We start from the raw sequence: 57,301 nt of genomic DNA on the forward strand, positions 1-57,301 counted from the left end.
GCTCCCGATCTTAGCCTGGTCCTGCCGAACGGCGAGAAGTTCGATGAAACCGGTGAGATTGTTTTCATCGACAACAAGGTCGATAGCCAAACCGGCACCATTTCGTTTCGCGGCCAGTTCTCCAACACGTCCAACCGCCTTGTTTCAGGAACCTATGTCACGGTGATCATCGAGGCTCCGGTCGAAACCAAGGCCCTGACGATCCCGCAGGCCGCGGTTCAGCGTGATCAAAGGGGCAGCTTTGTTCTCGCCATCAGCGCTCAGGAACAGGTCGAACAGCGCTACGTTGAACTTGGCGCTCAGGTCGAGGGCGATTTCATCGTCACAAGCGGCCTACAGGAAGGTGAAAGGGTCATCGTTGAAGGCCTGCAGAAGGTGCGTCCCGGCGTGCCGGTGAATGCGGTTCTTGCGTCCAAACCGGTGGAGTAAGCGCGATGTTTTCTGCTTTCTTCATCTACCGGCCCAAGTTTGCCCTGGTCATCTCGCTCGTCATTACGATCGCCGGTATACTTGGGTATCTCGCCCTGCCAGTTGAACAATTCCCCAACATCACACCGCCGGTGGTCAGCGTTTCAGCGACCTATACGGGTGCAAATGCGGAAGTGCTCGAACAGACCGTGGCGGCGCCGATTGAGGCGCAGGTCAATGGTGTTGATGACATGATTTACATGTCGTCGACGAGCTCTGACAGCGGGAACTATTCGCTCAATGTGACCTTCGCGGTCGGGACCGATCCGGATATTGCGACGGTGAACGTTCAAAACCGGGTCAGTCAGGCGACGAGCCAGCTGCCAAGTGAAGTCACGGCCAACGGCGTTACCGTGCAGAAGGCCTCCACCAACATGCTGATGGTGGTGACGCTCTTCTCGCCCAAAGGGACCTACGACGAGGTCTTTCTGTCTAACTATGCCTCGATCAACCTGAAGGACGCACTTGCGCGCGTTGGTGGTGTCGGCAAGGCGGATGTTCTGACCGACTTTGCTTATGGCATGCGCGTCTGGCTGGATCCTGACCGGCTTGCAAGTCTCAACATGACGCCGACGGATTTCATTTCGGCCATCCAGGACCAGAACATTCAGGTCGCGGCTGGCCAGATTGGCGCTCCGCCCGTGCCTGAAGGGCAGCAGTTCCAATATACGATCAAGGCCAAAGGGCGCCTGGAAACCAAGGAAGACTTCGAGCAGATCGTCCTTCGCACGGGGGACGACGGCGCGATCGTCAAGGTCGGTGATGTAGCGCGGGTGGAACTTGGCGCACAGACCTATTCGGCGAGCGGAGAATTCAATGGGCAGCCATCGACCGTTCTGGCGATCTATCAGGCCCCGGGCGCCAATGCGCTTCAGGTCGCGGAAGGCGTGCAGGCGCGGCTTGATCAGTTGTCTCAGTCCTTTCCCGAGGACATGGAATATGATGTCCCTTTCAATACGACTGACTTCGTTGAGCAGTCCTTGAACGACGTGATCACCACGCTGCTGCTGACCTTTGTTCTCGTGGTCGCCGTTGTGTTCATGTTTCTTGCCAACTGGCGGGCCACGATCGTTCCGACCGTCGCCATTCCGGTCTCGTTGATCGGTACCTTTGCGGTGTTGATGCTCCTTGGAATGTCGCTGAACACGATCTCGCTCTTTGCTCTGGTGCTTGCAATCGGAATCGTGGTGGATGATGCGATTGTTGTCGTCGAGAACGTGGAACGCATCATTGCAGATGAAGGCCTTGATCCGCGGGAAGCGACCGCCAAGGCCATGGGACAGATCACCGGACCTGTGATCGCGACCACTCTTGTTCTGCTCGCGGTTTTTGTCCCCACGATTTTCATGCCCGGCATCACCGGTGAGCTCTATTCCCAGTTCGCCGTGACGATTTCGGTTTCGGTGGTGATCTCATCCATCAACGCACTGACACTTTCTCCAGCTCTGTGCGGGTTGATTCTCAAGCGGCGCACAGGCCCGCCAAAGGGACTGCTCGCGCTTTTCGACAGGGGGATTGGGTCGGTCCGTGACGGTTACACCCGCCTTGTGCGCAGACTGCTGAGAGTTGCCTTTGTCGGACTTGCTGCCATCGTCGGCGTGATCGCTCTGATCGTGTTTCTTGGCGGGCGCTTGCCGCAAGGGTTTCTGCCGCTGGAAGATCAAGGCTTCCTTATGGTCGACATTCAGTTGCCGGATGGAGCTTCACTCGGCCGTACTGAAAATATCACGGAACAGGTGGTCTCGACCGTGAAAGACCTGCCTGGCCTCCAAAGCGTGGTGGTCGTCAACGGCTTTTCAATTCTGAACGGCGGTCTTTCTTCCAACAGCGCGATGGTCATAACCACGATGACAGGTTGGGATGAGCGTCAGGAACCGGATTTGAAAATCAATGCGATCCTTGCCACCTTCTGGCAGAGATTTTCCCAGATATCCGGCGCGAACATCATCGCCTTCAACCCTCCGCCCATTCCAGGTCTTGGCACGACAGGCGGCGTCGAGATGATGGTGCAGCAAACAGGCGGCGGCACGCCCCAGGACTTGGCTGCGGCCATCGGGTCACTGGTCTATTCGGCCAACCAATTGCCGGATATCGCGCAGGCCTATTCGACCTACCGCTCCAATGTCCCGCAGATTTTCGTCGATCTAGATCGTGAGAAGGCGAAGACGCTCGGCATCAACGTTGCCGATGTTTTCACGACGCTTCAGGCTTATCTGGGCTCTTACTACGTCAATGACTTCAACATTTTCGGGCGTGTCTACAAGGTCATGATCCAGGCCGAGGGGCAGTTCCGCAACAGGGTTGAGGACATCGGGCGCCTTTATGTGCGTTCAACTGATGGGACGATGGTTCCCATGCGCTCGCTCGTGACAACTGAAAATGTCCTCGGGCCGCAAAGCTTGAAGAGATACAACATGTTCCGGGCGGCTTCGGTCAATGCGGAGCCTGCGGCGGGGGCCTCGACCGGTGTGGTCATCAACGGGATGGAAGCAGCGGCGGCAGAAGCCCTGCCACCTGGATACACCTTCGAGTGGACGGGAACAGCTCTCCAGCAGGAGGGGTCCGGCAACATTGTCATTTTCATTCTGATGTTGGCGATTCTTTTCGCCTATCTGTTTCTCGTGGCGCAATACGAGAGCTGGAGCATGCCCGTGGCGATCCTCATGTCGGTGACGGTGGCGCTTCTCGGCGCGTTCGTGGCTGTCTGGCTTTCCGGCGGCGATGTCAATCTCTACACGCAGATCGGGATGATCATGCTTGTAGGGCTGGGGGCGAAAAACGCGATTCTCATTGTCGAGTTTGCCATCGAGCAACGATCCTCGGGCAAGACCATCAAGGAGGCCGCCGAGGAAGCGGCCCACCTTCGCTTCCGCGCTGTGATGATGACGGCCCTGTCCTTCCTTCTTGGTGTGGTGCCCTTGATGACGGCTTCAAGCGCCGGTGCGGCGAGCCAGAAGGCCATTGGTTTCGCGGTCTTTGGCGGCATGTTCTTCGCAACGACCCTGGGAGTGATCCTGATCCCGGTGCTCTATGTCGTGATGCAGACCACGCGCGAAACCGTCAAAGGCTGGTTCGGGTGGAAACCGGAAAACGACACGCTGCCAGAGAGCGGGCATGGCGCCGCGCCGCAGGAAGGTTAGACCTTCGAAGGGTTTTTCAGCGAGACAAAAGAGCCGGCGGATTCGCCGGCTTTTTATTTGGGTAGTTGCATGTGCATATCACTACAGACGAGTTTGGCTGTGTAATATCAGGAGTAGTGCGTCGACAATTTACCCGTAAATATTCCTAGGTTAAAACAACCTAGGATTCTACCTATGATTATCAAGAATGAAATCGAGATCAATCGCGCAATTTCTTACTATAGGGAGGAAGTGGAAAGACATGGCCTCTTTGTAGAAGAGGAGCATGACTTTGAGCTTCTGGCGGAAATCTGTGCCCGGAGAGACGAACGGGAAGGCGTAAACCATTCCCTGACTGAACAATTCTCGCCGAAACTTTTCGACTTTTCGCCGGACAATGCCTTTTTTCTTCTGGTTCGTGATGCTGATGGTGAGGTTGCGTCGGTTCAGGGCGCGCGCCTTGATCATCTTTCCGGCATCTCTCTTGCTGGATTCTGGCAAACACAGCAACGGCGCATCTACTGTGATCCTTATCCGGATCAGGTGCCACAGCTCGGGCAGGCCCACTGTCCGGAGGCCTTCGAGATCACCGGGAAGTGCGTCTATCACGGGAACATGTGGTTGACGCCGGCGTGGAAGGGAAAACGGCTCGGCCAGCCCCTGTGCCGCCTTGGGCAACTTGTGGCCTACGCCAAGTGGCCGCTCGACTATATCTACTGCTTTATCGAGAGTGCCTTGGTCAGCAAGGGCTTTGCGGCCCATCAGGGCTATGCCCATATTTCTCCGACCGGGACAGACTGGATAAAGGCGCCTGAACATATTCACGGCGATGATTATTTGTGCTGGAATCGTCCACGCGATCTTGATCACCTGGCCCGGACAACCAACAAATCGGTTTCAAGGGCGCGGTCATACAGCCAATAACAAGATGGCCTCCGGCGGTCCGAATCGGAACGATCAGGCGCTCATAGAGGATTTCCATCCTCCGGCCGGCATCGTCTGCCGTGGTCGTCATTACGACGTCCAGGTTCGGTTCTCCGGAAATTGCAGCGTGATATCCCCGGGCACTGATTTGTTCCAGCCCCGTGTCCGGGGTCCTCGCCCGCAAGGCAACTTCCCGGGCCCAATCGGCCCCATAACAGGCTGCAATAAAAGATTCGGCTCCCACAGCGATAAGCTCCGGTGCGAAACCGGACCGTGCCCTGCCTTCGCTCAAGGTCATTCTGTCCTGGATGGTTGTGGCAAAGGCGGAAAGGCCGGGTCTGCCGGTGCCGACGTCGCGCCATTGGTGCCAAAACGCGGAGATTTCCGGCTGAACCAGCCCATGGACGATATGGTCCAGGCTGAGGGTCTCGATCGCGCTCAATGAAGGGCTCCTTTGGCTGCCCGTAATTTGTAGATGATTTTCCAGGCAATCAGGGCGGCGAGATCAAAGTCTTGCTCAGGTACGTCATGCAAGTGTTCCACACCGAGCGCGGACTTCAGGGAGTATTGCAGAACATCGGCACCGCCGTGTTTTTCAATCTCAGATGTGATCGCTGCCTGACGTTCCCGCCGCGTCAGAATTGTTGCCTTGTCGAGGATCCGCCTGATTTCCGGATCGTCCATAAAGCTCAAGATCGTTGCTCCCGAGTTCGCCTGGTTCGTCTGGTTGCCCTTGGGACGGTTCATTCGCCTTCTACACTAGGTCACGCCTGCGGCGCTGCTTCAAGCCTTTTGTAAAGGTGCAGTATCAACTCGGACAACGAGCCTGGATCGAGTACGAGGCCGGCAGTTTCAAGTGATTGTACCGCGGCCTGCGTGGCCTTGGCATGGAGTGCGCAATCAATCCGCGCTTCGTCCTTGCCGTTTGATGTCTCCGCGTGCTCTCCCGCCAATAGCCATTCGCTGGTGGTGGCCAGCGCGCGAGCAATCGATTCGACAGTCACGGAGCAGGGGAGTGCGTCAGGGTCTGCCCTCAAGACATCCCGGATGAGCTGCATAGAAGCGCCGATCGCCAAGACGGCTTCGCCGGGCGCGAGTGAGAGTTCCTCAAGCCTTCTGCAGATCCTTTTTTGCAGCGGTGATTGGTGGCGACGGATCACCTTGTCCAAGTGGGGGGGCTGGGCGCGCTTCTTCATAAGTCGGCATCCGATCCAACAGTGAACGTGTCACAAAAACTTTGCATATTTGGATGTTGTAGGCAACATTATGCACGCAGAAGGTGTGCCGAATCGTGATCATGAAAGTGATCAAACGTTTCATACTTTGTGCTGGCTGAGACGGGGAACATTTGAGAGATCTGCACCTTGGCTAAGGCTAATTCTGCCTTGCTGTGCGTATGTCGAGCAAATCGGTGGGTGCCGATTTGTGGATCACAGTCCCAGGGTTCAGTACTGTCTCTTACGAAGAACGGGAAGGTATATCAACGGGGAGATATATGGTGAGCCGACAGGGGTTCGAACCCTGGACCTACTGATTAAAAGTCAGTTGCTCTACCAGCTGAGCTATCGGCTCCCATTTGGGGTCTTCAGAACATTTAAGCGGTCTGGTGTCTCCCGCCGGCCTGCGCCGTGTTCCGAATGTGGCGTGTGTTTATGCTGAGCCGTTCGCAGTTTCAACCCCGAAAACGGAAAATTCCATGGATTAATCTGCAAGATGGAAGAAGGAAAGTGAAGTATTGTAAAAATGACGGATCTTTATCGTTAATAATAAGATAAATAATATAAATATTTATTCATCTTCTGGGTTTTTAATTATCACATAGATGATACGCCGTAGATCACGCTTCGCGATGGCGGTTATTTGCTGTATGATCTGAGCTCAATAACTGACGCGATACAAACTTCTAATATGCTCCCGCAGCCTGGAGGACATCACGTCTTGGGCTCGGCCCAAATATAATGCGAGGCTTTATGCACGACAGTTCAGCAGATCGTTCCGCCGGTACAATGGAACTTGAATTCATGAAGGGGCATATCGCTGCGACCATGACGCTGATTCAAGGTCTGATCGACCAGGGAACTGTCGACCGCGACAAGTTGGACGCATTTTTTGCCGGATTCGTTTGTCAACTACCTCACACTAGGGACACTCTCGGTCTACGCCTCGTCATAGATCAATGGCGTGAAGGTCTTCGCAGCGGTGAAGAAGACGGGGTTTTGCGCCAACGGCTGTTCGAGGTCATCAAAGGTGGGCGTCAGCCAGATTGAACTTCAAGTCGTTGAAGTTGAAAATTTTTGCACGCGTGTGATGATTTTTTAAAGAAATCGATCTTCTAGGGTTTCCCGGCGTAAATATTTTTGCTTAGCTTCCGCCTTCGAGAATAGTTTTGACTCGAAACGGTTTCAACTGAAGCCGATATACCAAACAGGTGGAGGTTACCTATGAAAATTACGAACCTAGCGCTCGGCGTAGCGATGCTTGCAGGCAGCATGGGCGCCGCAAGTGCTGCCGAGCAGCAGTTCATTTCCATCGGCACCGGCGGTGTCACTGGCGTTTACTACCCGACCGGTGGTGCTATCTGCCGTCTTGTCAACAAGACACGCAAGGAACACGGAATCCGTTGTTCGGTCGAATCGACCGGAGGCTCGATCTACAACATCAACACCATTCGTGCAGGTGAGCTCGAGTTCGGCGTTGCCCAGTCCGATTGGCAGTACCATGCCTACAACGGCACCTCGAAGTTCGAAGAGGCCGGTCCCTTCGAAAACCTTCGCGCCGTCTTCTCCGTTCATCCGGAGCCTGTCACGATTTTGGCACGTGCCGATGCCGGCATTTCCAACATCACTGACATCAAGGGCAAGCGTCTGAACATCGGTAACGCCGGTTCGGGTACGCGCGGTACGTGGGATGTTATTGAAGCTGCTCTCGGCTGGAGCCGCGACGATCTGAAGCTTGCTTCAGAGCTGAAGTCCGCAGAAACCGGTCAGGCGCTTTGCGACAACAAGATCGATGCCTATTTCTGGCTGGTTGGGCATCCGTCTGCGCTGACACAGGAGACGATCTCTTCCTGTGAAGCCGTGTTGGTCAATGCAACTGGTCCGGAAATCGAAGCACTGGTTGCCGAGCGTCCTTACTACCGGACCGCGACCATTCCGGCAGGCATGTACAACAACGAAGAAGACATCGTGACCTTCGGCGTTGGCGCTACCTTCGTGTCGTCTGCCGATGTGCCTGATGAGGTCGTCTATGTGCTTGTTAAGTCCGTCTTTGAGGACTTTGACAGCTTTACCAAGCTTCATCCGGCATTTGCCAACCTGAAGCCGGAAGAGATGATCCGCGACAGCCTCTCGGCTCCGCTGCATCCTGGCGCTGAAAAGTACTACAAAGAAAAAGGCTGGATGTAATTCAGCTTTCGGCCGGGTTGGCATTAATGCCTGCCCGGCCTTTTTGTTTTTAGAAAACCGTTTGCGGGACCGGTTTTTCCTCGTTGGGTGGGGCATAGCATGGCAGTAAATTCCAAGGATAAGAGCGGCGAAGTGGAGATTGATCTCCACGAATTGGTCGCTCAAAGTGACACGGGTGCGCGTAATCCCTCGGGTCCGGTTAAGACCTTTTTGGCGGCGCTTGCGCTGTTGTGGTCACTTTTCCAGCTTTATTACGCCTCGAATGTACCATTCATCCTGACGGATCTGATCGGGATCAACGTTACGTTGAACTCTGACGCCGCCCGCTCCATTCATCTGGCCTTTGCGCTTTTCCTTGCCAGCATGGCCTATCCGCTGTTCAAGTCGAGCCCGCGGGACTACATCCCCTGGTACGACTGGATTCTGGGTCTGCTCGGTGTCGCGGCCTGTATGTATCTGGTGGTGTTCAAGGATGCGATCTCGGTTCGCGCCGGTCTTCCCACAACTGCTGACCTGGCGATCTCGACGATCGGGATCATCATTGTCCTCGTCGCCACCTATCGGGCCCTGGGCCTGCCGCTGGTCATCGTTTCCAGCGTGTTCCTGACCTATGTCTTCTTTGGTGACCAGCCCTTTATCCCGGAAGTGATCCAGTGGAAGGGGGCTTCCTACGGCAAGGCCATGTGGCACTACTGGATGCAGACGGAGGGTGTGTTCGGCATCGCTCTCGGCGTCTCCGCCTCCATGATCTTCCTCTTTGTGCTGTTCGGCGCCATGCTGGACCAGGCAGGGGCCGGCAACTATTTCATCAAGGTGGCCTTTTCCCTGCTGGGACACTTGCGCGGTGGGCCGGCCAAGGCTGCCGTGGTGTCTTCTGCCATGTCAGGCATGATTTCCGGATCCTCCATCGCAAACACTGTAATGACCGGGACCTTCACGATTCCCCTGATGAAGCGGGTTGGCTTCAAGTCGGAAACAGCGGGCGCGGTTGAGGTCTCATCCTCCGTCAACGGGCAGCTGATGCCGCCAGTCATGGGCGCTGCGGCGTTTCTGATGGTCGAGTATGTCGGCGTTTCCTATCTGGATGTAGTGCGTCATGCGATTGTGCCCGCGTCGATCTCCTACATTGCGCTCCTGTACATCGTTCATCTCGAGGCGTTGAAGGCGGGCATGCAGGGCTTGCCGAAGCCGGGGCCTGCAAAGACCGTTATCCAGAGCCTGCTAGGTGTTCTGACCGGCTTCCTCAGTGTCGCCATTCTTGCAGCTGTCCTCTACTACGGGCTTGGCTGGACCAAAGCGATTTTCGGGGATGCGACCTTCTACGGTGTGGTTGGCATTTTCCTCATTACCTACCTTGCCCTCATTGTCGTCGCCTCCAAGCGGCCGGATCTGGAGCTGGATGACCCGGATGCTCCGATCGGGGCCTTGCCCGAGTTCATTCCGACGCTTCTGACAGGTCTTTATTATCTGCTGCCGATCATCGTCTTGGTCTGGTGCTTGATGATCGAGCGTTTCTCGCCCGGGCTTTCCGCCTATTGGGCGACCATCGGCATGATCTTCATTCTGCTCACCCAGAAACCTCTCAAGGCGATGCTCCGTAAAAGCGGCAATATTGCCGGTGAATGGCGTGACGGTGTGATCGATCTTGGTCAGGGCATGATTTCCGGTGCGCGCAACATGATCGGCATTGCGGTTGCGACCGGTGCGGCAGGCATCATCGTCGGAACCATCTCACTGACCGGTGCCCATCAGATTATTGGCGAATTCATCGAATTCCTGTCTGGCGGCAATCTGATTGCAATGCTGGTGCTGGTGGCCATCTTCTCGCTCATCCTGGGCATGGGTTTGCCGACAACCGCGAACTACATCGTGGTGTCGTCCCTGATGGCAAGCGTCGTAGTCGAGATCGGTGCGCAGAATGGTTTGATCATTCCATTGATCGCTGTGCATCTGTTCGTCTTCTACTTCGGGCTGATGGCGGATGTAACACCGCCCGTCGGCATGGCGTCCTTCGCGGCTGCGGCCATCTCGAAAGGCGACCCCATCCGGACCGGGTTCACGGCCTTCTTCTATAGCCTGCGGACCGTAGCCCTGCCGTTCCTGTTCATCTTCAACACTGATCTTCTTTTGATCGATGTCGGACCGGTGCAGGCGATATTCGTCTTCCTGGTGGCGACCGTTGCAATGATGCTCTTCGCGGCGGGCACACAGGGCTATTTCTTCGCCAAGAACAAGGCTTGGGAAGCGGTTGCCATCTTGCTGATTGCCTTCACGTTGTTCCGCCCGGGCTTCTGGCTGGATTACGTTCAGGCACCCTATGATCAGCTCGCGCCGACCGCGATCTTCGAAACCGCGGGCGATGCTCCGGATGGTGGAACCTTGAAGGTCAAGGTCAAGGGCCCTGATTTTGATAATGCAGACAAAATGATTGAAACCCTGGTCGAGCTTGAACTCGGCGCATCGGGAGACGGTGAGGGACGTGTGTCCAATGCTGGTCTCACGGTGCTCTTGGAGGGCGACAAGGCGATCATCGAAGAGCCTTTCCCGGGAACGCCGTTCTTTGAGCCGTTCCAGTCCTTCGACTTCTATGGAGACACACCTGTTGAGGTCGTTGAAGTTCGCCAGGAAGCCGAGCGGCTTCCCAAGGAAATCTTCTACATTCCTGCTCTCCTTCTGCTTGGGCTTGTGATTGCCTTGCAGAGGCGGCGCACCGATGTTCCGGCGTTTTAAGGGAGAGATCTGATGTACAAGTCCATACTGGTGCCGGTCGATCTGGCCGAGAACAGTTCCTGGAAAAAGTCCTTGCCCGTGGCTGAAGCCATGGCCCGCACCTTTCAGGCGGAGCTGCACCTGGTTGCAGTCGTACCTGATTTCGGAAAGTCCATTGTCGGAAGCTATTTTCCGAAGGATTTCGAGGGCGATGCGCTGAAGGCGGCTGGCGAGATGCTGAAAGCCTTCATTTCAGAAAATGTGGGCACCGAAGTTTCGGTAAAGGGGCATGTTGCCCACGGGACGATCTATGAGGAGATCAACAAGGCGGCAGACAAGCTTGGCTGTGATCTCATCGTTCTGGCGTCGCATCGTCCGGAGCTGAAGGATTACCTGCTCGGCCCCAATGCGGCCCGGGTTGTGCGGCATGCTGCGCAATCAGTGCTGGTGGTTCGGGACTGAACAGGCGCAATCGCGTCAAAGTGAAAATGCCTGCGACCAGACGCCTCTCGTAAAGGTGAGGCGTCTGTGTCTATCTTGGGTGGCCGGGTATCGTCTATGTAGGACTGAGAGGGCACTTCCCGTCACTGGGGCGTTGCTCCTGACCACCACTTGATAGAGATCTCTTCCAATGTTGCAGGATGTTACCATATGGGGCGCGGTGTTTGCCGGGCTCCTGTCTTTTGTGTCTCCTTGCGTTTTGCCGCTGGTCCCCCCCTATTTGGGCTTTCTTGCGGGCGTTTCTCTTGAGGAATTGACAGGCGAGGGTGACGACCGGGCTGCGTCTCGAAGAGTGTTCTTCGCAAGTCTGGCCTTCGTGGCCGGCTTCTCGACAGTTTTCGTCATCCTTGGAGCCAGTGCCAGTTTTCTTGGCCAGTTCATCACGCAGCATATCCAGTTTCTGGGCTATGTGGCCGGTGCCTTGATCATTGTTATGGGCCTGCATTTTCTTGGGATATTCCGGCTCGGACTGCTCTATCGGGAAGCGCGGGTTCATGTCGAGAAGAAGCCGGCAGGGTTTGTCGGAGCCTATCTCATAGGACTTGCCTTTGCCTTTGGCTGGACACCATGCGTCGGTCCAATCCTGGCCGCCATTCTTTTTGTCGCCGGCTCGGAAGATACTGTTTCCAAGGGTGCCATACTGCTTGGCGCCTACGCGATTGGGCTCGGCATCCCGTTCATGCTGGCCGCGACCTTCGCTGGCCCGTTCCTCGGGTTCATGAAGAAATTCCGCAAACATATGGGCATTGTGGAAAAGGCAATGGGCGTTGTTCTCGTTCTGACAGGCATTTTGTTCATCACCGGTCAGATGGCTGTGATGTCTTACTGGTTGCTCGAGACCTTCCCGGCATTTTCCTACATCGGCTAGATGATTTTTCGCAGGGGGGAGACACCCGTTTCGGTTTCAGTTTCCGGATGACGCGTCACGGCACCTGAAGACGGCGCGGCTCTTCCGGTAACGCACAATCTATTCCACCCGGATTTACGATCTATTTCGGGTGAAACGAGTGCTTTAGTTTGGTTCGTTTGAGTTGGATGCGAGAATCGGCAAGTTATCACCCAGGAAGAGAGCCGGGTGGCAGGTGTCGGTAATTTCCAGAAGTCCGAGACAGGCGACTGCCGCGTCCGCTGCATTTGCGAATGGCCCAACGAGAAGGTCGAACTTGCCAGCGGCCAAATCGGATGGTGCGAGCACAGGCCTAAGATCCAGCATGCGCTCCGAGTTTTCCTCCTTGAAGACCTCCCATGCCGCCGCGGCCGCAAGTGCCGTATCGTAACGACCGACAACCGCACCGAAATCAGTTCTGCCAACTGCTGCCTTGCCGCTTCCTATCGCCTTTCCAGCTGCTTCAGAGGGCTTGATGAGGAATGGTGTGGCAGCGCTCTGTACCTCGTCTGGCTTGGTGGGCAAATCCTGGACAGGATCGATTGAGCCCGTGGACAACGCGCTGTCATCAGCTTCCGGAAGAGCGACGATACGGACCGGTTCATGGTTCTTTACCGGCACGCTCGGTCTGTTCAGCCTTGGAAGTGATGTAAACGGTCCAAGACCTGTTTCCGGTGCCGGAACCACATCCACAGCGACAGCAGGTGTGGTCGCCGGTCGCACTACGACTGGCCGCTTTTCTGGCACAGGAGCCCTGGTTTCCGGCGCTGGCTCAGCATCTTTGGGGATCGCGGGGACAGGCTCGGGACCAACATTTGAAGTCACTGCCTCAGCACCGGCCGGAGCTTCAATCCGTTTTTCGAGAGCGGCGATCCGTCTGGAGTAAGCCAGATTCTGCTCGCTGAGCATGCTGAGCCGACGACGGAGGCCGACAAGTTCCCTTTGGAGCGTCTCGATCTGGGCCGCTTCCATCTGGCCCTCTGATGTGACCATCCGGCCATTCCTACTTGGAAGCACGCCCATCGAAACATCCTGACCGTTGACACCAATGGATGCAGTTGAACCGATAGGTCCGATCGGAGGAAGTGTGACACCAGCGTAGTGTTCAGCCGGACTTGAAGGGCCATTCGAAAAGTTGAAAGCTGCCAGGCCGAGACTGCCGAAAACGATGGCGGCGAATGCCCAAGACAGGACGAAGACGCGCTGAGGTGTCAGCGTGTCCGTTACGAGGTCCCGTGCGGATGTCTTGGCCATAGTTTCGGGCACGCGGTAGCGGTCCTGCTTCCTTGCGAATCTTGATCACGATCCTCGATATCAGACTTCAATTATAGTTAACGAACAAGAAAGAGTGCTGGTTCTCTCCGCAGTTCTTTCATTGTCCTGTGGATCGGGGCATACATGCGGTAGAAAACCGTCGAAGAGCTCTCAGGTTCTTTGATGCGGGCCGTCAATCGATGATCGGGAAACGTCAGAAATGTCTCAACGCAGCTTCTTGCCAATTGTTCTTGCCGCCGGCCTTGGAACGCGCATGCGGTCTGAAATGCCGAAGGTGATGCATGCAGTTGGCAATTTGCCGCTTGTCGGGCACGTGCTGAAGACTTTGAACATCGCCAAGGCCAATCGAATTGCGGTCGTCGTTGGGCCCGACATGAAGGCCCTGGAAGAGCTGGTTGGAACGTTGGCGCCTGATGCGAGCTGCCATCAGCAGACCGACCGGCTTGGCACTGCTCATGCAGCGCTCGCTGCGCGAAGCGTATTGGAGGTCCCTGCTGATGATGTTCTGGTCCTCTTCGGTGACACGCCGCTTGTGACTCCTGCGGCAATTTCCAAAGTCAGGGATCAATTGGCGGCGGGCGCTGATGTTGCAGTTCTCGGCTTTGAAGCGGCAAATCCTTTCGGCTACGGACGTCTTCTTGTTGAAAACGGAAAGCTTTTGGCGATCCGGGAGGAGAAGGATGCCAGCGAAGAGGAGCGGAAGGTCACGTTCTGCAATTCCGGCATCATGGGCTTTAACGGAAAGGTCGTACTGAACCTTCTGGACGCAATCGGCAACGACAACGCCAACGGTGAATTCTACCTGACAGATGCTCCGGAGATCGCGTCAAGACGCGGGCTCAAGGTCGTCGCGGTTACTGGTGATGAAGAAGAAGTTCAGGGTATCAACACGCGGGCACAGTTGGCCACTTGCGAGGCGGTATTCCAGAAACGGATGCGGCAGATGGCACTCGACAATGGAGTGAGCCTTCATGCGCCTGACACTGTCTATTTTTCTCACGACACTGAAATCGAGCCAGATGTCACCATTGAGCCGAATGTGGTCTTCGGACCGGGTGTTTCCGTCGAAAGCGGAGCGATCATCCGGCCCTTCAGTCACCTTGAGGGCGCAACGGTCGGCAAGGGCTCTACCGTGGGTCCTTACGCGCGGCTTCGGCCGGGGGCGAACCTTGCCGAAGGCAGCCACATCGGCAACTTCGTCGAGATCAAGAATGCATCCGTCGGCATTGGTGCAAAAGTCAATCATTTGAGCTACATCGGCGATGCCACCGTCGGTGAGAAGAGCAATATCGGCGCGGGCACCATCACGTGCAACTATGATGGTTTCGGCAAGCACAAGACCGAGATCGGCGCAGGCAGCTTTGTTGGCTCCAATTCAACACTTGTGGCACCGCTGGCCCTGGGCGAGGGGGTCTATGTGGCTGCAGGCAGTGTGGTAACCGAAGCCGTTTCCGACAATGCCCTCGTCATCGGGCGGGGGCGCCAGGTCGAAAAGAGCGGCCGGGCGGAGGAACTTCGGGCACGCTTCAAGGCGGCCAAGGCTGCCAAATCCTGATCGCTTCACTTCGCTCAGTGTCGAAGTTGCCGATTTGGCAAACCAAATCCTTACTCCTTCATGTCACGATCTGAAACAGGGTTTGATTTCAGTTCATTGTGCCGCGTCCGCTATGGGTGGGCGGCGTTTTCACGATCAAGGAATTTTTCTATGTGCGGGATTGTCGGCATTCTCGGATCCACTGATGTTGCGCCTCGGCTTGTTGATGCGCTGAAGCGTCTTGAGTATCGGGGCTATGATTCTGCAGGGGTTGCTGCGCTCGAAGAAGGTCATTTGGTCCGGCGCCGTGCCGAGGGAAAATTGCGCAATCTTGAAGCCGCACTTGAGAAGAAGTCTGTTGGGGGCACGTCTGGCATCGGTCATACCCGTTGGGCGACACATGGCAGTCCGAGTGTTGCCAACGCGCATCCGCATATGGCGGGTAGGGTCGCCGTTGTTCACAACGGCATCATCGAAAACTATTTGGAACTTCGTGAAGAGATCAGAGACGGCGGCGCCGACATTCTGACCGAGACCGATACAGAGGTCGTCGCACATCTTGTGAACGCCGAGCTCGCCAAAGGCCTTTCACCACAAGACGCGGCCGCCAAGGTGCTCCCAAGGCTAAAGGGGGCGTTTGCGCTGGCGTTTTTGTTCGATGGCGAAAATGATCTCCTGATTGGCGCGCGCAAGGGTTCGCCTTTGGCGGTCGGCCATGGCGATGGTGAGATGTACCTGGGATCAGATGCGATTGCGCTGTCTCCGTTCACCGACCGCATTACCTATCTCGAAGAGGGCGACTGGACCGTTGTCGACCGCTCTGGCGCGCGCGTGTTCGACGCCAACAACAATGAAGTCATCCGGCAAGAATCTCGTTCTTCAGTGACGGCAGCGCTGATGGACAAGGGGAATTACCGCCATTTCATGGCCAAGGAAATCCACGAGCAACCGGAAGTCATCGGTCATACCCTGTCGCGGTATATCGATCTTGGTGCGCGCAAGGTGGACGTTCCGGGCGCCGCCACCGTCGACTTCGCGAGCCTCAACCGAATTGTGATTTCTGCCTGCGGAACGGCTTACTATGCGGGGCTGGTCGCGAAATACTGGTTTGAGAAATACGCCCGTCTGCCGGTCGAAATTGATGTCGCTTCGGAATTTCGCTATCGAGAAACGCCAATCGGCCAGAACGAATTCGCGCTGTTTATTTCCCAATCCGGAGAGACGGCGGACACGTTGGCCTCGCTTCGATATTGCAAGGAAAATGGGGCCAAGATCGGCGCGGTCGTAAATGTGCCGGAGAGCACGATCGCGCGTGAGTCCGATGTTGTCTTTCAGACAATTGCTGGGCCTGAAATCGGGGTTGCCTCAACCAAGGCATTCACCTGCCAACTTGCGGTTCTGGCAGCCCTTGCCATCCATGCGGGCCGCTCTCGCGGCTTCGTGAGCAAGGATCTGGAGACGGAGTTGGTTGAGGCTCTCGGGGCGGTGCCCAGCCTGGCGGTTCAGGCGCTCAAGAGCGAGATCAAGATAGAGTCCCTGTCTCAACCTCTTTCGCGGGTCAGCGATGCACTCTATCTGGGCCGCGGAACCAACTTCCCGCTTGCAATGGAAGGCGCTCTGAAACTCAAGGAGCTGTCTTACATCCATGCTGAAGGTTACGCAGCAGGTGAACTCAAGCATGGTCCGATTGCGCTGATCGACGAGAACATGCCGGTCTTCGTCATTGCCCCGCACGATGGGGTTTACGAGAAGACTGTCTCCAACATGCAGGAAGTAGCCGCACGTGGCGGCCGCATTGTCCTCATCACGGATGAACGAGGCGCGGCTGAAAGTGGCGATGTCGCGCAGGACGTGGTGATCATGCCGGATGTGCATGAGATCGTTGCACCGATTGTCTATGCGCTGCCTGTGCAGATGATTTCGTATCACACCGCGGTCTTTATGGGGACCGATGTCGACCAACCGCGCAATCTCGCGAAATCTGTAACCGTTGAATAGGTATAGTGCTTTTCAATCAGCACTCTATCGCGGATATCTAAACTTCTTTGCTAGGATGATACTCGGGAAATTTGCTCCGAGCGCTAGCTTTCCGACCTGGGGTAGGAAGGTCTCGTGGCCACGTATAGGGCACAGGCACCGATCACTATCGCTGCGCTCGATGCCAGCCACAGTGGCGGCTGACTAGTTAGGAAAAAGGCTATGTAGCCAATGACCATGCCGCCAAGAGCAAACATCTTTGCCTTTGGCGGGATGACACCATGGTCGCGCCACGCTTTCACTGGCGGGCCGATGTGAGGATGGCCAAGGATTCTTGCTTCAAGTTCTGGCGACGAACGGGCAAAACAGGCCGCCGCAAGAATAAAGAATATAGTTGTCGGCAACAGCGGCAGCACAACACCGATCAATCCAATGAGGACGAAGCCTAAGCCAAGGATCTTGAAAGTCGTGCGCCGCAAAGGGCTGCCTCCAATTGGTGCAAATTAGCCAGTGAAACGCGCAAAATTTAGTGCCGTGGTGGGATACCGCAGCACACCTGAAGACATTATGTAGTTTACTCGGAGCGCGAATGCGATGGCGTTTCGACGCAGTTTGAGGATATTTGCATGAAGCGGGACCAGTCAGGCGATGAACAGGCGGCACATAGCGTGCCCAAGAGCCGGTTCGCGACGCGCTTGCGCAACTATTTTCTGACTGGATTGGTCATCACAGGGCCGATCGGGATCACGCTCTGGCTGACGTGGACATTCATTCAATGGGTTGATGGCTGGGTGAAGCCCATTGTCCCGCGTGCCTATAATCCGGAGACCTATCTTCCATTTCCGGTTCCAGGCCTCGGCCTCATTCTCGCGATATTGATCCTGACGATTGTCGGATTTCTCGCAGCGAACTTCCTCGGGCGCAGTCTTTTGTCCGTTGGCGAATCTCTGGTCAATCGTATGCCGCTGGTTCGCAATCTCTACAGCGGCTTGAAACAGATCTTCGAGACTGTTCTCGATGAGCGCAGCAATTCCTTTTCCAAGGCGGCGCTGGTGGAATACCCCCGTAAGGGACTTTGGGCGATTGTTTTCATTTCGACCGACACGAAAGGCGAAGTCGCGCGACGGCTCAAGGACAAGGCCGAAACGGTTTCTGTATTCCTACCCACAACGCCGAATCCGACCTCAGGCTTTCTGCTTTTCGTGCCCCGTGAGGACGTGATCGAGCTCTCGATGGGGGTCGAAGACGCAGCAAAGCTTGTCATTTCGGCCGGTCTGGTCAATCCGGACTACCCAGAGATCCTGGCGGACTACGTCGAAGACCCGCTGCCAGAGCAATCAGCGACCTGAGCCAGCGGCCGGTCAACCAGCGCGCAGCAATCGGATCGCTTCATCCCGGCCGAAGAGATACAGCAGGCAGCGCAACGCCGTGCCGCGCTCAGATTTGAGTTCCGGATCCGTTTCAAGAATGAGCCTTGCGTCGTCTCTGGCGACCTCCATGAGATCGGCGTGATCCTCCGCCCGTGCAATGCGGAAACCTGGTATCCCTGATTGGCGGGTTCCGAGGATTTCTCCGCCGCCGCGTAACTTCAGATCTTCCTCGGCGATCAGAAAACCGTCGTTGGTCTGACGCATGATGTTCAAACGCGCGCCCGCCGTTTCGCCAAGAGGTCCCTTGTAGAGCAAGACACAGGACGAGGGCTTGTCGCCGCGGCCAACGCGTCCGCGCAACTGATGAAGCTGGGCGAGGCCGAAACGCTCGGCGTGCTCAATCACCATGATTGTTGCGTCCGGCACGTCGACACCCACCTCGATCACCGTGGTCGCAACCAGGACACGCGTCTCACCCGATTTGAAAGCCTGCATGGCAGCGTCTTTTTCGTCAGCGTTCATGCGGCCATGGACGAGAGAAATGCGCTGTCGAAGTGCCTGTTCCAGGACACGATGCCTGTCCTCTACTGCTGCGAGGTCGATTTTTTCCGACTCTTCCACGAGAGGGCAGACCCAATAGACCTTCTGTCCGTCGGCGACTGCGGACCCGATGCGGCCAATGGTTTCCTCAAGGCGGTCCAACGAGACGGATACTGTCGTTATCGGCTTTCTGCCGGCGGGCTTGTCGGTCAAACGTGAGACGTCCATGTCTCCGAAGCAGGTGAGGACGAGGGTGCGCGGGATCGGGGTCGCAGTCATGACGAGTACATCGACCCCCTTGCCCTTTGAAGACAAGGCCAGGCGCTGATGGACGCCAAAGCGATGTTGCTCATCGACGACCACAAGCGCGAGATCCCTGAAGGTGACCTTGCCCTGAAAAAGAGCGTGAGTTCCGACAACAAGATCTATCTCGCCAGCGTCGAGTTTTTCCTGGGTAAGACGACGCTCTTTTGCGGTGTCCTTGCCGGTGAGCAGCGCGAGACGAATTCCCACCTTTTCGCAAATCGGGGACATGGAGGCGAAATGCTGGCGTGCGAGTATCTCGGTCGGGGCCATGAGCGCACCCTGCGCTCCCGTCTCGATCACCTGAGCCAGGGCTGCGAGCGCAACGACTGTCTTGCCGGAGCCAACGTCGCCCTGAAGCAGCCTCAGCATGCGGGTGGGTTCCGCCAGATCCTTGTTGATGTCGTCTATGGCCGCTGTCTGGCTGCTTGTGAGCGTGAAGGGCAGGGTCGAAATGACCTTGTACTGCAAGGTGCCCGAGGGCTCGCGGACGAGGCCGCCCAGTTGGCGCATGTTTGCGCGCACCAATGCGAGGGCAAGTTGGCTGGCGAGCAGCTCGTCATATGCAAGTCGCTGCAGGTAAACCGACTCAGCGGAAATATCCTGCTGTCCACGCGGCTGGTGCAGGACCGTGACCGCTTCGGCAAAATCCGGCCAGTGATTCTGGGTCTGATGAGCTTCGTTGAGCCACTCCGGCAATTTAGGCAGTCGGCTCACAGCCGCGACCATCGCTTTTTGCAGCGTTTTGGGAGATAGGCCGGCGGTCAGCGGATAGATCGGTTCCAGGGGAGGCATGGCGTCCGCTTCTTCCGGAGCCAGTACGTAGTCCGGGTGAACCATCTGGGGGCGTTCGTTGAACCACTCGACTTTTCCAGAGACGATTCTTCGCTCCCCAGTAGGGAACATCTTTTCCAGCCAGTCCCGGCGCGGATGAAAAAAGACGAAGGTGATCGACCCCGTGTCATCAAATGCGGTGATGCGATAGGGGGCCTTGCCTCCACGAGGCCCTGGCTGATGCCGGTCCACGGTGACATCGAGTGTGACGATGTCGCCGTTCTCCGAGTAAGCAATGCCGGGACGGTGACGGCGGTCGATGACGCTGTGCGGGATATGGAAAAGCAGGTCCGCGACGTTGGCTTCACGGTCCGGTTGGCTGGACACAAACGTGGTGAGCAACTTGGCAATCTTCGGGCCGATACCGGGCAAGGTCGACACGGAAGCGAACAGCGGATCGAGGACCGAAGGGCGCATGAGGACGGCAGGACTTTCGCTCGTGCCCGAAGGCATGGATTGGCGACAATGACTGACAGCCTTTGTGGCATGAAGTCGGCGATGTACGCAATATGTTCTCATTTTTCAGATGAGACGCTGACAGATCCGGGAAGGAGCGCTATATAGCGGCCAACAGTTCAAACTCTTCAACTTCTATGGACCTTTGCCATGAGCGGTACGCCTCCCGAGACGCCGGACGAATCTGCCCCTGCCGTTCGCGATGATCGGCGCAAGAGGATCATGTTCCGTTGCTGGCACAGGGGCATGAAGGAGATGGATCTGCTGCTCGGCGGTTTTGTCGAAGCGAGGATCGATACGCTTCGAGATGACGAGCTTGATGAACTGGAGCACCTGCTCACTGCGTATGATCAGGATCTTTACGCCTGGATGACAGGCCGAAAGCCTCTGCCGGCCGAGTGGGATGGCCCGCTTTACAGGTCGATCATCGCCTATCACGACGAGGCCATTGCCAAGGCCCGCTCCGTCAAAGCCGCCGACTAACACTCAAGTTTCGGCTGTTGCGACAGCCCAATCGTCGACAAGGAAGATGCCCGTGTTCGAAAGCCTGTTGAAAGACCGGGCCAACATCACGCTTGCCAGTGTGCCCGATGGCGCCGAGGCCTACGCTCTGGCCCGGATCCTGGCCGAGAGTGGGCAGAGCGGTCTCGCGATGGTCTTCATCGCCCGTGACGCCACGCGCATGCAGATGATCACCGAAGCGCTTCCTTTCTTCGATCCTGACATAGAAGTGCTTCAGTTACCCGCCTGGGACTGTCTGCCCTATGACCGGGTATCTCCCAACCCGGGGATCAGCGCGCGCCGTTTGCTGGCTCTCGGAGCGCTGGCAAAGGGGCTGCCCGACGACAAGAAGATCGTTTTGATGACGACGGTGAACGCTGCTGTTCAGCGTGTTCCCGACCGGGAATGGATGCGCAAACAGGCGCTTTCGATGGCGCCTGGCAACCGTGTCGACATGGCAGAGATTGCCAGCTGGCTTGAGATGAACGGTTTTTCCAGAACGCCGACTGTTCGTGAGACGGGCGAATATGCCGTTCGTGGTGGCATCGTTGACCTCTTCACACCCGGTTCTGAAGAGCCTGTGCGGCTTGACTTCTTCGGCGACACTCTGGAATCGATCCGTTCCTTTGATCCAGAGTCCCAACGGACCTCCAGGCAGCTTAAGCGACTTGATCTGGTGCCGATGAGTGAGGTCGTTCTTTCCGAAGATGCAATTTCGCGCTTCCGGCGGAGCTATCTGGCGAGCTTTGGTGCTGCTAGCCGCGATGACGTTCTGTACCAATCCGTTAGCGACGGACGGCGCTACGCCGGTATGGAGCACTGGCTTCCGTTGTTCCATGAGCGGCTGGAGACGCTGTTTGACTACGTTGGCGACGCACCAGTGGTGCTGGACGCAAAGGCCAACGACGTGGTGCGTGAACGGATTGATCAGGTTCAGGAGCATTACTCAGCGCGCGAAGAGGCGCGTGAAGCTGGGAAGTCTGCCGGCACCGTCCCTTACATGCCGATTGAACGGGCAGCGCTCTACCTTTCAGACAGCGAGTGGACTGGCAATCTAGCGGATGCTGCAAGCGCACTACTTGATCCGTTCACGCCGCCCCCAGGTTCCGGCAAGCAGGTTGTTGATCTTTCCGGCCGTCAGGGCAGGACATTTGCCGCGGAGCGCGCAGCCGGCGACGTCAATATATTCGATGCGCTGACCAATCATGTGAAAACTCTGCGACACGATGGCAGGCGGACGGTGATTGCCTGCTGGTCTGATGGTTCCCGAGACAGGCTCGGGCAGATCCTCAAGGACCACGGGCTTGGCGCGACAACCGAGGTTGATACACTCGAGGCTGCACGGGAACTCCCAAAAGGCACGACGGCTCTCTGCGTCCTGGGGATCGAACATGGCTTCGAGCTGGCTGACACTGCTTTCATCGGTGAACAGGATATTCTCGGCGATCGGCTGGTTCGCAAGAGCCGCAAGAAAGCCAAGGGTGCCAATGTCATCACGGAAGCGACCGGGCTTTCGGAAGGCGATCTCGTTGTTCATGTCGACCACGGTATCGGCCGCTTCATCGGGCTGAAGACCATCGAGGCGGTCGGCGCGCCCCATGACTGCCTTGAGCTGCAATATGCTGGCGGTGACCGGCTTTATCTGCCCGTTGAAAATATCGAACTTCTGTCACGCTATGGCTCTGAGGATTCCGAGGCGCAGCTGGACAAGCTTGGCGGCGGTGCCTGGCAAGCGCGCAAGGCCAAGCTCAAGAAACGCATTCTCGAAATTGCGGATGGGCTGATCAAGACGGCCGCAGCGCGCGCCTTGAAAACCGCGCCGGTCGTCGAGACCCCTGAGGGCGTCTATGACGAGTTTGCCACACGTTTCCCCTATGAGGAGACGGAAGATCAGCTGACGGCGATTGATTCTGTCTTCGATGACCTTGCCTCTGGGCGGCCCATGGACCGACTTGTCTGCGGTGATGTCGGTTTCGGAAAGACGGAAGTAGCTTTGCGCGCAGCCTTCGTCGCGGCGATGTCGGGCCGTCAGGTCGCTGTCGTCGTGCCCACGACGCTTCTGTCCCGGCAGCATTTCCGCACTTTCTCCGAGCGGTTTCATGGTCTGCCGATCAATGTCGCGCATGCTTCGCGTTTGGTGCCGACACGGGAGCTGACCCAAACGAAGAAGGGAATCGCCGACGGCTCGATCGACATCGTGATCGGCACACATGCCCTGCTTGGCAAGGCCGTCAGTTTTCGCGACCTTGGGCTTCTGATCATTGACGAAGAACAGCACTTCGGCGTCAAACACAAGGAACGCCTGAAAGAGCTCAAGTCGGACGTTCATGTGCTGACCCTTTCGGCGACACCTATCCCGCGCACGCTACAGATGGCTTTGACCGGCGTTCGGGAACTGTCTCTGATTGCCACACCTCCCGTCGACCGGCTCGCAGTGAGAACCTTCGTCTCGCCTTTCGATCCCCTTGTCGTGCGTGAAGCCCTCTTGCGCGAGCACTATCGCGGCGGCCAGAGCTTCTACGTTTGTCCGCGTCTTGCCGATATTGCAGATATTCGCGCGTTCCTGGAAGACAGTGTGCCGGAGCTAAAGGTGGCAGTCGCTCATGGTCAAATGCCTCCCGGCGAGTTGGAAGACGTGATGAATGCTTTCTATGAAGGCAAGTTCAATGTGCTTCTGTCGACGACGATTGTTGAATCCGGCCTCGACATTCCGACTGCCAATACATTGATCGTTCACCGGGCCGACATGTTCGGTCTGGCCCAACTCTATCAGCTGCGTGGCCGGGTCGGCCGGTCGAAAACGCGCGCCTATGCGCTCTTTACAGTGCCGGCGAACAAGACTTTGACGACGACGGCAGAGCGACGGCTCAAGGTTCTGCAATCTCTCGAGACACTTGGCGCTGGTTTTCAGTTGGCAAGCCATGATCTGGATATTCGTGGTGCCGGCAACCTTCTGGGTGAAGAGCAGTCAGGCCAGGTCAAGGAGGTCGGCTTCGAGCTTTACCAGCAGATGCTGGAAGAGGCGGTTGCCCGGCTCAAGGACGGTGGTGTCGAAGGGGAAGAACAATGGTCGCCGCAAATCAACATCGGTACGCCGGTGCTGATCCCGGAAGACTATGTCCCGGATCTTCAACTGCGGCTAACGCTCTACAGGCGCCTCGGAGACCTTACCGAGGCCGATGAAATCGATAGCTTCGGCGCTGAGATGATCGATCGCTTTGGGCCTCTGCCGGAAGAGGTTCAGCACCTCCTGAAAATTGTCTTCATCAAGGGGCTCTGCCGAAAGGCAAACATCGAGAAGGTGGATGCCGGGCCAAAAGGTGTCGTTATCACTTTCCGCAACAGCGAGTTTGCCAACCCGGCGGCGCTTGTCGCCTATATTGCCGAGCAAGGCGTTCTGGCGAAGATCCGGCCGGACCAGAAAGTGGTTCTTTCCCGCGATTGGCAGAAGACCGACGACCGCCTGAAAGGCACTGCAACGGTCCTGACCAAATTGGCGCGCCTGGCCGAAGCTGGATAGGCATCCCAAGCTGATATAGGCAACTTGGGATGTCGGACTTAGCCTCCGCGCCACCAGACCCAGAGTCTCTCCCAGATTGGAGATTTGTAGGCGTGATAGAATGCCTCCTCTTCGTCTGCCCGCTGTTGTGCTGACAGTGTGTTCCGTTCCTGATGAGCGCGGTGCATGTAAATCGTGAAATAGGGGTGCATGATGGAGCCTTTCAGGTGTCATCCATCACATCTATTAATCTCCATTTTTGAAGTGACATATCTCGATTAGTGGGTCATGTATTTCAATTATGAAAAGTCTAAGCTGGGATCTTTATCAGGACTTTATCGCAGTGGCCCGGAAGGGTGGTCTGAGCGCTGCTGCGTCGGCCACTGGAATGAGCGCCGCGACGCTTGGCCGACGAATGCTTGAGCTCGAGCAAGGTTTGGGCAAAGTGCTGTTTCACCGCAGTCCCAGCGGCTATGAGTTGACCGGCGATGGCCTTGCTCTGCTTGATCACCTCAAGGATCTCGAAGCCGCTGCTCGCAAAGTTGATTCATGGCAAGGCGTTTCAACCGGGAACGTCATCGTTCGCATAGCTGTCGGCACCTGGATAGCCCATTTGCTTTCGGAGAACTTTGAGGCGCTGAGAACCCTCAGGGATGATTTTCGGGTCGACCTGCGCATCGGCGAACAAAGGGCGGGTCTGGCCTTTCGCGAGAATGATATTGGCATCCGGGCGTTCGCGCCCGAGGAGACAAATCTCGCGTCTCGATTGACCGGATCTGTCGCCTATGCCGCTTATCGCGCAAGGAACAGCGCGGAATCCACACGCGATACCTGGCTGGCTGTCGCCGAGGACGACGCTGTTTCACCCTATCTGAGGTGGCCACATGAAAACCATCCAGACAAGGTGAGGGTGACCGTGAATCGGCCACGCAATCTCAAGGATCTCGCGTTGTCAGGGGCGGGGATTGCAGTCCTCCCGTGTCTTGCTGGAGATCTGGAGCCTGGCCTGGAACGGGCCGGGCCCGAAATCGCCGAGTTGCGCCATCAGCAATGGATCGTCATGAGCGACGACGACCGGCACCGGCGCGAAATTCGGACTGTCGTCAGCCGCCTGGCCCGTCTGATAAAACAGCACGGCGACCTTATCTCTGGTGCAAGGCCAAGCCGTTCTGTGTGACCCCGGACCTGAATGCTGGTTGGAACCTGTTGATTTTTACCGGGCAATTCTTCCACGGTCGTTTTGTTTCAACGGTCTTTTAACCAACGGGGTCCATCCTTACCTCAAGGCCAATTTGTGTTTCTAGTAGGGTCAATCCGTGTCCGCGACCACTCGCCAGCGTAAACAATCACCACTTCGTCGTTTGATCATTCCAGTTGCCGCTTTGTCGGTGCTCGCCTATTTCGGCTTTCACGCGCTGAATGGGGAATTGGGACTGGTGGGGCGCGCCCGTATCGAGCATCAGGTGCAGGATCTGCAGGCAGAGCTTGATGCGCTTGTTTCAGAACGGCAACATCTGGTTGCTCGCGTCAGCCTGCTTCGGCCGGAAAGTCTGGACCCGGATATGGTTGATGAGCGTGCCAGGCTCAATCTCAACCTTGTTCATGAAAACGACCTGACAATTCTGAGGCCGTCGGCAGTTCGAGCTCAAGTTAACTAGAAAAAAGTTTATTTGCGCAGCTTAACCAGATTTAGGTTTATTCTTATTTTCTCACTGAAATCAGCCGATTATAGGTTACAATCAGCCAATCTGTACGCGCTTGGATTGACAAGTGTTGCAGGTTAATTTCCGCTTGGTTTCCATAAGGGAAACGTCAGCCTGAGATGAGGGACATGGCCGCAGCGAAAAAGACAACTTCCGGTACAGGCGCACGAAGCGCCAGCCGGTCTCGTGGAGCCGCCAAACCGGCCGCTCCAGCGATCATCGAGTTCGACAAGGATCAAGAGCTTCACGCCTATCGTGAAATGCTTTTGATTCGCCGCTTTGAGGAGAAAGCCGGTCAACTCTACGGCATGGGCCTCATCGGTGGGTTCTGTCACCTCTACATCGGTCAGGAGGCCGTTGTCGTAGGGATGCAGATGGCCAAGATCGATGGCGACCAGATGATCACCGGCTACCGCGACCATGGTCACATGCTTGCAATGGATCTTGATCCCAAGGGCGTCATGGCCGAATTGACGGGTCGCCGGGGCGGTTTGTCGAAGGGCAAGGGCGGCTCCATGCATATGTTCTCTAAGGAGAAGCATTTCTACGGCGGCCACGGCATCGTCGGAGCACAGGTCTCGCTGGGAACTGGACTTGGATTTGCCAACCAGTACCGCGAGAACGGCAATGTCGCGATGGCATTCTTCGGAGACGGCGCCTCCAACCAGGGTCAGGTCTACGAGAGCTTCAACATGGCGCAGCTGTGGAAGCTGCCTGTTGTTTATGTCATCGAAAACAACAAGTACGGCATGGGAACAAGCGTCGAGCGGTCTTCCGCAACGACTGACCTTTCCCAGCGCGGTGCGTCGTTCGGAATTCCGGGCGAACAGGTCGATGGCATGGATGTTCGTGCTGTCATGGCTGCCTCGGAAAAGGCGCTGGAGCATTGCCGCAGTGGCAAGGGGCCGTACATCCTGGAGATGGTGACCTATCGCTATCGCGGCCATTCCATGTCTGATCCGGCCAAGTACCGCTCCAAGGACGAAGTCCAGAAGATGCGAACCGAGCATGATCCAATCGAACAGGTCCGCAAGCGGCTCATCGATGCGGGCTGGGCGTCGGAAGACGACCTCAAGTCCATGGACAAAGAGATTCGTGCAAAAGTTGCCGAAGCGGCCGAATTTGCACAGACCGATCCAGAGCCGGATGCCTCCGAGCTCTACACCGACATTCTGCTTTAAGGCGGGGGGAAACCATGCCGATTGATATCCTGATGCCGGCGCTGTCGCCGACGATGGAAGAAGGTAAGCTCGCCAAATGGCTGAAGGCCGAGGGCGATACCGTCTCCGCAGGCGATGTAATTGCCGAGATCGAAACCGACAAAGCGACCATGGAAGTGGAAGCCGTGGACGAAGGCACGATTGGGAAGATCCTGGTCGCCGAAGGCACAGACGCGGTAAAGGTCAACGAGAAGATCGCCATTCTGCTGGGCGAGGGCGAAGATGCCAGTGCGCTCGACGCTGCGGCCAGTGCACCGGCTGCGGCAGCACCTGCGTCCGCAGCAGAATCAACTGCAGCCGCGCCGGTCCCTGCTGCTCCGGTTGAAAGCAAGCCTGCCGACGATCCGGAAATTCCGGCCGGTACAGCCATGAAGTCATCGACGGTGCGCGAAGCCCTTCGCGATGCAATGGCCGAGGAAATGCGCAGTGACGGCGATGTTTTCGTCATGGGCGAGGAAGTTGCCGAATATCAGGGCGCCTATAAAATCACTCAAGGCTTGCTTGCCGAGTTCGGTGCGAAGCGCGTGATCGACACGCCGATCACGGAGCATGGTTTTGCCGGTCTTGGTGTCGGTGCTGCCATGGCAGGTCTGAAGCCAATCGTCGAGTTCATGACGTTCAACTTCGCCATGCAGGCGATTGACCAGATCATCAACTCAGCTGCCAAGACGCTCTACATGTCAGGTGGCCAGATGGGCGCGCCGATTGTGTTCCGTGGTCCCAATGGTGCCGCCGCACGCGTTGGCGCACAGCACAGCCAGGACTATGCGGCATGGTATGCTCATGTGCCTGGTCTCAAAGTTGTTCAGCCTTATTCCGCAGCTGATGCGAAGGGTCTGCTCAAGGCGGCTATCCGCGACTCTAACCCGGTGATCTTCCTGGAGAACGAAATTCTCTACGGACAATCTTTCGAGATTCCGGACATGGACGATTTCGTCACGCCGATCGGCAAGGCGAAGATCGAGCGCGAAGGCACAGATGTCACGATCGTGTCCTGGAGCATCGGCATGACCTATGCGCTCAAAGCTGCTGACGAGCTGGCCGGCATGGGTATCTCTGCCGAGGTGATCAACCTTCGGACCATCCGCCCGCTGGACATCGACACGATCCTGGCTTCTGTCCGCAAGACAGGCCGCATCGTAACGGTAGAAGAAGCCTACCCGATGTGTTCGGTCTCGTCCGAAATTGCGTTCCAGGTTCAGGAAAAGGCGTTCGATTACCTCGATGCCCCGATCCTGCGTGTCACGGGCAAGGATGTGCCCATGCCTTACGCAGCGAACCTTGAGAAGTTGGCGCTACCGAACGTTGGCGAAGTCATCGACGCGGTCAAGGCCGTCACCTACACGGCTTAAGGCGAGGGAACGGACATGCCTATCAATATAACGATGCCGGCTCTTTCCCCGACCATGGAAGAGGGCAACCTGGCCAAATGGCTGGTGAAAGAAGGTGACACGGTTTCCGCTGGCGATGTCATTGCGGAAATCGAGACTGACAAGGCGACCATGGAAGTGGAAGCCGTCGACGAGGGCAAGGTCGGCAAGATTGTAGTGCCGGAAGGCACCAACGGCGTGAAGGTCAACGAGCTGATCGCTGTGCTTCTTGAAGATGGCGAAGACGCCAGTGCAATAGGATCAGCTCCGGCAGCACCTGCTGCACCAGAATCTGCGTCCGCACCTGCAGCTGAAGCTCCTGTCGCAGCAGCCCCGGCGTCTGCGGCACCGGCTGGTCCGGCACCCAAGGCAGCAGATGGCAACCGGATCTTCTCCTCGCCGCTTGCACGCAGACTTGCTCAGCAGGGTGGTCTTGAGCTCACGGCTATTTCAGGGTCCGGACCTCACGGCAGGATCGTCAAGCGCGACGTTGAAGCGGCAATTGCCTCTGGTACCGGCAAGGCCGCTGCGGCTCCTGCTGCAGACGCACCTAAGGCGGCTGCTTCGGCGATGCCAAGCGGGCCGTCCAGTGATCAGGTTCTCAAGCTGTTCGAGGACGGCTCCTACGATCTGGTTCCGCACGACGGTATGCGCAAGACCATCGCCAAGCGCCTGCAGGAGTCCAAGCAGACCATTCCGCATTTCTACGTCTCTGTAGACTGCGAGCTGGATGCGCTTCTGGCTCTTCGTGCCCAGCTCAACGGCGCGGCACCGAAAGACGGTGACGGCAAGCCTGTCTACAAGCTCTCGGTCAACGACATGACCATCAAGGCGCTGGCCCTGGCGCTGCGCGATGTTCCGGATGCGAATGTGTCCTGGACAGACGAAAACATGGTCAAGCACAAGCACGCTGACGTCGGCGTTGCCGTATCAATTCCAGGCGGTCTGATCACTCCGATCATCCGCAGCGCGGAATTGAAGCCTCTCTCGGTCATCTCGAATGAGATGAAGGACATGGGCGCACGTGCAAAGGCCAAGAAGCTGAAGCCGGAAGAGTACCAGGGCGGCACCACCGCCGTGTCCAACATGGGCATGATGGGCGTCAAAGACTTCTCAGCTGTGGTCAATCCTCCGCACGCAACAATTCTTGCGGTCGGTGCCGGTGAGAAGCGGCCTGTGGTCAAGGACGATGCCCTGGCCATTGCAACGGTGATGACGGTGACATTGTCTACCGATCACCGCTGCGTCGACGGCGCGCTTGGCGCTGAACTTCTGGCAGCCTTCAAGGGCTACATCCAGAATCCGATGAGCATGCTCGTCTAAGAATGGAATGAGCTGGCGCGGGCCTTGGCTGCCCGCGCCGCGGTTCTCCTGAAATTCAAGGAATTTACGATGGCTGGCACTTCCTATGACGTCATCATTGTCGGGTCCGGACCGGGCGGTTATGTGACCGCGATCCGCGCAGCTCAGTTGGGTCTGAAGACCGCAATCGTCGAGCGCGAACATCTGGGCGGCATCTGTCTGAACTGGGGCTGCATTCCGACAAAGGCGCTCCTGCGGTCTGCCGAAATTCTCGATCACGCCAACCATGCCAAGAGCTATGGTCTGACGCTTGAAGGCAAGATGACAGCCGATGTCAAAGACGTCGTGGCAAGATCAAGGGGTGTTTCCGCTCGGCTCAACGGCGGCGTCGGCTACTTGATGAAGAAGAACAAGATCGATGTGATCTGGGGCGAGGCGAAACTCACCAAACCGGGTGAGATCGTCGTCGTCAAGTCTTCAAAGCCAGCAGTTCAACCTCAAAACCCGGTGCCCAAGGGCGTTCTGGGTGAGGGGACTTACGCCGCCAAGCACATCATCGTCGCGACAGGTGCGCGTCCTCGTGCGCTGCCGGGCATCGAACCGGACGGCAAGCTGATCTGGACCTATTTCGAGGCGATGAAGCCGGATGTGATGCCGAAGTCCATGGTCGTCATGGGATCAGGAGCGATCGGCATCGAATTCGCGTCGTTCTACGTCTCCATGGGCGTCGATGTGACTGTGGTCGAGCTGATGTCACAGGTCATGCCGGTTGAAGACGAGGAAATCTCCAAGATTGCCCGCAAGGCACTTGAAAAGCGCGGCATGAAGATCATCACGGAAGCGAAGGTTTCCAAGGTCGACAAAGCTGCGAACTCGATCACGGCGCATGTCGAGACCAAGGACGGAAAGGTTCAGCAGATCACAGCGGATCGCCTGATCTCGGCGGTCGGCGTTCAGGGCAATATCGAAAACCTCGGTCTTGAAGCTCTCGGTGTGAAAACCGATCGTGGCTGCGTGGTCATTGACGGCTATGGCAACACCAACGTTCCTGGCGTTTACGCCATTGGCGACGTTTCCGGTCCGCCTATGCTGGCGCACAAGGCTGAGCACGAAGGCGTTGTCTGCATCGAGAAGATTGCAGGCTTGCCGAATGTACATGCCATGGACAAGAGCAAGATCCCCGGCTGTACCTATTGTAATCCCCAGGTCGCATCGGTCGGCCTTACGGAAGCCAAGGCCAAGGCCGAAGGGCGTGATATTCGTGTCGGCCGTTACTCCTTCAACGCCAACGGCAAGGCGATTGCCCTCGGCGAGGACAACGGCATGATCAAGACCATCTTCGACAAGAAGACCGGCGAATTGATCGGCGCGCATATGGTTGGCGCAGAAGTCACAGAGTTGATTCAGGGCTTTGTTGTCGCCATGAACCTGGAGACGACCGAAGAAGAACTGATGCACACGATCTTCCCGCATCCGACCCTTTCGGAGATGATGAAGGAAAGCGTGCTTGATGCCTACGGCAAGGTTCTGAACGCCTAGAAACGGGCTGATTACGGTGTCCGGTTTCGGCCACCGTCGTGCGTACGTGGTTGCTATGCAGATGGTCGGAAGTCATGCCGATCGATTTCAGTTGGTCGCGGAGGGAATACTGAAATGGACATCAAGAATATTCTGGTCTGGTGTGTGATCGGCCTCGTTGCAGGCTGGCTTGCAAGTGTCTTCGTCGGCGGCGGCGGTTTGGTGCGTTACCTGCTGACCGGTTTGATCGGCGCATTCGTTGGCGGATTCCTTGTCAACGTGACCGGCATCAACATCAACCTCGGCAATCCGTGGGTAAACCAGATCGTGGTCGCCGCCATTGGGGCGATTGTCGTTGTGGTCGTCGCCCGTATTCTTGCCTGACCTGGGCTGGCGGGTGACTGCAGTGCCATCGGAAGTCTGAGGTGATCGCATGAGCTTCATATTCTGGATCATCATTGGCCTGATTGCCGGGGCCGTTGCCCATCGGGTTCTGAACAGCCGTGGCGGGTTCTTCGGCAGCCTGGTGGTGGGCCTCCTGGGTGCTTTGGTTGGCGGCGAGCTGGCTCATATCTTTCGCCTGAATGTGACCGGCGGGCTGCTGGATCAGTTGGTGGTCTCGACCCTTGGCGCGATCCTGTTCCTTTACCTCTGGAAAAAGGTCTTCAACTAGGTCTGACCAAGGTACTTGGACATGAAGAACGGAACACGATGGCATCGGACGACCAGCTCGCAGCCTTTCCTGTCCACAGCGCGGACAAGCTACGCTATTGCGACAGCGACCCTCAGGGGCACGTCAACAACTCGGTCTTTTCGACATTTCTTGAAACGGGCCGTGTGGACATTCTGTACCGCGGCGAAAGGCGGATCGTTGACGACGGCTGTGCCTTTGTCATCGCACGCCTGGAGATGGACTTCCGCTCGGAGTTGAAATGGCCGGGAACAGTCGAGATCGGAACGCGTATTCAGAAGATCGGACGGACTTCCATTACCCTGGAGCAGGCAATCTTCCAAAATGATGCGCTTGCAGCTTCCGCGCTGTCCGTTGTCGTTCAGATGAACCAGATGGAAAGAACTCCGCAGCCATTGTCTGAGGCAGCACGGAAGCGGCTCGTCTGCTTGCAGAGCTTGCCCTCCGGCGCATAGCCGTCATGCGAAAGAAGGCTTGACCTTTTTCAACAAGAGCGACACTTAGATCTCATGGTTACGATCGTAGACACCTTGTCGAAAAACGCTGATACGCGTGAGGCCCGCCCCCGGCATCCGGAGAAGGCCCATCGGCCTGACAATCCGGTTCAGCGGAAACCAAAGTGGATCCGTGTCAAGGCTCCGACTTCGCCAGTCTACCGCGAAACGCAGGACCTTGTTCGCAAGAATGGTCTGGTGACTGTCTGCGAAGAAGCCGGGTGTCCGAACATCGGTGAGTGCTGGTCGAAGAAGCACGCCAGTTTCATGATCCTGGGTGATACCTGTACGCGGGCTTGTGCATTCTGCAACGTGCGCACCGGCATGCCGGGTGCGGTCGATCCCAAGGAGCCGGCCTCCATCGGTGACGCGGTTGCCCGGATGGGGCTTGAGCATGTGGTGATCACCTCGGTCGATCGTGACGATCTGGATGATGGCGGTGCCGGACACTTTGCCGATGTCATCAAGGCCATTCGCGACCAGTCACCAAAGACGACTGTCGAGGTGCTGACACCCGATTTTCTTCGCAAGGATGGCGCGATCGAGACCGTCGTTGAAGCAAGGCCGGATGTCTTCAACCACAATATGGAGACGGTTCCGTCGAAGTATCTGAAGGTCCGCCCTGGCGCACGCTATTTCCATTCCATTCGGCTGCTTCAGAAGGTCAAGGAACTCGATCCGGCAATGTTTACCAAATCCGGGATCATGGTCGGGCTTGGAGAAGAACGGAACGAAGTGCTTCAGCTGATGGATGACCTGCGGGTCGCCGACGTGGATTTCCTGACCGTTGGCCAATACCTCCAGCCATCGAAGAAACACCATCCGGTTTTGTCATTCGTGACGCCTGAGGAATTCAAAGGCTACGAACGAATTGCATATGCCAAGGGTTTCCTGAAGGTTTCCGCCAGCCCGCTGACGCGGTCCTCTCACCATGCCGGTGAGGATTTTGCCGATCTCAAGGCCGCCCGCCTTGCCAAGATTGGCCATTGACGTCCGGTAGCGCGAGACATGCCTAGTTTTTCTTCAACCCATCGGGTCGGTCATTCAGCGCGGGATATGTTCGCTTTGGTGGCCGATGTCGAGAAGTACCCCCAGTTCGTGCCACTCTGCCAGGCACTGCAAGTGCGCGGACGCAAGGATCTGGGTGAGGGCAGGGAAGTGCTCGTTGCCGACATGACCGTTGCCTACAAGGTCTTCAAGGAGACCTTTACCAGCCGCGTCGAGATGCTTCCGCAAGAAAATGCGATCCTGGTGCAGTATCTGGACGGGCCATTCCAGCATCTGGAAAACCGCTGGACGTTCACCGACACAGGCGATGGCTCGTGTGATGTCGGGTTCTTTATCGACTACGAGTTCAAGAGCCGCACGCTTGGGTCGCTCATGGGCGCCATGTTTGATCGTGCGTTCAGAAGGTTCTCGACTGCGTTCGAAGAGCGCGCAGATGCCGTCTACGGTGCCTGATCTTCTGGTGTGAGGTCGAAACCTATTTACGTTGCTTGAAGGCTTCGCTGAGCACATTCATGCGGCTCTTTTTCTGATCAAGCTGGCCATTGCTGGCACGAAAGCGTCTGACTTCAGCTTCCTTCATTCCGAGATCTTCAAGGCGCACCTGTTCATCCGGGTCAGCGCAAATCAGCTGGCGTCCTCCATTCAGGTTCATCTCGATGAAAAGGTGGCGACCCGCCTTCGCCTCGTTTTCCGTCCAGAGGACAGTTGATTTTCTGACCCAGAAAACGGTGTCGCAGTAAACTGCCCGCACATAACCAGTTTTAGGTTCTGTCAGCACCTCATGATAGCCGAAAAAGGTGCCGGAGGGCTGCTGGGAACGAATGTAATAGTCGCCCGCAGAGACAGGCATTTGAGCCTGTACCGGGCCTGAGAGGCTTAGAGCTGCGAATAGTGCGAGTTCTTTTTTCATGGCACTTGTCTCTGTATACGCCGCAGGCAGGATAGCCTTTGGATCGGACGACCATTCAACACCGTCAGGGTGGCGTGAACCTTGTCCCGGTTACCCACGTCATCCGATGTTAGCCCCTCACTTGCAGCATGCTCTCTCCTTTAGTCGTGATATGAGGCTTTTTTGGATCTGTTGCCCTTTTGGAAGGACTCGCTGATCGCGCTGAAACGGTTGATTCCGTCGAGGTCGCGCCCGTTTGTTTGCAGCACGACCCTGGCATCCTGTGTCACGCCCAGATCTTTCAACGTGACTTGTTGTTCGGGCTTTTCGCAGATCGGTCGCCAGCCCTTGCCCATGTTGAATTCCACGCGAACTTCCATGCGATTTTCGACTTCTACCTGCGTCCAGGCGACTGTGACGGGACGGACCCAGTAGTCTCGGCCGCAATATGTGACACGCCGCAAGCCGTTCGACTGGCGTTGGAAGATCTTGTGGCTGCCGGCAAACAGGCCGTCATCCCCACGGGAGATCAGGTAAAAGTCTCCGGGGATCATGATTGCCGCAGAAGCTGCCGCGCTTGCAAGAAGGCACCAGCCAAGTGCTGCAAGACCCAGTTTCTTCATTTTGCATCTACCTGTTCTTTTGCCGAGCGCTGGACAATGGCTGAACTTTATTTTTGCCAAAACAACCAAAGATCAAACCTATTGCTCCAGATGTCTAAATATCGCTCAGATTATTGATCGAATTTTATGTACCGTCGCGTTTGCCATCAGAACTTACCAGGCGCCTGCACCAGAGAGCGGTTCAGGGACCGTAGACTTCGACATCTTCCCGCAGTGACTTGCTGATGACGCCGAAGAGGCTCAGTGCCCCGGAGTTCGTCTCGGGCTTAGCCAGAATTTCGCGTGGGTCGCCGGCAAGACCAATGTCGCTGAGTGTGACTTGCTGTTCCGGGTGGTCGCAGATCGGACGCCAACCCTTGCCGAAGTTGAACTCAAGCCGTACAGCCCGGTTGTTTTCAGCCTCGACCAGCGTCCAGGCAACGGTATGGGCGCGCACCCAATAGTCCCGCTTGCAATACGAGACCTTGTGGAGCCCCACCGCCGTGCGTCTGAAAACCTTGTGACTGCCAGAGAAATCGCCGACGCGGTCCCGTGCGATCAGGTAGAAGTCACCCGGAGAAGGAATGCCACTGGCAATCGCGTGTTTCGCGCCAAAGGTCTGAGCCACCATACAAAAGGCAAGGACAGCGAATAGTTTCTTGAGCATTGAAGGTCATCCAGGGTTTGCGACTGCGGATGGCCCGTGCCAGTTGTTTTTCCACCGTCATTTCCGACAGCGATAGCGCTCAAGCTCTTAGATTTCGCTAGGGCAATTGATTGAATTTGAAATAAGTTCGAGCGCCTTTGCTACAGCCAGAAGCCGAACGTCGTCTCGGCCAAGATCGTCGAAATTTGCCGAAAAGTGCTCAGTCTTTCGTTTTTTTGCAGCAAGCCCGAAATGGACCGTTCCGACCGGCTTTTGTACACTGCCACCGCCTGGCCCCGCGATTCCGGTAACCGAGACAGCCAAGTCTGCGCGTGAGTTTTTGAGCGCACCTTCAGCCATTTCGACCGCGGTCTCACGCGAGACCGCTCCAACTGCTTCCAGTGTTTCAAACGAAACGCCCAGCATCTCCTGTTTGGCTTCGTTGGAGTACGTTACAAAGCCGCGATCGATAACAGCCGAGGACCCTGGCACCTCCGTAAGCAGCCCGGCGACCAGACCTCCGGTGCAGGATTCCGCTGTGGCAATGATGATACCGTTTTTCCGCGCGTCAGCGACGACGCTTTCTGCTTTCGGCAGCAGATCGATCCATTGTGTCATCACGCATCATCTCCTGAAAACGGGAGTCGAACGGTCACTGCGGCCATGGAAGCGATACCTTCCTTGCGGCCGGTGAAGCCGAGTCGTTCCGAGGTCGTCGCTTTTACAGAGACTCTTGAAACCGGCAAGGCACAGATATCGGCGATGGCTTGACGCATGCGCGCGCGATGAGGGCCGATTTTCGGCAGTTCACAGATGATTGTTGCATCGATGTGGGTAATCTGGCCGCCCATGGCTTTAACGCGGCGGACAGCGTCATGAAGGAATTGATCGGAAGCAGCGCCCTTCCACTTCGGATCTGATGGCGGAAAGTGCGTGCCTATGTCACCGTCACCAATTGCGCCGAGGACCGCATCGGTGATCGCGTGCAGAACCACGTCTGCATCCGAATGACCTTTGAGCTTCCGGTCGTGCGGAATTGAAACTCCGCCCAAAATGACAGCATCTCCTGCGTCGAAAGCATGGACGTCATAGCCAGTGCCCATTCGAACGTCGCCAAGATCTGCAAGTGCATGAGTACGGGTTGAGGGAAGGGGGGCCGCTATCTTGCTGGTCATTTCCATGATCTTTCTTGCGCGTTCCAGGTCCGCCGGACTGGTTATCTTGAAGTTGTCGGCGTCGCCAGCGGCCAGCTCGATCTCATGTCCTGCCCACTCTGCGACGCCGGTGTCGTCCGTAAAATCCATTCGGCCATTTTTCAGCGCATTCTGATGCGCGTGCCAAATCGCGTCGAAGTCGAAACCTTGCGGCGTCTGAGCGGCCCAGAGCCCTTGCCGGTCCACGGTCGAGAGAGAATGCGTGTCTGCATCTGCTCGCTTGAGTGTGTCCACAATAGGGATCGCCGACAGAACCGCCTTGGCGCCTTGCTGCAGGCGTTCGATAACAGCGCTGATCGCGTCACGGGTGACAAAAGGACGTGCCGCGTCGTGAATCAGGACAGCTGCGCATTCTGAATGCTGAAGGGCGTCTAGCCCGGCGTAGACAGAGTCCTGTCTTGTCGTGCCACCTTCTACCGACGTCAGTAGTTTGTCTGTCGGCCCGACTCCCAAGGCCGCAATCGCGTCTTCGCAGAGCTTCAGGTCATCCGCATGGCGCACCACAAGCACCTTGCTGACAAGAGGGTGGGCGAGAAATGGCTCAAGCGTATATGTGAGGATTGGTCGGTCGGCGAGCGTCTTGTATTGCTTTGGACAATCATCACTGGAACTGGCCAAACGAGAGCCTCTTCCACCTGCGACAATAATTGCTGCCACTTGTTTGGTCATCAGGGTCCCGATCCTGTGTGTTCTCATTTGCTGCGCGAACTCTTAATGCAAGAGCTCTTTGATGTGACCAAGCAAAAGAAATTGCAAACCAAACCATCATATTATGCGCAATTGCCTCTTGCCGCACCGCAAAATATGGCTACGATATAGGCATTGTTGAGTGTGCACAGGTTATGAGCAGATTGCAGTCCCCTTTGATGTTGGATCCGATTCGCATTGGTCGTCACAGCCTGAAGAACCGGGCTGTGCTCGCCCCCATGTCTGGCGTCAGCGATTTGCCGTTTCGCCGGATTGCGGCCCGCTATGGTGCTGGGATGGTCGTCAGCGAAATGGTGGCCAGCGAGTCTTTCGTCAAGGGAGACGCGGAAACGCAGATGCGTGCCGAGGCTCAGGATGATGGTCTCCACGTCGTACAGCTGGCTGGGCGTGAAGCAAAGTGGATGGGCGAAGCCGCCAGAGTCATTGCCGATGCGGGCGCTGACGTCATTGACATCAACATGGGCTGTCCTGCCAAGAAGGTGACATCCGGCTATTCCGGCTCGGCGTTGATGCGTGACCTTGACCACGCGCTGACCTTGATCGAGGCCACGGTTGATGCCGTCGATATTCCAGTGACGCTCAAGATGCGTCTCGGGTGGGACGAGACGTCCATCAACGCACCGACACTTGCGCGCCGCGCCGAAGCTGCGGGCATCATGCTGCTGACGGTTCACGGGCGGACGCGCAGCCAGTTCTACAAGGGCCAAGCCAACTGGAATGCAATCCGAGACGTGGTTGATGCGGTCGAAATCCCGGTCATCGCCAATGGTGATTGCTGTGAGTTTGATGATGCACTGAGAATGCTCGAAGCGTCGGGCGCCGATGGCGTGATGGTTGGGCGCGGTTCTTATGGCAAGCCTTGGCTACCTGGTCATATCGGGCACTTTTTGGCGACAGGCGAGAAACGTGCAGAGCCAGGCGGCCCGGAGCTTCGGGATCTTGTTCTCGAGCATTACAAAGCGATTATAACGCATTATGGCACGATGCCTGGTGTCCGAATTGCCCGCAAACATCTTGGCTGGTACCTCGACAATTCGGGCCTCGGTCGTGAACTTCCTGGCCCCTTGCGTAAAACCCTTATGACTTCCAACGATCCGGTGGAGGTAATCCGCCTCGTTGATGGATGGTTTTCTTCTTCCGAACGGAGTGCTGCATGACGCCTGAGTCCCTTTCAAAAGGACGGATGGCCGCGCTGGCCGACGATGGTCCGACGATACTCGATTCGCTTCCACACCCGGTGCTGCTCGTCGCGCCTGATGGCGTTATCGAGTCCGCCAATATGGCTGCGGAGATCTTCATGCGATCGAGCGTGTCTTACCTGCGGCGCCATCCCATCGATTACTTCGTGCCCTTTGGCAGTCCTTTGCTGACCCTTGTCGACCAGGTGCGAGAGCGCGGCGCTGCGGTCAACGAGTACAAGGTCGATATCGGTTCGCCGCGTATTGGCGCGCCAAAGATCGTCGACATCAATGCAGCGCCCGTCGCAGAGCGTCCCGGCGCGGTCGTGTTGATGTTCCAGGAACGGTCCATGGCGGAGAAGATCGACCGGCAGCTCACCTCACGAGGGGCAGCCCGCACCGTGACCGGCCTGGCCTCAATGCTGGCGCATGAGATCAAGAACCCACTGTCGGGGATTCGGGGCGCTGCACAGCTGCTTGAACAATCGGTTCCGAATGAAGATCGCGCACTCACACGTTTGATCACAGATGAGACCGATCGCATTGTGAAGCTGGTTGATCGGATGGAGGTTTTCTCCGATGAACGTCCGATCGAGCGTGAGCCTGTGAACATCCACGTGGTGCTTGATCACGTCAAGCGTCTTGCCGATAGCGGATTTGCTCGCAACAAGCGCATTCTGGAGGCCTACGATCCCTCTCTTCCGCCCGTTTATGCCAACCGGGATCAGTTGGTTCAGGTCTTTCTCAACCTGATCAAGAACGCAAGCGAGGCGATCGGCGACGACCCGGACGGTGAGATCCGGATCACCACGGCGTTTCGTCCAGGTATCCGTCTATCTGTGCCTGGAACGGCAGAACGCGTTTCACTTCCTTTGGAATTCTGTGTTCAGGACAATGGACCAGGCGTTCCTGACGATCTGCTGCCACATCTGTTTGAACCCTTCATCACCACTAAGACCAATGGCTCCGGCCTTGGTCTGGCGCTCGTCGCCAAGATCATCGGTGATCATGGCGGGGTCATCGAATGCGACAGTCAGCCACGCAAAACCATCTTCCGGATCTTGATGCCGGCTTTTGTTGAACCTGAGGCTCCCTCCAGCGACAGGACCGAATGATCATGCCGACAGGCACCATCCTTGTAGCCGATGACGATGCGGCGATCCGTACCGTCCTCAATCAGGCCCTTTCTCGTGCGGGCTATACCGTTCGCTTGACATCCAATGCCACCACGCTCTGGCGGTGGGTCAGCTCGGGCGACGGGGATCTCGTGATTACCGATGTCGTCATGCCCGACGAAAACATCTTCGACGTCCTGCCTCGGATCAAGAAGCTTCGCCCGGATCTCCCGGTGCTGGTCATGAGCGCACAGAACACCTTCATGACTGCCATTCGGGCGTCCGAGAAGGGCGCCTATGAATACCTTCCCAAGCCGTTCGATCTCAAGGAGCTGACGAGCATCGTCAGTCGAGCCCTTGAAGAACCGAAGGTCCGTCGTCCGGTTGAGATCGATGACATGAGCGAAGGTATGCCGCTGGTCGGGCGGTCTCCTTCCATGCAGGAAATCTATCGTGTGCTCGCGCGGCTGATGCAGACCGACCTGACGGTCATGATCAACGGCGAGTCAGGCACTGGTAAGGAGCTGGTCGCACGCGCGCTCCACGACTATGGCAAGCGGCGCAACGGTCCCTTCGTCGCAATCAATATGGCGGCCATTCCGCGAGACCTGATTGAGGCGGAACTGTTCGGGCATGAAAAGGGAGCCTTTACGGGTGCCCAGCATCGCAGCTCTGGTCGCTTCGAGCAGGCCGATGGCGGCACGCTGTTTCTGGACGAAATCGGCGATATGCCCATGGAAGCGCAGACGCGTTTGTTGCGCGTTCTTCAGCAAGGTGAGTATACGACGGTTGGTGGGCGCACGCCTATCAAGACAGATGTGCGCATCGTCGCAGCGACAAACAAGGATCTGCGGCAGCTGATCAACCAGGGTCTCTTTCGTGAAGACCTTTATTTCCGTCTGAATGTCGTGCCGATTCGGTTGCCACCACTCAGAGAGCGCGTCGAAGATATTCCAGATCTGGTGCGGCACTTCTTCTCCATTGCGGAAAAAGAGGGGCTGCCAGCGAAGCAGATCGATCAACCAGCGCTTAACCTCCTGCGCCGCTATCGCTGGCCGGGCAACGTACGTGAACTCGAAAACCTGGTTCGACGGCTCGCGGCTTTGTACCCGCAAGACGTGATCGGTGAGGCAATGCTTGAGCAAGAGCTAAGCCAGCCGGCAGTGTCTCCACTCGAGGAGGAAAGCTCCGAAAGCGTCAATCTTGGTGCGTCGGTCGAGAGATACCTTGGCGGTTACTTTGACAACTATGGCGATGCGCTTCCGCCCCCTGGGCTCTATCACCGAATACTGCGAGAGGTGGAATACCCCTTGATCAGCGCGGCTTTAGCGGCGACGCGGGGCAATCAGATCAAAGCGGCCGAACTTCTTGGGGTGAACCGCAACACCTTGCGCAAGAAGATACGCGATCTCGATATTCAGGTGATGCGATCTGCCCGCTGAAACCTGTGGTTTCAATGTCACCTAAACCTGCAGGCGGCGAGATCTATCGCGTTGCCTGTAGACAGTTTTCCTCATCGTCATCATTGTCGCAATTTCGCAACATTCTGTGGTAAGTGTGCCGCACTTCTGAATTGGGTGGTGCGCTTTCAGCCGCTGGCCCTCATCGCGAAAGACGTCGAGGTGACATGATACTGGGACTTGCTCAGGGTTCTGCGGAGCCTAAGTCTTCCAAGAGAAAACTGGGCAGGCGCCTCGGTCTTGCGATCATGTTGATCGCTCTTTTGTCCATCGCCGTCACCTTCGTAATTCTGACAGGCCTGACCTCAGTTGCGCCGACGCAACAGGTGGTCTTGATCGCGATGGTGGTCAATGGCGTTCTGGCCAGCTGTCTGATCGCGGCCATCCTCTGGGAAATCACCAAGCTCCTGAACGCGCGGCGGCGCGGCCGCGCAGCTGCAAGGCTGCATGTTCGAATCGTCACACTGTTCAGCGTCGTTGCGGCGGTGCCGGCAATCCTGATGGCAATACTGGCGACCTTCACGCTTGATCGCGGCCTGGACCGCTGGTTCGAAGACCGCACGCGGCAAATCATCGATAACGCGCTGACAGTGGCGCAGGCCTACCTTCAGGAGCACGCGCGGGTGCTGCGTGGCGACCTGATTGCGATGGCCAATGACGTGGACCGGGCAAAGGCAGTTTACGATTTCGAGCCAACCCGGTTTGATGGCTTCTTCAGCGCACAAGCCTCCGTTCGCGGCCTGTTGGCGGCCTTCATCATGACATCGGATGGAACTGTCGTGACCCGGATTGTTCTGGATCCGCGGGTAAATGTCTTGTTGCCGCCGGAAGACAGTTTTGCCAAGGCGCGTCAGGGAGAACCGATCCTGATTGCTCCTGGAAAGTCAAATCTGGTCGGCGGCGTGATGCGCCTGTCGGCTTATGATGATTTCTACCTATATGCGATCAGGTCCATGGATCCGCGCGTGGTTGAATATCAAAGACTGGCGGAGGAGGGGGCTCATGAATACAGAGAGCTTGAAAACAGCCGGTTCGGCGTTCAGGTTGCGTTTGCACTGGTCTATCTCGGCGTTGCGCTCATCCTCCTTCTGTCCGCAATCTGGATCGGCTTCGGCTTCGCCAACAGGTTGGTGTCTCCCATTCGCACTTTGATCTCTGCGGCGGACGAAGTCTCAAAAGGCAATCTGGCGGTGAAGGTCGAAACGTCCAGGTCTGAGGGCGACCTGGCCAATCTGGGGTCTACCTTCAACAAGATGACGGGCCAGCTCCTTGGACAGCGCGACGCATTGCTCGCGGCCAATGAGCAGATCGATCGGCGCAGGCGTTTCAATGAAGCTGTGCTTTCCGGGGTTTCCACCGGTGTCCTTGGCATTGACGAGGATGGAGCCGTAATGCTCGTCAACATGTCGGCACAGGCCCTGCTTCAAGTCGAAGAGGTCGATCTACTTGGAAAGCCGCTCCGCGAGATCATTCCAGAGCTGTCAGACTTTCTCTCACAGGCCTTTGACAAGGATAGCGAACGGTTCCAGGAAACGCAGATCGAGGTGGCTCTGGGTGGGCGGCAGAGGACTTTGAACGTAAGGCTGACCAGTGAGCAATCGACTCGCCGCGAGCATGGCTATGTCGTGACGATTGACGATATTACCGATCTGGTTTCAGCGCAGCGTAATTCGGCATGGGCCGACGTGGCACGGCGCATTGCCCACGAGATCAAGAACCCGCTCACGCCGATTCAGCTTTCGGCAGAACGCATCCGGCGCAGATATGGCAAGAAGATCGAGGAAGACCGCACAGTCTTCGATCAGTGCATCGACACGATCATCCGTCAGGTTGGTGACATTGGTCAGATGGTCGATGAATTTTCGTCGTTTGCGCGTATGCGCAAGCCAACGAAAAGCGAAGCAGATATCCGCAATATCGTGCGAGAAGCTGCATTCATGCAGACGGTTGGCAATCCGGATATCGAGATCAACACCAAGCTGCCAGAAACGCCGGTTGTAGCGACGTTTGACGCAAGACTCATTGGTCAGGCCCTGACCAATGTGATCAAGAATGCCGCCGAAGCTATTGAAGGTCGCGAAGGTGAAGACCTTGCGTCGGGACGTATCAATGTCTCGTTGTCGGAGATCTCCGACCTGATTGTGATCGACGTTTCAGACAACGGCGTCGGGCTGCCCGAGGAAAACCGGCAAAGACTGCTGGAGCCCTATATGACGACGCGCGAAAAGGGGACCGGTCTTGGTCTTGCCATCGTGCGAAAGATACTTGAAGACCACGGAGGGAGCATCGAACTGCTTGATGCGCCGGATGCGGGTCTGGGAGAGAGCGGCACGCTTGTCCGCCTGACCTTGGCGGTCAGTTCGACGGATGCCGAGGACGACAAGAACGAAAAGACAGTGACCGAAAATGGCGTATGACATTCTTGTAGTTGATGACGAAACTGATATTCGCGAGTTGATTGCCGGCATTCTCGACGACGAGGGCTATGGCACCCGAACGGCACGCGACAGCGATAGCGCGATCGCAGCGATCAAGGAGCGACGTCCTTCACTTGTGGTGCTGGACATTTGGCTGCAGGGAAGCCGTCTCGACGGATTGGGCGTTCTGGACGTCATCAAGCAGACTGATCCGGACTTGCCCGTCGTCATCATCTCCGGCCACGGCAACATTGAGACCGCGGTCTCGGCCATCAAGCGCGGCGCCTATGACTATATTGAAAAACCCTTCAAGACCGATCGGCTGATTCATATCGTCGACCGCGCCCTTGAAGCCTCAAGTCTGAAGCGCGAGGTCAGGGAACTTCGCCAGCGCAGCGGCGAAGCAAAAGGAATCATTGGTGATTCCAGTGCTGCCAACCAGTTGCGCCAAACGATCCAGAAAGTCGCAGGGACCAACAGCCGCATCATGATCACAGGCCCGTCCGGAGCGGGCAAAGAGCTGACCGCCCGTATGATCCATGACCTTTCACCACGTGCGAAGAGCCCGTTTGTCGTGCTGAACGCGGCAACGATCACGCCTGAGCGCATGGAGGAAGAGCTTTTCGGCATTGAGGATGGAAGCGGCAATCTTCGCAAGGTTGGCGCCATGGAAGAGGCGCATGGCGGTACGCTTTACCTTGATGAGGTCGGCGACATGCCGGCCGAGACCCAGAGCAAAATTCTGAGGGTGTTGGTCGATCAGAGTTTCACGCGGGTAGGTGGGGCAACCAAGGTGCAGGTTGATATCCGGATCCTGTCCTCGACGGCTAAAAACCTCGAGGAACACATTTCAGCAGGCCTCTTCCGGCAGGACCTTTATCACAGGCTCGGCGTGGTACCTCTACGCGTGCCGGGATTGGCAGAACGGCGGGAAGACGTGCCGGTGCTTGTGGGTCATTTCATGGAGCAGATCTCTACGGCTTCGGGCATCCCGTTGCGCCCTATCGGTGATGACGCCATGGCCGTGCTTCAAACGCATGACTGGCCAGGGAACGTGCGCCAGCTGAAGAACAACGTTGAGCGCTTGTTGATCCTCGCCAGAGGCGAGCCGGACAGTGTGATCACGGCAGATCTTTTGCCTGCAGAGGTCGGTGCGACCCTGCCAAACCTGCCAACCACAGGCGGGGGAGAACATCTAATGTCTGTGCCTCTTCGTGAAGCGCGTGAAATTTTCGAACGCGACTATTTGCAGGCCCAGATCAAGCGGTTTGACGGCAATATTTCGCGAACAGCAGAGTTTGTCGGCATGGAACGTTCTGCACTGCATCGAAAACTGAAGACCCTGGGGCTGTCTTAATCGTCAGTCTCTGGTATTTGAGGCGTTGAACAAGCGCGTATGGGAAGACCATCATGAAAGTCGTCATTTGTGGAGCTGGCCAGGTCGGTTACGGCATTGCAGAGCGCCTTGCAGCAGAACAGAACGACGTCTCGGTCATCGATTCATCACCCAAGTTGATCAACGCGATTGGTGATCAGTTGGATGTCCGTGGGTTTGTTGGACACGGCGCGCATCCCGATGTTCTGGCCCAGGCCGGCGCCGAAGAAGCCGACATGATCATTGCGGTGACGCTGTATGATGAAGTCAACATGGTCGCCTGTCAGGTCGCGCACTCCCTGTTCAATGTCCCGACCAAGGTCGCACGTATCCGGGCGCAGAGTTATTTGCAGGGCCGCTGGCAAAACTTGTTTTCCCGCGAGAACATGCCGATTGACGTGATTATCTCGCCAGAGATTGAAGTCGGAGAAATGGTCTTGCGGCGGTTAGCCCTGCCCGGAGCAGTGGAGACCGTGCGTTTTGCTGATGACCAGATCGTCACGGTCGGGATCATGTGTGAAGAGGATTGCCCGGTTATCGATACGCCGCTGCGGCAGCTGACCGAGCTCTTTCCGGACCTCGGAGCTGTTGTCGTTGGCGTTTATCGGAACAACAAGCTTTTCGTTCCCAAGAGCTCTGACTCCCTGCTTGTCGGAGACCTGGCTTATGTGGTCGCGCGCCGTGACCAGGTTCGTAGAACGCTTGGAATTTTCGGACATGAAGAGCCGGAAGCCAGCCGCGTCGTCATCGCAGGTGGCGGCAACATAGGTCTTTATGTGGCTCGGGCGCTTGAAAAACGTCAGAGCAATACCCGGATCAAGTTGATCGAAGCGTCGCGGGAACGAGCGGTGGGCATCGCTGATGAACTAAAACGGTCGGTCATCCTGCATGGAAGCGCGCTTGATCAGGGTATCCTCGATGAGGCAGATGTCGGCGCAGCCGATACGATGGTGGCGCTGACAAACGAAGATGAGGTCAACATTCTCTCATCGGTTATGGCCAAAAAGCTGGGCTGTCGGCGCAACTTGTCACTCCTGAACAATCCGAGCTACCCGGCGTTTGCGCAAGCACTTGGCATCGACGCGTTCATCAACCCGCGTGCTGTCACGATTTCCAAGATCCTGCAACATGTACGTCGTGGCCGGATAAGGGGCGTCCATTCGCTGCAAAACGGTGCTGCCGAAGTGGTCGAAGCGGAAGCACTGGACACATCACCGCTGGTTGGACGTCCCTTGCGGGAAATTGACCTGCCTTCGGGCATTCGGGTCGGTGCGGTCTTTCGGGACGGCAAGGTACTGACCCCAAATGGCGACCTTCAAATCATTTCTCAGGACCGCATCGTGATCTTCGCTGTTGCCTCCAGGGTTCGACAGGTCGAGCAGATGTTCCGGGTCAGTCTCGAATTCTTCTAAGAGGGCTGGATTGCCCAGAACTTGGCCTTGCGTTGGGTCGCAAGACGGTTCATGCATTGGTTATCTTGTTGCTGTCATTCAGTTCCTCCCGTTTCGCATGCGACGGGAGTTTTTTCGCGTTCACAAGGAAGAGTCATGAGCAGGATCGCATATGTCAATGGTCAGTACGTTCCGCACAGGGATGCAGCCGTCCATGTTGAGGATCGTGGTTATCAGTTTGCCGATGGCGTTTACGAAGTCTGTGAAGTTTGGCGCAATACCATCGTTGACATGCCTCGGCATATCGACCGTCTCGATCGTTCCTTGAAAGAGCTCAGCATTGGTTGGCCTATGGCCCGTCAAGCGCTCGAGTTTGTGCTCCGCGAAGTGGTGCGCCGAAACCGCGTGCATGACGGCATTGTATACATTCAGGTGACCCGTGGTGTTTCCCGCCGGGATCATTTCTTTCCGGGCGAAAATGTTATGCCGTCAGTCGTGGTGACGGCTCGTGCGACGGATCCCAGGTCTGGCGATGCGGCGGCCGAAAAAGGGATTTCGGTGATTACCTACCCGGAAAACCGCTGGCCTCGCGTAGACATCAAAACCGTTGCATTGCTTCCCAACGTGCTGGCAAAACAAGCAGCGAAAGAGCAGGGGTGCAAGGAAGCGTGGTACTTTGACAGTGAAAACAAGGTTACCGAGGGCGGTTCTACGAATGCGTGGATCGTCACAAAGGATGGAACACTTGTAACGCGCCCCGCCGAAAGTGGTATTCTTAGCGGGATTACGCGGGCTGTCGTGCTTGAGCTTGTCGAACGCGACGGCATTTCCTTTGAGGAACGCCCGTTTTCTGTGGAAGAAGCCAAGGAAGCGCGAGAGGCCTTCGTGACTGCGGCATCTACACTCGTCATGCCGGTTGTAAAAATCGATGATACGATTTTGGGCAACGGACATCCAGGTTCGGTTGCAACGCGATTGCGCGAACTGTTCCATACTGCTACTGATTTTGTGGCAGTGTAAGAAACAGCTATGTTCGGCTGTGTAGAGATTGGAAAATAGGCGAGAGTCTGGTGCGGGCAGGATTCAATTGCACCGGTTGTCGTAGAAGATAGACAGGTCGTTTCGGGGCGGAAGCGTTTGTGTTTAAGGCCCCACTCAACGGCAGCAATTGAAAAACACCGGATGCCCGGCCGCATCCGGCGGAAACAGGATAAAAAAACTGATGGCTGATCGCGCACAGAACCTTCAAGACACTTTCCTGAACCATGTCCGGAAACAAAAGACGCCCCTGACAATCTTCCTCATCAATGGGGTCAAGCTTCAGGGTGTTGTTACATGGTTTGACAATTTCTGTGTTCTTTTGCGCCGCGATGGACATTCCCAGCTCGTCTACAAGCATGCCATCTCGACAATCATGCCCAATGGACCTGTTCAATTGTTTGAACCAGGTGAAGAGACCGGCGAAAAGGCAGGTAGCTGATTGGAACGCAAGTCTCGCGAGGACGGCAGCACTCCATCCAAGAGCGGCGACGATCACGGTGTTGACCGGCGCCCCCAGCCTTTCCGGGCCATGATCGTCGAGCCTGTTTTACAGCAGCGCAGAGACGCTGGAGAAGGTGACCTTCGCTCTAATCGAAGCCCCGAGGCGCGTCTTGAAGAAGCCGTTGGTCTCAGTGCCGCCATCAATCTCAATATCGTTTCCTCCAATGTCGTGAAGATCAACACACCCAAACCAGCAACGCTGTTTGGTGAAGGCAAGGTTGAGGAGCTTTCAGGCGCAGTGGCTGCCGAAGAGCTTGATCTTGTGGTCGTTGATCATCCGTTGACGCCTGTTCAGCAACGCAACCTGGAACGTCGACTCGGAACAAAAGTGATCGACCGGACGGGTTTGATTCTCGAGATCTTTGGTGACCGTGCGCGCACCAAGGAAGGGAAGCTGCAGGTCGACCTTGCGCATCTCACATGGCAGAAAAGTCGGCTTGTTCGGTCATGGACGCACCTTGAGCGGCAGCGCGGCGGCGCCGGGTTCATGGGGGGGCCTGGCGAAACTCAGATCGAGGCCGACAGACGCCAGATTCAAGATCGTATTCTTGCCCTGCAAAAGCAGCTTGAGGGTGTGCGGCGGACGCGTGACCTGCATCGCAAGAAACGCAAGAAGATCCCTCAGCCTGTTGTTGCGCTTGTTGGATATACGAACGCCGGAAAGTCGACGCTTTTCAACCGGATGACGGAATCTGACGTCTTCGCGAAGGACCTTTTGTTTGCCACCCTCGATCCGACACTGCGGAAGATCAAGCTGCCGCATGGGCGCGAAGTCATCCTGTCTGACACGGTGGGCTTTATTTCTGACTTGCCGACGCATCTGGTCGCAGCCTTCCGGGCAACGCTGGAAGAGGTGCTTGAGGCAGATCTGATCCTGCACGTGCGGGATATTTCCCACACGGACACCGACGCGCAAGCCGAAGATGTGAAGAAGACACTGGATGATCTTGGTGTCAGCCCACAGACCGGTGCCCCGATCGTAGAAGTGTGGAACAAGATCGATTGTCTTGATCCAGTGTACCGGGAAAAGCTTCTGGATGATCAAGGCGCGGAAGGTCCCATAGCCCTGTCAGCCCTGACAGGCGAGGGGCTCGATCAACTCTATACCCGCATTGATGCCTTCATCGCCCAGCATGATGACATTTTCACCGTACGTTTGCCGGTTACCGACGGTGCCTTGACCGCCCAGCTTTATCAGGTTGCCGAGGTTCTGGAACGGCAGGATGGAGAGGAATATATCGAAGCCGATGTACGGGTTTCCGACAAGCAGCGCGGGCCCTTCCGTAGTCTCTTTGCAAGCTATCTCGTCAGCGAATAGTTCGCGGCATGTAGGCTGTCAGACAGTTGAAGAAGAAGCCTTTTTGGCTGCCTGCCACGCAGCTTCCATTTCGTCGAGCATCATGGCGTCGAGCGTTGTGCCCGTTTGCTCTGCATGGGTCTCGATCGACGAAAACCGTTTACGGAACTTGTCATTTGTGCGCTTGAGCGCAGCTTCTGGGTCTATATCGAGATGACGCGCCAGATTGGCGACCGCAAAGAGAACGTCGCCCAACTCGTCTGCGACTTTCGATCTGTCGATCTCGCCGGCTGAAATTTCATCGTCCAGCTCGCCAATCTCTTCCCTGATCTTGTCAAGCACGGGGCCGGCAGCGCCCCAGTCGAAGCCAACTCTTGAGGCACGCCGCTGCAGCTTGTCAGCCTCAACAAGCGCTGGAAATACAGCAGGCACGTCGTCCAGGTAGGCTTTCTTCGTTTCCTCAAGCCCAAGCACCTCGCGCCGGGCTTTGCGTTCGGCTTTCTCTTCAGCCTTGATCTTCTCCCACATGCCTTTGGCTATGCCGGCAGAGCGGGCTGCTTCGTCGCCAAAGACATGCGGGTGGCGGCGGATCATTTTCTTTGTGATGCCCTCCACTACGTCAGCGAAGTCGAACTGCTGATCCTCCTCGGCCATACGCGCGTGATAGACCACCTGTAGCAGCAGATCACCCAGTTCCTCGCGCAGGTTTTCCATATCATTCAGACGAATGGCCTCGGCAACCTCATAGGCTTCTTCGAGCGTGTACGGAGCAATAGAGTTGAAATCCTGCTCGAGATCCCAGGGGCATCCGGTAACCGGCGTACGCAGCGCCGCCATGATTTCGATGAGGCGGCTTATTTCGCGAGAAGGGGTCATCGGATCGATCCGAACCTCGGTTTGCAGGGTGGAACAGTCTGGGACTTGAAATCAAGAAGACCGGCGCGGTTGCGCCGGTCTTCGACTTTTATCCGCGAATGGATGGATGCCAGAACGTGACGGCCCGTTCGGCCAGCGCGATGAGGCCGTAGAACAGCGATCCCGCGAGCGCGGCGACTGCAATCTCCGCCCAGACCATATCCACATTCATACGGCCTACTTCGGTCGATATCCTGAAGCCCATTCCCACGATCGGTGTTCCGAAGAACTCGGCCACGATTGCGCCGATCAGTGCCAGTGTGGAATTGATCTTGAGGGCGTTGAAAATGAAGGGCATCGCCATCGGCAGGCGCAGCTTGAAGAGGGTTTGCCAATAGCTCGCGGCGTAGGTGCGCATGAGGTCGCGTTGCATGGCGTCGCTTGCTGCCAGTCCCGAGACGGTGTTCACCAGCATGGGGAAGAACGTCATGATGATGACGACCGCTGCCTTGGAGGGCCAGTCAAAGCCAAACCACATGACCATGATTGGGGCAACGCCGATAATTGGCAGCGCAGAGACGAGATTGCCGACCGGAAGCAACCCCCGCCGAAGGAAAGGAACACGATCGACCAGGATGGCAATGATGAAACCTGCACCACACCCCATGACGTAGCCGATCAAAACGGCTTTCATGAAGGTCTGCTGGAAGTCCGCCCAAAGAATCGGAACCGAAGTGGTGAGGCGAAGCCAGATCTCGGACGGTGCCGGCAGCAGGACTTTGGGAACGCCTGCACCGTTTACAATCAATTGCCACAAGACAAGAATTGTTGCGCCGAAAAGCGCAGGAATGGCCAAATCGATGAGGCGGCTCGCGAGAGGGGGCATGCCCTTCCAGTGCGCCAGCCGCTCAATAAAGAGCCAGGCAGCTGCCCAGGTCGCTGCGGTCAAAGCCCAGAACCCGATCGCGGCTTCGCCGACATGCCTGCCTGCGGTCTCGATCAAGAGCCACGCAGCGACCGCCGTCACAAGCCCAAGGACCAGATCGCCGATCTGGTTGCGCATGAAACCCAGCTCATAGCGTACGCCGAGGATGGCGAGGATCACCAGGCATATCGCGAGTCTTGGAATTTCCGTGATCGCGAGATCAGGCCTGAAGACCGGACTGAACAGCGCGACCGCAGCCATTGCGATGATGAACCAGGCAAGAAGAGCGGGTATGTCCAACCTGCGTTTTGTTGAGGCAGTCATGCTCATCGTGCCATCCCCATGCGTTTCAGGGCGTGTTTCTCCATGAGCCCTATGAGGGCGACCAGAGAGCCGGCCAGGAAGGCCGCCATCAGCAGTGCTGACCAGATTTGAACGGTCTGGCCATAGTACGACCCGGCAAGCAAACGTGCGCCCAAGCCAGCAACGGCGCCGGTGGGCAGTTCGCCGACGATTGCGCCAACGAGCGAGGCGGCGATGCCGATTTTCATGGACGTGAAGAGATAGGGAACGGCATAGGGAAAACGCAGCTTCCAGAACGTCTGCAGCCGAGAGGCGCTGTAGGTGTGCATCAGGTCAAGATGAATGATCTCGGGAGAACGCAGCCCCTTCACCATGCCGACGGTGACCGGGAAGAAAGATAGATAGGTCGATATCATCGCCTTCGGCAGAAGACCGGAAATTCCTACAGCATTCAGCACCACGATGATCATCGGGGCGATCGCAAGGATCGGGATGGTCTGTGAGGAGATCACCCAGGGCATGAGCGACTTGTCGAGCACTCGTGAATGAACGATGCCGATCGCGAGAAAGATGCCGAGCGTCGTTCCTATCAGGAAGCCGAGCAGGGTCGTGGAGAGGGTGATCCAGGTGTGATAGACGAGCGACCGCTTGGAGGTGACCTTCTTAAGCACCGTCGTCTTGTAGATTTCCTCCACTACCTGGTGCGGCGCGGGCAGGACAGGGCGCTCCTGGGCAAGCGTATCGGTCACAAGCTGGGTAAACGGCACATCCGTTTGGTTGGCACGCTCATAAATGCCTTGCTGGAACGGCGTGTTCAGCGCCACGGCAGCGATGTACCAGATGCCAATGATGGCCAGCAGGATCACCAAAACAGGCCCGGTGGTCCCTGCCATGAGGCCCGTGAACGGATTGGTGCTGCGGGGCGAGGCGAGGGCGGCGTCAGTCATCGTAGCTATGCCCCGCCTTCAGACCTTCACGGACGCGGTGTGCGATTTTCAGGAACTCGGGACTCTCGCGCATATCCAACGTGCGTTCGCGCGGCAGATCACTTTCGATCACATCGTAGATCCGACCCGGACGCGGACATAGCACCACGATCTTGGTGGAGAGATAGACAGCCTCCGGGATCGAGTGGGTGACAAAAACCACGGTCTTGTTGGTCTTGGCCCAAAGTTGATGGAGCTGATCATTGAGATGATCGCGCACGATTTCATCGAGCGCTCCAAATGGCTCGTCCATCAGGAGCAGATCCGGCTCGACAGATAGGGCGCGCGCGATTGAAGCGCGCTGCTGCATGCCACCGGAAAGCTGCCAGGGGAATTTCTTCTCAAAGCCGGCGAGATTGACCAGCTCCATGTTCTTGGCAATGCGCTCTCGTTGTTCGGCCTTGGGCAACCCCATGATTTCAAGCGGTAGCGCGATGTTTGCAGCAATGGTGCGCCAGGGATAAAGGGCCGCGGCCTGAAAGACGTAGCCATAGGCACGTTTCAACCGGGCTTCATGCGGCGTCAGACCATTGACCGTGATGGCGCCAGCGGTCGGTTGTTCCAGATCGGCGATCACGCGCAGCAAGGTGGTCTTGCCGCAGCCACTCGGGCCGATAAAGGACACGAAATCACCTTCATCGATCTGGAGATCAATGTCGGACAAGGCGTGTACCGGCCCATCATTGGTCTGGAACGTCAGCGACAGATTGTTAGCTGAGACTACAGGTGAAGTCATAGATTATCCGAAGTTTGAAGAGAGACATGATAACTTAAACCGCCCATTGCACCTGCAATCATTGCCGCGAGAACAAAGTGCCGATCCTTCGCCTCTGCGGTGCCCAGAATGGCTGCAAGCACCGAAATCGATAGTAACCCCAATCCGGCACCTGCCGATATTCGTTTGTGCCTGCCCTTGACTTCAATACCAGGGGCAACTCGGCTCGCAAATTCGAAGATCAGTAAAATAGACAGGAGCAACAGCGGATAAGCAGCGAATGCGGCTGTCCCGAACACAACAATGGAGAACAAGAAGTTTTCCAGGATGTCCGGTTTGGCGGGCGTTTCGAAGAAAGGTTTCAACGCAGTGGTTGAAATCAAGATGATGTAGGCGGTCAGCATGGACCATCCGGCACCAAGCCCAAGTGCGATTGAGCGGACGGACAGCCGTTCGAATAGTCTCGGTTTAGAAATTTCGAACGGCTGTTCGTCCGTCAAAGTCACACTCCGCTGGCCGGAATGCCGGTGCGTTCAACCTTGCGAGGGTTGGTGAGTTCCTTCCAGGTGCTGAGCGCCTTGCTGACAGCGGGGTAGGGCTCGCGCTTGACGAACTTGCCGTGGCCTTGTTCGGACTTCATCGCGCCATCTTCGACGGCGACCTTGCCGCGGGTCAGGGTGTAGCGCGGCAGGCCCTTGACGGTCTTGCCCTCAAACACGTTGTAGTCGATGGCCGACTGCTGGGTGCTGGCGGAAATGGTCTTGGACTTCTCCGGATCCCAGACAACCAGATCAGCATCCGCGCCGACAAGCACCGCGCCCTTCCTTGGATAGACATTCAGGATCTTGGCGATATTCGTCGAGGTGACGGCCACGAACTCGTTCATGGTCAGACGGCCCGTGTTGACGCCATAGGTCCAAAGCATTGGTAGACGGTCTTCAAGACCACCGGTTCCATTCGGGATCTTGGTGAAGTCACCAACGCCATAACGCTTCTGGTCTGTGGTGAAGGCGCAGTGGTCAGTTGCCACCACCTGCAAGGAACCGCTCGCCAAGCCAGCCCACAGGCTGTCCTGATGTTGCTTGTTACGGAAAGGAGGCGACATCACGCGACGCGCGGCATGATCCCAATCCTTGTCGAAATATTCGCTTTCATCCAGTGTCAGGTGCTGGATCAGCGGCTCGCCATAGACGCGCTTGCCAGCCTGGCGGGCACGGCGGATAGCTTCGTGGCTTTCCTCGCAGGACGTGTGCACCACGTAGAGCGGGACACCGGCCATGTCGGCGATCATGATGGCACGGTTGGTGGCTTCGCCTTCCACCTGCGGCGGGCGCGAGTATGCGTGAGCTTCCGGACCGTTGTTGCCGTCGGCCAGAAGCTGGGCAGAGAGGTCGGCAACAACGTCACCATTTTCAGCATGCACAAGTGGCATGGCGCCAAGGGCTGCGCAGCGCTTGAAGGACGCGTACATCTCGTCGTCCTGCACCATCAGGGCGCCTTTGTAGGCCATGAAGTGCTTGAAGGTGTTGATGCCCTTTTCCTTGACCACGGTCTCCATCTCGTTGAAGACCTGCTCACCCCACCAGGTGATCGCCATGTGGAAGGAATAGTCGCAATGGGCCATCGTGGACTTGTTGTCCCAGGCCTGAATGGCTTCCAGCAGCGACTGGTTTGGCGCCGGCAGGCAGAAGTCGACCAGCATGGTCGTGCCGCCGGCCAGAGCAGCACGTGTGCCGCTGTCGAAGTCGTCGGCAGAGAACGTGCCCATGAAGGGCATTTCCATGTGGGTGTGCGGATCGATGCCGCCTGGCATGATGTAGCAGCCGGTCGCATCCAGAGTTTCGTCGCCTGAAAGGTTCGGCCCGATCTCGACGATCTTGCCGCCATCCACCTTCACATCCGCCACATAGGTCAGATCTGCGGTCACAACTGTACCGCCCTTGATCACCTTCGATGCCATTGCTGTTCCCCTTGGTTTTCAACTTTGTGTTTCATGCTGGCCGTTGGACCTTTTTTGTCCGCGGGTATCGTGGCTCACCGGTCCCGGATCTCGGCTTCGTCTTGTCCGGGATGACGAGTGAAAGTTTATCTTCCAGCCCTTCGGTCGTCATCCCGGCCTTGAGCCGGGACCGGTGCGCCTGATGCCTATCGGTTCAAGTCAGGATAAAGATCCCTCCAATCCGGGTTCGGTTTCTCAATCAGTTCGAACTTCCATTGCCGCCGCCATCGCTTGATTTGTTTTTCTTTTACGATGGCATCTGTGATGTTCGTGAATTCTTGATACCAGACGAGCGTCCTGCGCCCATATGTCTCGTTAAACCCCTGAATCAGTCCTTCCCGGTGCTCGTATATCCGTCTTGCCAAATCGGTAGTTACGCCCGTGTAGAGCGTTTCATAAGGCTTTGAGGCCACTATGTAGACCCAGGCGGGCAAATCCCGTGCTTCCTTCTATCGCCGCGGCTCATCGATGCCGAGCTCCCATCGGTCGTCCGGAATGATGAAAGAGAGACTGCACGCAAAGCTCTCGTTCGTCATCCCGGGCGAAGACCCGGGATTGGTGAGCCCAAAGCCTATCGAGCGATCAACTCACTCAACAATTTCCGCCGTCTCGACGACCGCATGGAACAGTACGTCCGCGCCCGCGGTGGCCCATTCCTTCGAAATCTCTTCCGCTTCGTTGTGCGACAGGCCATCGACACAGGGGCACATGATCATGGCCGTCGGGGCAACCTTGTTGATCCAGCAGGCGTCGTGTCCGGCGCCAGAGATTATGTCCTGATGGGAATAGCCGAGACGCTCTGCAGCAGAGCGAATGGCCGTGACACAGCCCGCATCGAATGTGACCGGGTCGAAGTGACCCGCCTCCTCGATTTCAACGCTGAGACCCAACTCCTCGGCAATCTTCGGGGCCTTTGCCTCGAATTCGGCCTTCATACCATCAAGGGTCGCCTGATTGGGTGAGCGGAAGTCGACCGTGAACACGACCTTTCCCGGAATGACATTGCGTGAATTCGGATAGACATCGCAATGACCTATGGCGCCAACGGCCGCTGGCTGGTGTTTCATTGCAATCTCGTGAACAAGCTCGGTCATGCGGGCCATGCCGAGACCAGCGTTTCGGCGCATGGGCATGGGCGTCGAGCCCGTGTGGCTGTCGCGACCAGTGACAGTGACCTGAAGCCACCAGAGACCCTGGCCATGGGTGACGACACCGATGTCCTTGCCTTCTGCTTCAAGGATGGGACCCTGCTCGATGTGCAGTTCGAACATGGCGTGGATTTTGTCGGCGCGTGCGCCTACTTCTTCATCGCCGACCCAGCCGATGCGCTTCAGTTCATCACCGAAGGTTTTGCCTTCAGCATCTTCCTTGCCGTAGGCCCAATCCTGGGTGTGGATGCCGGCAAAAACGCCTGAGGCCAACATGGCCGGTGCAAAGCGTGTGCCTTCCTCGTTGCTCCAATTGGTGACAACGATAGGGTGCTTGGTCTTGATGCCGAGGTCGTTCATGGTACGCACGACCTCAAGGCCACCCAGCACGCCCAGAACGCCATCGTATTTGCCGCCTGTGGGCTGCGTATCCAGATGTGATCCCATATAGACGGGCAGAGCGTCCGGATCTGTGCCGGGACGGGTCATGAACATGTTGCCCATGGTGTCGACACCCATGGTCATGCCAGCATCCTCACACCACTTTTGGAACAGCTTGCGGCCTTCAGCATCGGCGTCGGTCAGCGTCTGGCGGTTGTTGCCACCTGCAACACCCGGGCCGATCTTGGCCATGTCCATCAGGCTATCCCAGAGCCGGTCACCGTTGATCCGAAGGTTCTCACCCGCAGCTGCCATTTTGTTATCTCCTACTTCAACTCTGTTTCGACAAACGACATCACTGCCGTTCCAACCAGCCCTTTTCATTCGGGCAGGGAGACAGGCGGAACAATGTGGGCCGCCTGTCTCCCTTGTTTCTCTTCAACTAGTCGATGGCGTTCAAGACAGACCGCAGCGTATCGAACAACTCGTCGATCTGGGCTTCGGAAATGATCAAAGGCGGCGACAGGGCGATGATGTCGCCCGTCGTGC

The 57,301-nt window shown here is 56.8% G+C and carries 52 protein-coding genes and 1 tRNA gene (2 of these 53 cut by a window edge); 33 read left to right on the forward strand and 20 right to left on the reverse strand.

All coding sequences use genetic code 11. From position 1 onward, the window contains the following. The 3 genes from ABJZ52_RS19850 to ABJZ52_RS19860 form a co-directional block, all read left to right on the forward strand. On the forward strand, nt 1-429 hold the final stretch of the coding sequence (locus ABJZ52_RS19850) for an efflux RND transporter periplasmic adaptor subunit (RefSeq protein ID WP_348192993.1). Its footprint begins 723 nt before the window's first position; only the last 429 of its 1,152 coding nucleotides appear in the window; its start codon lies beyond the left edge, outside the window; it ends in the stop codon at nt 427-429. Between the two features lie 5 nt (nt 430-434). Further along, nucleotides 435-3,608, forward strand: a complete 3,174-nt coding sequence (locus ABJZ52_RS19855; protein WP_348192996.1) for a multidrug efflux RND transporter permease subunit — start codon at nt 435-437, stop codon at nt 3,606-3,608. Nucleotides 3,609-3,782: 174 nt separating this feature from the next. Then, complete coding sequence (locus ABJZ52_RS19860; protein ID WP_348192998.1) at nt 3,783-4,511, forward strand: hypothetical protein; 729 nt, start codon at nt 3,783-3,785, stop codon at nt 4,509-4,511. A 438-nt stretch (nt 4,512-4,949) separates the two neighbouring features. Here ABJZ52_RS19860 and ABJZ52_RS19865 read toward each other — a convergent pair whose 3' ends face one another. The 3 genes from ABJZ52_RS19865 to ABJZ52_RS19875 all read right to left on the reverse strand — a co-directional run bounded on the left by ABJZ52_RS19865 (nt 4,950) and on the right by ABJZ52_RS19875 (nt 6,083). Continuing rightward, complete coding sequence (locus tag ABJZ52_RS19865) at nt 4,950-5,258, reverse strand: hypothetical protein (protein ID WP_348193001.1); 309 nt, start codon at nt 5,256-5,258, stop codon at nt 4,950-4,952. A 17-nt stretch (nt 5,259-5,275) separates the two neighbouring features. After that, a complete protein-coding gene (locus ABJZ52_RS19870) occupies nt 5,276-5,707 on the reverse strand; it encodes a hypothetical protein (protein ID WP_348187316.1) in 432 nt (143 codons plus the stop codon). Between the two features lie 300 nt (nt 5,708-6,007). Beyond that, a tRNA-Lys gene (locus ABJZ52_RS19875) sits at nt 6,008-6,083 on the reverse strand. A gap of 398 nt (nt 6,084-6,481) precedes the next feature. Here ABJZ52_RS19875 and ABJZ52_RS19880 point away from each other — a divergent pair. The 5 genes from ABJZ52_RS19880 to ABJZ52_RS19900 all read left to right on the forward strand — a co-directional run bounded on the left by ABJZ52_RS19880 (nt 6,482) and on the right by ABJZ52_RS19900 (nt 11,993). Then, complete coding sequence (locus ABJZ52_RS19880) at nt 6,482-6,778, forward strand: hypothetical protein (protein ID WP_348187314.1); 297 nt, start codon at nt 6,482-6,484, stop codon at nt 6,776-6,778. A gap of 174 nt (nt 6,779-6,952) precedes the next feature. Next, entirely contained in the window at nt 6,953-7,915 is a 963-nt protein-coding gene (locus ABJZ52_RS19885; protein ID WP_348187312.1) for a TAXI family TRAP transporter solute-binding subunit, read from the forward strand. Nucleotides 7,916-8,014: 99 nt separating this feature from the next. Beyond that, a complete protein-coding gene (locus ABJZ52_RS19890; protein WP_348193006.1) occupies nt 8,015-10,645 on the forward strand; it encodes a TRAP transporter permease in 2,631 nt (876 codons plus the stop codon). A gap of 12 nt (nt 10,646-10,657) precedes the next feature. Beyond that, nucleotides 10,658-11,086 (forward strand): universal stress protein, encoded by a 429-nt coding sequence (locus ABJZ52_RS19895; RefSeq protein ID WP_348193009.1) that lies wholly within the window; start codon nt 10,658-10,660, stop codon nt 11,084-11,086. 169 nt (nt 11,087-11,255) lie between these two features. Beyond that, nucleotides 11,256-11,993, forward strand: a complete 738-nt coding sequence (locus ABJZ52_RS19900; protein ID WP_348193012.1) for a cytochrome c biogenesis protein CcdA — start codon at nt 11,256-11,258, stop codon at nt 11,991-11,993. A 144-nt stretch (nt 11,994-12,137) separates the two neighbouring features. Here ABJZ52_RS19900 and ABJZ52_RS19905 read toward each other — a convergent pair whose 3' ends face one another. Further along, nucleotides 12,138-13,277 carry a hypothetical protein gene (locus tag ABJZ52_RS19905; protein ID WP_348193015.1) on the reverse strand — a complete coding sequence of 380 codons (1,140 nt, stop codon included), beginning with the start codon at nt 13,275-13,277 and terminating at the stop codon, nt 12,138-12,140. Between the two features lie 208 nt (nt 13,278-13,485). On the opposite strand from ABJZ52_RS19905, the gene glmU reads away from it, so the two are divergent. Then, the gene (gene glmU, locus ABJZ52_RS19910) at nt 13,486-14,841 is read left to right on the forward strand and encodes a bifunctional UDP-N-acetylglucosamine diphosphorylase/glucosamine-1-phosphate N-acetyltransferase GlmU (RefSeq protein ID WP_348193018.1); all 1,356 of its coding nucleotides are present in this window, start codon (nt 13,486-13,488) and stop codon (nt 14,839-14,841) included. Nucleotides 14,842-14,991: 150 nt separating this feature from the next. Then, entirely contained in the window at nt 14,992-16,818 is a 1,827-nt protein-coding gene (gene glmS / locus ABJZ52_RS19915; protein ID WP_348193021.1) for a glutamine--fructose-6-phosphate transaminase (isomerizing), read from the forward strand. A gap of 83 nt (nt 16,819-16,901) precedes the next feature. Here glmS and ABJZ52_RS19920 read toward each other — a convergent pair whose 3' ends face one another. Then, the gene (locus ABJZ52_RS19920) at nt 16,902-17,276 is read right to left on the reverse strand and encodes a YbaN family protein (RefSeq protein WP_348193024.1); all 375 of its coding nucleotides are present in this window, start codon (nt 17,274-17,276) and stop codon (nt 16,902-16,904) included. Nucleotides 17,277-17,423: 147 nt separating this feature from the next. Here ABJZ52_RS19920 and ABJZ52_RS19925 point away from each other — a divergent pair, with 147 nt between their 5' ends. Further along, on the forward strand, nt 17,424-18,146 hold the full coding sequence (locus ABJZ52_RS19925) for a DUF502 domain-containing protein (protein WP_348189851.1): 723 nt from the start codon (nt 17,424-17,426) through the stop codon (nt 18,144-18,146). A 12-nt stretch (nt 18,147-18,158) separates the two neighbouring features. Here ABJZ52_RS19925 and recG read toward each other — a convergent pair whose 3' ends face one another. Further along, nucleotides 18,159-20,261, reverse strand: coding sequence for an ATP-dependent DNA helicase RecG (gene recG / locus ABJZ52_RS19930; protein ID WP_348189849.1), 2,103 nt, complete (start codon nt 20,259-20,261; stop codon nt 18,159-18,161). A gap of 189 nt (nt 20,262-20,450) precedes the next feature. Here recG and ABJZ52_RS19935 point away from each other — a divergent pair, with 189 nt between their 5' ends. From ABJZ52_RS19935 to ABJZ52_RS19995, 13 genes are all read left to right on the forward strand, one after another. Continuing rightward, nucleotides 20,451-20,783 carry a succinate dehydrogenase assembly factor 2 gene (locus ABJZ52_RS19935; RefSeq protein ID WP_348193028.1) on the forward strand — a complete coding sequence of 111 codons (333 nt, stop codon included), beginning with the start codon at nt 20,451-20,453 and terminating at the stop codon, nt 20,781-20,783. A 52-nt stretch (nt 20,784-20,835) separates the two neighbouring features. Beyond that, entirely contained in the window at nt 20,836-24,321 is a 3,486-nt protein-coding gene (mfd, locus tag ABJZ52_RS19940; protein WP_348193031.1) for a transcription-repair coupling factor, read from the forward strand. Nucleotides 24,322-24,601: 280 nt separating this feature from the next. Further along, complete coding sequence (locus tag ABJZ52_RS19945) at nt 24,602-25,477, forward strand: LysR family transcriptional regulator (RefSeq protein ID WP_348193034.1); 876 nt, start codon at nt 24,602-24,604, stop codon at nt 25,475-25,477. A gap of 139 nt (nt 25,478-25,616) precedes the next feature. Beyond that, nucleotides 25,617-25,958: a septum formation initiator family protein gene (locus tag ABJZ52_RS19950; protein WP_348193037.1), complete on the forward strand. Its 342-nt coding sequence runs from the start codon at nt 25,617-25,619 to the stop codon at nt 25,956-25,958. Between the two features lie 173 nt (nt 25,959-26,131). Next, nucleotides 26,132-27,184 carry a pyruvate dehydrogenase (acetyl-transferring) E1 component subunit alpha gene (gene pdhA, locus ABJZ52_RS19955; RefSeq protein ID WP_348193040.1) on the forward strand — a complete coding sequence of 351 codons (1,053 nt, stop codon included), beginning with the start codon at nt 26,132-26,134 and terminating at the stop codon, nt 27,182-27,184. A 14-nt stretch (nt 27,185-27,198) separates the two neighbouring features. After that, a complete protein-coding gene (locus ABJZ52_RS19960; RefSeq protein WP_348193043.1) occupies nt 27,199-28,575 on the forward strand; it encodes a pyruvate dehydrogenase complex E1 component subunit beta in 1,377 nt (458 codons plus the stop codon). Nucleotides 28,576-28,590: 15 nt separating this feature from the next. Continuing rightward, nucleotides 28,591-29,916: a pyruvate dehydrogenase complex dihydrolipoamide acetyltransferase gene (locus ABJZ52_RS19965; protein WP_348193046.1), complete on the forward strand. Its 1,326-nt coding sequence runs from the start codon at nt 28,591-28,593 to the stop codon at nt 29,914-29,916. 69 nt (nt 29,917-29,985) lie between these two features. Continuing rightward, entirely contained in the window at nt 29,986-31,434 is a 1,449-nt protein-coding gene (lpdA, locus tag ABJZ52_RS19970; protein WP_348193049.1) for a dihydrolipoyl dehydrogenase, read from the forward strand. 114 nt (nt 31,435-31,548) lie between these two features. Then, on the forward strand, nt 31,549-31,797 hold the full coding sequence (locus tag ABJZ52_RS19975) for a GlsB/YeaQ/YmgE family stress response membrane protein (protein WP_153769135.1): 249 nt from the start codon (nt 31,549-31,551) through the stop codon (nt 31,795-31,797). A gap of 49 nt (nt 31,798-31,846) precedes the next feature. Then, the gene (locus ABJZ52_RS19980; RefSeq protein ID WP_348193052.1) at nt 31,847-32,086 is read left to right on the forward strand and encodes a GlsB/YeaQ/YmgE family stress response membrane protein; all 240 of its coding nucleotides are present in this window, start codon (nt 31,847-31,849) and stop codon (nt 32,084-32,086) included. 38 nt (nt 32,087-32,124) lie between these two features. Continuing rightward, complete coding sequence (locus ABJZ52_RS19985; RefSeq protein WP_348193055.1) at nt 32,125-32,559, forward strand: thioesterase family protein; 435 nt, start codon at nt 32,125-32,127, stop codon at nt 32,557-32,559. Nucleotides 32,560-32,613: 54 nt separating this feature from the next. Continuing rightward, entirely contained in the window at nt 32,614-33,588 is a 975-nt protein-coding gene (gene lipA, locus ABJZ52_RS19990) for a lipoyl synthase (protein ID WP_348193057.1), read from the forward strand. A gap of 18 nt (nt 33,589-33,606) precedes the next feature. Continuing rightward, on the forward strand, nt 33,607-34,059 hold the full coding sequence (locus tag ABJZ52_RS19995) for a type II toxin-antitoxin system RatA family toxin (RefSeq protein ID WP_348193060.1): 453 nt from the start codon (nt 33,607-33,609) through the stop codon (nt 34,057-34,059). 22 nt (nt 34,060-34,081) lie between these two features. On the opposite strand, the gene ABJZ52_RS20000 is transcribed toward ABJZ52_RS19995, so the two are convergent. The 5 genes from ABJZ52_RS20000 to ABJZ52_RS20020 all read right to left on the reverse strand — a co-directional run bounded on the left by ABJZ52_RS20000 (nt 34,082) and on the right by ABJZ52_RS20020 (nt 37,626). Further along, on the reverse strand, nt 34,082-34,516 hold the full coding sequence (locus tag ABJZ52_RS20000; protein ID WP_348193063.1) for a hypothetical protein: 435 nt from the start codon (nt 34,514-34,516) through the stop codon (nt 34,082-34,084). 140 nt (nt 34,517-34,656) lie between these two features. After that, nucleotides 34,657-35,118 carry a hypothetical protein gene (locus ABJZ52_RS20005; protein ID WP_348193066.1) on the reverse strand — a complete coding sequence of 154 codons (462 nt, stop codon included), beginning with the start codon at nt 35,116-35,118 and terminating at the stop codon, nt 34,657-34,659. A 181-nt stretch (nt 35,119-35,299) separates the two neighbouring features. Next, complete coding sequence (locus tag ABJZ52_RS20010) at nt 35,300-35,764, reverse strand: hypothetical protein (RefSeq protein ID WP_348193069.1); 465 nt, start codon at nt 35,762-35,764, stop codon at nt 35,300-35,302. An 87-nt stretch (nt 35,765-35,851) separates the two neighbouring features. Continuing rightward, on the reverse strand, nt 35,852-36,361 hold the full coding sequence (locus tag ABJZ52_RS20015; protein WP_348193072.1) for a CinA family protein: 510 nt from the start codon (nt 36,359-36,361) through the stop codon (nt 35,852-35,854). Further along, nucleotides 36,361-37,626 (reverse strand): bifunctional 2-C-methyl-D-erythritol 4-phosphate cytidylyltransferase/2-C-methyl-D-erythritol 2,4-cyclodiphosphate synthase, encoded by a 1,266-nt coding sequence (locus ABJZ52_RS20020; protein ID WP_348193074.1) that lies wholly within the window; start codon nt 37,624-37,626, stop codon nt 36,361-36,363. Before ABJZ52_RS20020 ends, ABJZ52_RS20015 begins: the two co-directional genes overlap by 1 nt. Nucleotides 37,627-37,823: 197 nt before the next feature. Between ABJZ52_RS20020 and dusB the strand changes: the two genes are divergently transcribed. The 9 genes from dusB to hflX all read left to right on the forward strand — a co-directional run bounded on the left by dusB (nt 37,824) and on the right by hflX (nt 49,461). Beyond that, a complete protein-coding gene (gene dusB / locus ABJZ52_RS20025; protein ID WP_348193077.1) occupies nt 37,824-38,822 on the forward strand; it encodes a tRNA dihydrouridine synthase DusB in 999 nt (332 codons plus the stop codon). Then, nucleotides 38,819-39,958, forward strand: coding sequence for a nitrogen regulation protein NR(II) (locus ABJZ52_RS20030; protein ID WP_348193079.1), 1,140 nt, complete (start codon nt 38,819-38,821; stop codon nt 39,956-39,958). Before dusB ends, ABJZ52_RS20030 begins: the two co-directional genes overlap by 4 nt. A gap of 2 nt (nt 39,959-39,960) precedes the next feature. Then, a complete protein-coding gene (gene ntrC, locus ABJZ52_RS20035) occupies nt 39,961-41,400 on the forward strand; it encodes a nitrogen regulation protein NR(I) (RefSeq protein ID WP_348193082.1) in 1,440 nt (479 codons plus the stop codon). Between the two features lie 185 nt (nt 41,401-41,585). Then, entirely contained in the window at nt 41,586-43,835 is a 2,250-nt protein-coding gene (locus ABJZ52_RS20040) for a PAS domain-containing sensor histidine kinase (protein WP_348193085.1), read from the forward strand. After that, on the forward strand, nt 43,825-45,192 hold the full coding sequence (locus ABJZ52_RS20045; protein WP_348193088.1) for a sigma-54 dependent transcriptional regulator: 1,368 nt from the start codon (nt 43,825-43,827) through the stop codon (nt 45,190-45,192). Before ABJZ52_RS20040 ends, ABJZ52_RS20045 begins: the two co-directional genes overlap by 11 nt. 53 nt (nt 45,193-45,245) lie before the next feature. Continuing rightward, entirely contained in the window at nt 45,246-46,622 is a 1,377-nt protein-coding gene (gene trkA / locus ABJZ52_RS20050; protein WP_153769147.1) for a Trk system potassium transporter TrkA, read from the forward strand. Nucleotides 46,623-46,757: 135 nt separating this feature from the next. Further along, complete coding sequence (locus ABJZ52_RS20055) at nt 46,758-47,621, forward strand: D-amino-acid transaminase (protein ID WP_348193092.1); 864 nt, start codon at nt 46,758-46,760, stop codon at nt 47,619-47,621. A 202-nt stretch (nt 47,622-47,823) separates the two neighbouring features. After that, entirely contained in the window at nt 47,824-48,081 is a 258-nt protein-coding gene (gene hfq, locus ABJZ52_RS20060; RefSeq protein WP_153769149.1) for an RNA chaperone Hfq, read from the forward strand. Further along, nucleotides 48,082-49,461, forward strand: a complete 1,380-nt coding sequence (hflX, locus tag ABJZ52_RS20065; protein ID WP_348193095.1) for a GTPase HflX — start codon at nt 48,082-48,084, stop codon at nt 49,459-49,461. It abuts the gene before it with no gap. Between the two features lie 18 nt (nt 49,462-49,479). On the opposite strand, the gene mazG is transcribed toward hflX, so the two are convergent. The 9 genes from mazG to ABJZ52_RS20110 form a co-directional block, all read right to left on the reverse strand. Beyond that, nucleotides 49,480-50,316 (reverse strand): nucleoside triphosphate pyrophosphohydrolase, encoded by an 837-nt coding sequence (mazG, locus tag ABJZ52_RS20070; RefSeq protein ID WP_348193098.1) that lies wholly within the window; start codon nt 50,314-50,316, stop codon nt 49,480-49,482. 88 nt (nt 50,317-50,404) lie between these two features. Next, on the reverse strand, nt 50,405-51,550 hold the full coding sequence (locus tag ABJZ52_RS20075) for an ABC transporter permease (protein ID WP_348193100.1): 1,146 nt from the start codon (nt 51,548-51,550) through the stop codon (nt 50,405-50,407). Further along, the gene (locus tag ABJZ52_RS20080) at nt 51,547-52,470 is read right to left on the reverse strand and encodes an ABC transporter permease (protein ID WP_348193103.1); all 924 of its coding nucleotides are present in this window, start codon (nt 52,468-52,470) and stop codon (nt 51,547-51,549) included. The genes ABJZ52_RS20075 and ABJZ52_RS20080 overlap by 4 nt, the downstream gene beginning before the upstream one ends. Beyond that, the gene (locus ABJZ52_RS20085) at nt 52,463-53,245 is read right to left on the reverse strand and encodes an ABC transporter ATP-binding protein (RefSeq protein WP_348193105.1); all 783 of its coding nucleotides are present in this window, start codon (nt 53,243-53,245) and stop codon (nt 52,463-52,465) included. The genes ABJZ52_RS20080 and ABJZ52_RS20085 overlap by 8 nt, the downstream gene beginning before the upstream one ends. Further along, nucleotides 53,242-53,628 carry a hypothetical protein gene (locus tag ABJZ52_RS20090; RefSeq protein WP_348199942.1) on the reverse strand — a complete coding sequence of 129 codons (387 nt, stop codon included), beginning with the start codon at nt 53,626-53,628 and terminating at the stop codon, nt 53,242-53,244. Before ABJZ52_RS20090 ends, ABJZ52_RS20085 begins: the two co-directional genes overlap by 4 nt. A gap of 98 nt (nt 53,629-53,726) precedes the next feature. Continuing rightward, a complete protein-coding gene (gene hydA, locus ABJZ52_RS20095; protein ID WP_348193111.1) occupies nt 53,727-55,184 on the reverse strand; it encodes a dihydropyrimidinase in 1,458 nt (485 codons plus the stop codon). A gap of 185 nt (nt 55,185-55,369) precedes the next feature. Then, entirely contained in the window at nt 55,370-55,657 is a 288-nt protein-coding gene (locus ABJZ52_RS20100; protein WP_348193113.1) for a GIY-YIG nuclease family protein, read from the reverse strand. Nucleotides 55,658-55,810: 153 nt separating this feature from the next. Beyond that, complete coding sequence (locus ABJZ52_RS20105; RefSeq protein WP_348193116.1) at nt 55,811-57,067, reverse strand: Zn-dependent hydrolase; 1,257 nt, start codon at nt 57,065-57,067, stop codon at nt 55,811-55,813. 127 nt (nt 57,068-57,194) lie between these two features. Further along, nucleotides 57,195-57,301, reverse strand: partial view of an aspartate aminotransferase family protein gene (locus ABJZ52_RS20110; RefSeq protein ID WP_348193119.1) — the 3' end only. Its footprint extends 1,222 nt past the window's final position; the window shows 107 of its 1,329 coding nt (coding positions 1,223-1,329); its start codon lies off the right edge, out of view; the stop codon is at nt 57,195-57,197.

Source organism: Roseibium sp. (genome assembly GCF_039982295.1).
Taxonomy (GTDB): domain Bacteria; phylum Pseudomonadota; class Alphaproteobacteria; order Rhizobiales; family Stappiaceae; genus Roseibium.

Coding starts and splice junctions, on each gene's coding strand:
- ABJZ52_RS20010 (WP_348193069.1), bottom strand. CDS start 35,764: ATGCTCAAGAAACTATTCGCTGTCCTTGCCTTTTGTATGGTGGCTCAG.
- ABJZ52_RS20075 (WP_348193100.1), bottom strand. CDS start 51,550: ATGAGCATGACTGCCTCAACAAAACGCAGGTTGGACATACCCGCTCTT.
- ABJZ52_RS19960 (WP_348193043.1), top strand. CDS start 27,199: ATGCCGATTGATATCCTGATGCCGGCGCTGTCGCCGACGATGGAAGAA.
- ABJZ52_RS19895 (WP_348193009.1), top strand. CDS start 10,658: ATGTACAAGTCCATACTGGTGCCGGTCGATCTGGCCGAGAACAGTTCC.
- ABJZ52_RS20055 (WP_348193092.1), top strand. CDS start 46,758: ATGAGCAGGATCGCATATGTCAATGGTCAGTACGTTCCGCACAGGGAT.
- ABJZ52_RS20105 (WP_348193116.1), bottom strand. CDS start 57,067: ATGGCAGCTGCGGGTGAGAACCTTCGGATCAACGGTGACCGGCTCTGG.
- ABJZ52_RS19900 (WP_348193012.1), top strand. CDS start 11,256: ATGTTGCAGGATGTTACCATATGGGGCGCGGTGTTTGCCGGGCTCCTG.
- glmS (WP_348193021.1), top strand. CDS start 14,992: ATGTGCGGGATTGTCGGCATTCTCGGATCCACTGATGTTGCGCCTCGG.
- ABJZ52_RS20080 (WP_348193103.1), bottom strand. CDS start 52,470: ATGACTGACGCCGCCCTCGCCTCGCCCCGCAGCACCAATCCGTTCACG.
- ABJZ52_RS20040 (WP_348193085.1), top strand. CDS start 41,586: ATGATACTGGGACTTGCTCAGGGTTCTGCGGAGCCTAAGTCTTCCAAG.
- ABJZ52_RS19945 (WP_348193034.1), top strand. CDS start 24,602: ATGAAAAGTCTAAGCTGGGATCTTTATCAGGACTTTATCGCAGTGGCC.
- ABJZ52_RS20015 (WP_348193072.1), bottom strand. CDS start 36,361: ATGACACAATGGATCGATCTGCTGCCGAAAGCAGAAAGCGTCGTCGCT.
- hfq (WP_153769149.1), top strand. CDS start 47,824: ATGGCTGATCGCGCACAGAACCTTCAAGACACTTTCCTGAACCATGTC.
- ABJZ52_RS19925 (WP_348189851.1), top strand. CDS start 17,424: ATGAAGCGGGACCAGTCAGGCGATGAACAGGCGGCACATAGCGTGCCC.
- lpdA (WP_348193049.1), top strand. CDS start 29,986: ATGGCTGGCACTTCCTATGACGTCATCATTGTCGGGTCCGGACCGGGC.
- ABJZ52_RS20045 (WP_348193088.1), top strand. CDS start 43,825: ATGGCGTATGACATTCTTGTAGTTGATGACGAAACTGATATTCGCGAG.
- ABJZ52_RS19865 (WP_348193001.1), bottom strand. CDS start 5,258: ATGAACCGTCCCAAGGGCAACCAGACGAACCAGGCGAACTCGGGAGCA.
- hydA (WP_348193111.1), bottom strand. CDS start 55,184: ATGGCATCGAAGGTGATCAAGGGCGGTACAGTTGTGACCGCAGATCTG.
- ABJZ52_RS19980 (WP_348193052.1), top strand. CDS start 31,847: ATGAGCTTCATATTCTGGATCATCATTGGCCTGATTGCCGGGGCCGTT.
- ABJZ52_RS19860 (WP_348192998.1), top strand. CDS start 3,783: ATGATTATCAAGAATGAAATCGAGATCAATCGCGCAATTTCTTACTAT.
- ABJZ52_RS20085 (WP_348193105.1), bottom strand. CDS start 53,245: ATGACTTCACCTGTAGTCTCAGCTAACAATCTGTCGCTGACGTTCCAG.
- ABJZ52_RS19965 (WP_348193046.1), top strand. CDS start 28,591: ATGCCTATCAATATAACGATGCCGGCTCTTTCCCCGACCATGGAAGAG.
- ABJZ52_RS19995 (WP_348193060.1), top strand. CDS start 33,607: ATGCCTAGTTTTTCTTCAACCCATCGGGTCGGTCATTCAGCGCGGGAT.
- ABJZ52_RS19885 (WP_348187312.1), top strand. CDS start 6,953: ATGAAAATTACGAACCTAGCGCTCGGCGTAGCGATGCTTGCAGGCAGC.
- pdhA (WP_348193040.1), top strand. CDS start 26,132: ATGGCCGCAGCGAAAAAGACAACTTCCGGTACAGGCGCACGAAGCGCC.
- ABJZ52_RS19880 (WP_348187314.1), top strand. CDS start 6,482: ATGCACGACAGTTCAGCAGATCGTTCCGCCGGTACAATGGAACTTGAA.
- ABJZ52_RS19855 (WP_348192996.1), top strand. CDS start 435: ATGTTTTCTGCTTTCTTCATCTACCGGCCCAAGTTTGCCCTGGTCATC.
- mazG (WP_348193098.1), bottom strand. CDS start 50,316: ATGACCCCTTCTCGCGAAATAAGCCGCCTCATCGAAATCATGGCGGCG.
- lipA (WP_348193057.1), top strand. CDS start 32,614: ATGGTTACGATCGTAGACACCTTGTCGAAAAACGCTGATACGCGTGAG.
- ABJZ52_RS20090 (WP_348199942.1), bottom strand. CDS start 53,628: ATGCTGACCGCCTACATCATCTTGATTTCAACCACTGCGTTGAAACCT.
- ntrC (WP_348193082.1), top strand. CDS start 39,961: ATGCCGACAGGCACCATCCTTGTAGCCGATGACGATGCGGCGATCCGT.
- ABJZ52_RS20020 (WP_348193074.1), bottom strand. CDS start 37,626: ATGACCAAACAAGTGGCAGCAATTATTGTCGCAGGTGGAAGAGGCTCT.
- glmU (WP_348193018.1), top strand. CDS start 13,486: ATGTCTCAACGCAGCTTCTTGCCAATTGTTCTTGCCGCCGGCCTTGGA.
- ABJZ52_RS19890 (WP_348193006.1), top strand. CDS start 8,015: ATGGCAGTAAATTCCAAGGATAAGAGCGGCGAAGTGGAGATTGATCTC.
- ABJZ52_RS19985 (WP_348193055.1), top strand. CDS start 32,125: ATGGCATCGGACGACCAGCTCGCAGCCTTTCCTGTCCACAGCGCGGAC.
- ABJZ52_RS20030 (WP_348193079.1), top strand. CDS start 38,819: ATGACGCCTGAGTCCCTTTCAAAAGGACGGATGGCCGCGCTGGCCGAC.
- trkA (WP_153769147.1), top strand. CDS start 45,246: ATGAAAGTCGTCATTTGTGGAGCTGGCCAGGTCGGTTACGGCATTGCA.
- ABJZ52_RS19870 (WP_348187316.1), bottom strand. CDS start 5,707: ATGAAGAAGCGCGCCCAGCCCCCCCACTTGGACAAGGTGATCCGTCGC.
- ABJZ52_RS20000 (WP_348193063.1), bottom strand. CDS start 34,516: ATGAAAAAAGAACTCGCACTATTCGCAGCTCTAAGCCTCTCAGGCCCG.
- ABJZ52_RS20005 (WP_348193066.1), bottom strand. CDS start 35,118: ATGAAGAAACTGGGTCTTGCAGCACTTGGCTGGTGCCTTCTTGCAAGC.
- ABJZ52_RS19975 (WP_153769135.1), top strand. CDS start 31,549: ATGGACATCAAGAATATTCTGGTCTGGTGTGTGATCGGCCTCGTTGCA.
- dusB (WP_348193077.1), top strand. CDS start 37,824: ATGTTGGATCCGATTCGCATTGGTCGTCACAGCCTGAAGAACCGGGCT.
- recG (WP_348189849.1), bottom strand. CDS start 20,261: ATGCGCCCTTCGGTCCTCGATCCGCTGTTCGCTTCCGTGTCGACCTTG.
- ABJZ52_RS19935 (WP_348193028.1), top strand. CDS start 20,451: ATGAGCGGTACGCCTCCCGAGACGCCGGACGAATCTGCCCCTGCCGTT.